Annotated in this window: 47 protein-coding genes; 35 read left to right on the forward strand and 12 right to left on the reverse strand. The window is 46.0% G+C overall.

What is annotated here, in order from left to right; genetic code table 11:
* Positions 1-696: 696 nt before the first annotated feature.
* Positions 697-1,824, reverse strand: coding sequence for a tRNA epoxyqueuosine(34) reductase QueG (queG, locus tag MTF70_RS23030; protein ID WP_005381370.1), 1,128 nt, complete (start codon positions 1,822-1,824; stop codon positions 697-699).
* 276 nt (positions 1,825-2,100) lie between these two features.
* Here queG and tsaE point away from each other — a divergent pair, with 276 nt between their 5' ends.
* The 8 genes from tsaE to hflC all read left to right on the forward strand — a co-directional run bounded on the left by tsaE (position 2,101) and on the right by hflC (position 11,248).
* Positions 2,101-2,565: a tRNA (adenosine(37)-N6)-threonylcarbamoyltransferase complex ATPase subunit type 1 TsaE gene (tsaE, locus tag MTF70_RS23035; RefSeq protein ID WP_005381372.1), complete on the forward strand. Its 465-nt coding sequence runs from the start codon at positions 2,101-2,103 to the stop codon at positions 2,563-2,565.
* Entirely contained in the window at positions 2,559-4,268 is a 1,710-nt protein-coding gene (locus MTF70_RS23040) for an N-acetylmuramoyl-L-alanine amidase (protein WP_005381374.1), read from the forward strand. The genes tsaE and MTF70_RS23040 overlap by 7 nt, the downstream gene beginning before the upstream one ends.
* Before the next feature lie 18 nt (positions 4,269-4,286).
* Complete coding sequence (mutL, locus tag MTF70_RS23045) at positions 4,287-6,299, forward strand: DNA mismatch repair endonuclease MutL (protein WP_017633727.1); 2,013 nt, start codon at positions 4,287-4,289, stop codon at positions 6,297-6,299.
* A complete protein-coding gene (miaA, locus tag MTF70_RS23050) occupies positions 6,296-7,228 on the forward strand; it encodes a tRNA (adenosine(37)-N6)-dimethylallyltransferase MiaA (RefSeq protein ID WP_005381378.1) in 933 nt (310 codons plus the stop codon). The genes mutL and miaA overlap by 4 nt, the downstream gene beginning before the upstream one ends.
* A gap of 194 nt (positions 7,229-7,422) precedes the next feature.
* Positions 7,423-7,686 carry an RNA chaperone Hfq gene (hfq, locus tag MTF70_RS23055; RefSeq protein WP_005381379.1) on the forward strand — a complete coding sequence of 88 codons (264 nt, stop codon included), beginning with the start codon at positions 7,423-7,425 and terminating at the stop codon, positions 7,684-7,686.
* A 38-nt stretch (positions 7,687-7,724) separates the two neighbouring features.
* Positions 7,725-9,014, forward strand: coding sequence for a ribosome rescue GTPase HflX (hflX, locus tag MTF70_RS23060; RefSeq protein ID WP_005381380.1), 1,290 nt, complete (start codon positions 7,725-7,727; stop codon positions 9,012-9,014).
* Between the two features lie 45 nt (positions 9,015-9,059).
* The gene (gene hflK, locus MTF70_RS23065) at positions 9,060-10,265 is read left to right on the forward strand and encodes an FtsH protease activity modulator HflK (RefSeq protein WP_005381381.1); all 1,206 of its coding nucleotides are present in this window, start codon (positions 9,060-9,062) and stop codon (positions 10,263-10,265) included.
* A 2-nt stretch (positions 10,266-10,267) separates the two neighbouring features.
* Complete coding sequence (hflC, locus tag MTF70_RS23070) at positions 10,268-11,248, forward strand: protease modulator HflC (protein ID WP_005381382.1); 981 nt, start codon at positions 10,268-10,270, stop codon at positions 11,246-11,248.
* Between the two features lie 63 nt (positions 11,249-11,311).
* Here hflC and MTF70_RS23075 read toward each other — a convergent pair whose 3' ends face one another.
* A complete protein-coding gene (locus MTF70_RS23075) occupies positions 11,312-11,497 on the reverse strand; it encodes a DUF2065 domain-containing protein (protein ID WP_205461573.1) in 186 nt (61 codons plus the stop codon).
* Positions 11,498-11,669: 172 nt separating this feature from the next.
* On the opposite strand from MTF70_RS23075, the gene MTF70_RS23080 reads away from it, so the two are divergent.
* Positions 11,670-12,986 (forward strand): adenylosuccinate synthase, encoded by a 1,317-nt coding sequence (locus tag MTF70_RS23080; protein ID WP_005381385.1) that lies wholly within the window; start codon positions 11,670-11,672, stop codon positions 12,984-12,986.
* Between the two features lie 216 nt (positions 12,987-13,202).
* Positions 13,203-13,838 (forward strand): tetratricopeptide repeat protein, encoded by a 636-nt coding sequence (locus tag MTF70_RS23085; protein WP_205461574.1) that lies wholly within the window; start codon positions 13,203-13,205, stop codon positions 13,836-13,838.
* Between the two features lie 80 nt (positions 13,839-13,918).
* Here MTF70_RS23085 and hmpA read toward each other — a convergent pair whose 3' ends face one another.
* Positions 13,919-15,103: an NO-inducible flavohemoprotein gene (gene hmpA, locus MTF70_RS23090; RefSeq protein WP_025768792.1), complete on the reverse strand. Its 1,185-nt coding sequence runs from the start codon at positions 15,101-15,103 to the stop codon at positions 13,919-13,921.
* Between the two features lie 157 nt (positions 15,104-15,260).
* Here hmpA and nsrR point away from each other — a divergent pair, with 157 nt between their 5' ends.
* The 5 genes from nsrR (at position 15,261) to trpS (ending at position 21,050) form a co-directional block, all read left to right on the forward strand.
* On the forward strand, positions 15,261-15,686 hold the full coding sequence (gene nsrR / locus MTF70_RS23095) for a nitric oxide-sensing transcriptional repressor NsrR (RefSeq protein WP_017633731.1): 426 nt from the start codon (positions 15,261-15,263) through the stop codon (positions 15,684-15,686).
* 115 nt (positions 15,687-15,801) lie between these two features.
* On the forward strand, positions 15,802-18,309 hold the full coding sequence (gene rnr, locus MTF70_RS23100; protein WP_017821742.1) for a ribonuclease R: 2,508 nt from the start codon (positions 15,802-15,804) through the stop codon (positions 18,307-18,309).
* A gap of 67 nt (positions 18,310-18,376) precedes the next feature.
* The gene (rlmB, locus tag MTF70_RS23105; protein ID WP_025768791.1) at positions 18,377-19,120 is read left to right on the forward strand and encodes a 23S rRNA (guanosine(2251)-2'-O)-methyltransferase RlmB; all 744 of its coding nucleotides are present in this window, start codon (positions 18,377-18,379) and stop codon (positions 19,118-19,120) included.
* Between the two features lie 110 nt (positions 19,121-19,230).
* A complete protein-coding gene (locus MTF70_RS23110) occupies positions 19,231-19,917 on the forward strand; it encodes a phosphoglycolate phosphatase (RefSeq protein ID WP_005382834.1) in 687 nt (228 codons plus the stop codon).
* Between the two features lie 116 nt (positions 19,918-20,033).
* The gene (gene trpS, locus MTF70_RS23115) at positions 20,034-21,050 is read left to right on the forward strand and encodes a tryptophan--tRNA ligase (RefSeq protein ID WP_005381398.1); all 1,017 of its coding nucleotides are present in this window, start codon (positions 20,034-20,036) and stop codon (positions 21,048-21,050) included.
* A 56-nt stretch (positions 21,051-21,106) separates the two neighbouring features.
* Here trpS and MTF70_RS23120 read toward each other — a convergent pair whose 3' ends face one another.
* Entirely contained in the window at positions 21,107-21,481 is a 375-nt protein-coding gene (locus MTF70_RS23120; RefSeq protein WP_064354374.1) for a hypothetical protein, read from the reverse strand.
* 544 nt (positions 21,482-22,025) lie between these two features.
* Here MTF70_RS23120 and MTF70_RS23125 point away from each other — a divergent pair.
* The 6 genes from MTF70_RS23125 to MTF70_RS23150 all read left to right on the forward strand — a co-directional run bounded on the left by MTF70_RS23125 (position 22,026) and on the right by MTF70_RS23150 (position 30,985).
* Positions 22,026-24,980, forward strand: coding sequence for an ExeM/NucH family extracellular endonuclease (locus MTF70_RS23125; RefSeq protein ID WP_042523633.1), 2,955 nt, complete (start codon positions 22,026-22,028; stop codon positions 24,978-24,980).
* A 189-nt stretch (positions 24,981-25,169) separates the two neighbouring features.
* Positions 25,170-25,757, forward strand: a complete 588-nt coding sequence (locus tag MTF70_RS23130) for an aminodeoxychorismate/anthranilate synthase component II (RefSeq protein ID WP_031780782.1) — start codon at positions 25,170-25,172, stop codon at positions 25,755-25,757.
* A 361-nt stretch (positions 25,758-26,118) separates the two neighbouring features.
* Positions 26,119-27,330, forward strand: coding sequence for an aspartate aminotransferase family protein (locus MTF70_RS23135; protein WP_042523636.1), 1,212 nt, complete (start codon positions 26,119-26,121; stop codon positions 27,328-27,330).
* Between the two features lie 109 nt (positions 27,331-27,439).
* Entirely contained in the window at positions 27,440-28,459 is a 1,020-nt protein-coding gene (gene astA, locus MTF70_RS23140; RefSeq protein ID WP_042523637.1) for an arginine N-succinyltransferase, read from the forward strand.
* A gap of 28 nt (positions 28,460-28,487) precedes the next feature.
* Positions 28,488-29,945, forward strand: a complete 1,458-nt coding sequence (astD, locus tag MTF70_RS23145) for a succinylglutamate-semialdehyde dehydrogenase (RefSeq protein ID WP_025768787.1) — start codon at positions 28,488-28,490, stop codon at positions 29,943-29,945.
* 248 nt (positions 29,946-30,193) lie between these two features.
* On the forward strand, positions 30,194-30,985 hold the full coding sequence (locus MTF70_RS23150; protein WP_138939306.1) for a DUF1338 domain-containing protein: 792 nt from the start codon (positions 30,194-30,196) through the stop codon (positions 30,983-30,985).
* A 136-nt stretch (positions 30,986-31,121) separates the two neighbouring features.
* On the opposite strand, the gene crp is transcribed toward MTF70_RS23150, so the two are convergent.
* From crp to MTF70_RS23180, 6 genes are all read right to left on the reverse strand, one after another.
* A complete protein-coding gene (gene crp / locus MTF70_RS23155; RefSeq protein ID WP_005381432.1) occupies positions 31,122-31,754 on the reverse strand; it encodes a cAMP-activated global transcriptional regulator CRP in 633 nt (210 codons plus the stop codon).
* Positions 31,755-31,994: 240 nt separating this feature from the next.
* A complete protein-coding gene (locus tag MTF70_RS23160) occupies positions 31,995-32,864 on the reverse strand; it encodes a phosphoribulokinase (protein ID WP_005381434.1) in 870 nt (289 codons plus the stop codon).
* 125 nt (positions 32,865-32,989) lie between these two features.
* Complete coding sequence (locus MTF70_RS23165) at positions 32,990-33,202, reverse strand: YheU family protein (protein ID WP_005382815.1); 213 nt, start codon at positions 33,200-33,202, stop codon at positions 32,990-32,992.
* Positions 33,203-33,235: 33 nt separating this feature from the next.
* Complete coding sequence (locus MTF70_RS23170) at positions 33,236-34,243, reverse strand: hydrolase (RefSeq protein WP_033907159.1); 1,008 nt, start codon at positions 34,241-34,243, stop codon at positions 33,236-33,238.
* A gap of 87 nt (positions 34,244-34,330) precedes the next feature.
* Positions 34,331-34,819, reverse strand: coding sequence for a TIGR02444 family protein (locus MTF70_RS23175; protein WP_005382813.1), 489 nt, complete (start codon positions 34,817-34,819; stop codon positions 34,331-34,333).
* Entirely contained in the window at positions 34,816-36,735 is a 1,920-nt protein-coding gene (locus MTF70_RS23180) for an ABC transporter ATP-binding protein (protein WP_042523641.1), read from the reverse strand. Before MTF70_RS23180 ends, MTF70_RS23175 begins: the two co-directional genes overlap by 4 nt.
* Positions 36,736-36,944: 209 nt before the next feature.
* On the opposite strand from MTF70_RS23180, the gene kefG reads away from it, so the two are divergent.
* The 5 genes from kefG (at position 36,945) to MTF70_RS23205 (ending at position 41,269) form a co-directional block, all read left to right on the forward strand.
* Positions 36,945-37,538 carry a glutathione-regulated potassium-efflux system ancillary protein KefG gene (kefG, locus tag MTF70_RS23185; RefSeq protein ID WP_005381444.1) on the forward strand — a complete coding sequence of 198 codons (594 nt, stop codon included), beginning with the start codon at positions 36,945-36,947 and terminating at the stop codon, positions 37,536-37,538.
* Positions 37,522-39,318 carry a glutathione-regulated potassium-efflux system protein KefB gene (kefB, locus tag MTF70_RS23190; RefSeq protein ID WP_017633740.1) on the forward strand — a complete coding sequence of 599 codons (1,797 nt, stop codon included), beginning with the start codon at positions 37,522-37,524 and terminating at the stop codon, positions 39,316-39,318. Before kefG ends, kefB begins: the two co-directional genes overlap by 17 nt.
* A gap of 33 nt (positions 39,319-39,351) precedes the next feature.
* Positions 39,352-39,552, forward strand: a complete 201-nt coding sequence (locus MTF70_RS23195; RefSeq protein ID WP_005381449.1) for a YheV family putative zinc ribbon protein — start codon at positions 39,352-39,354, stop codon at positions 39,550-39,552.
* Between the two features lie 92 nt (positions 39,553-39,644).
* Positions 39,645-40,196, forward strand: a complete 552-nt coding sequence (gene slyD / locus MTF70_RS23200) for a peptidylprolyl isomerase (protein ID WP_005381451.1) — start codon at positions 39,645-39,647, stop codon at positions 40,194-40,196.
* Between the two features lie 131 nt (positions 40,197-40,327).
* Positions 40,328-41,269, forward strand: coding sequence for an isoaspartyl peptidase/L-asparaginase (locus MTF70_RS23205; RefSeq protein ID WP_031812779.1), 942 nt, complete (start codon positions 40,328-40,330; stop codon positions 41,267-41,269).
* A gap of 83 nt (positions 41,270-41,352) precedes the next feature.
* Here MTF70_RS23205 and MTF70_RS23210 read toward each other — a convergent pair whose 3' ends face one another.
* Both MTF70_RS23210 and MTF70_RS23215 read right to left on the reverse strand, forming a co-directional pair.
* Positions 41,353-41,580: a SlyX family protein gene (locus tag MTF70_RS23210; protein ID WP_005381455.1), complete on the reverse strand. Its 228-nt coding sequence runs from the start codon at positions 41,578-41,580 to the stop codon at positions 41,353-41,355.
* The gene (locus MTF70_RS23215; protein WP_017633742.1) at positions 41,577-42,563 is read right to left on the reverse strand and encodes a PQQ-binding-like beta-propeller repeat protein; all 987 of its coding nucleotides are present in this window, start codon (positions 42,561-42,563) and stop codon (positions 41,577-41,579) included. The genes MTF70_RS23210 and MTF70_RS23215 overlap by 4 nt, the downstream gene beginning before the upstream one ends.
* Positions 42,564-42,691: 128 nt before the next feature.
* Here MTF70_RS23215 and fkpA point away from each other — a divergent pair, with 128 nt between their 5' ends.
* From fkpA to MTF70_RS23260, 9 genes are all read left to right on the forward strand, one after another.
* A complete protein-coding gene (gene fkpA / locus MTF70_RS23220) occupies positions 42,692-43,474 on the forward strand; it encodes an FKBP-type peptidyl-prolyl cis-trans isomerase (RefSeq protein ID WP_017821751.1) in 783 nt (260 codons plus the stop codon).
* Between the two features lie 143 nt (positions 43,475-43,617).
* Positions 43,618-44,340 carry a transcriptional regulator gene (locus tag MTF70_RS23225; protein ID WP_005382804.1) on the forward strand — a complete coding sequence of 241 codons (723 nt, stop codon included), beginning with the start codon at positions 43,618-43,620 and terminating at the stop codon, positions 44,338-44,340.
* On the forward strand, positions 44,337-44,732 hold the full coding sequence (tusD, locus tag MTF70_RS23230) for a sulfurtransferase complex subunit TusD (protein ID WP_017633744.1): 396 nt from the start codon (positions 44,337-44,339) through the stop codon (positions 44,730-44,732). Before MTF70_RS23225 ends, tusD begins: the two co-directional genes overlap by 4 nt.
* The gene (tusC, locus tag MTF70_RS23235) at positions 44,729-45,085 is read left to right on the forward strand and encodes a sulfurtransferase complex subunit TusC (protein ID WP_005382801.1); all 357 of its coding nucleotides are present in this window, start codon (positions 44,729-44,731) and stop codon (positions 45,083-45,085) included. The genes tusD and tusC overlap by 4 nt, the downstream gene beginning before the upstream one ends.
* A gap of 7 nt (positions 45,086-45,092) precedes the next feature.
* Positions 45,093-45,368, forward strand: a complete 276-nt coding sequence (tusB, locus tag MTF70_RS23240; protein WP_042523643.1) for a sulfurtransferase complex subunit TusB — start codon at positions 45,093-45,095, stop codon at positions 45,366-45,368.
* Positions 45,369-45,545: 177 nt separating this feature from the next.
* Positions 45,546-45,920, forward strand: a complete 375-nt coding sequence (gene rpsL, locus MTF70_RS23245; protein WP_004399892.1) for a 30S ribosomal protein S12 — start codon at positions 45,546-45,548, stop codon at positions 45,918-45,920.
* 101 nt (positions 45,921-46,021) lie between these two features.
* Entirely contained in the window at positions 46,022-46,492 is a 471-nt protein-coding gene (rpsG, locus tag MTF70_RS23250; RefSeq protein ID WP_005382796.1) for a 30S ribosomal protein S7, read from the forward strand.
* Positions 46,493-46,567: 75 nt separating this feature from the next.
* Complete coding sequence (gene fusA / locus MTF70_RS23255) at positions 46,568-48,667, forward strand: elongation factor G (protein ID WP_005382794.1); 2,100 nt, start codon at positions 46,568-46,570, stop codon at positions 48,665-48,667.
* 153 nt (positions 48,668-48,820) lie between these two features.
* Positions 48,821-49,365, forward strand: a 545-nt coding sequence (locus MTF70_RS23260; RefSeq protein WP_248394432.1) for a GTP-binding protein, incomplete at its 3' end; no start/stop codon positions are given.

Genomic DNA, 49,365 nt, shown 5'->3' on the forward strand with positions numbered 1-49,365 from the left:
GCGGGGTGGAGCAGCTTGGTAGCTCGTCGGGCTCATAACCCGAAGGTCGTCGGTTCAAATCCGGCCCCCGCAACCAAATACAAGACGATAGATTGAGTACTTATTTAGTATACAATTGTTAAGTCGTCTACGGATGCGCCGCTTGATTCAACTCCTGCTTCTCGCAACCAATCACATCGCTCTTTTCATAATGCTGCGAAGCATGAATCCCCAAAAGCTAAACTTTTATCCGCATCATATGATGTCGGACGATTTCGTTTGTGTTTAAAACACGATATGAATCGGCTGACGTACAAGTATGATGAGGCTTCGCGTGTTTTATCTACTTTAATTAACAGAGTTATCCACATACGTCGTTCTGTGGATAAGTTGGTTGATAAAGTGTTTTTAGCTTGACTTTTTATGATGGGGAAGAAAGATCTTTTCTCTAAAGTGAAGTGGAAACAACAAAGAAATATCAACTAAATACTTGTTATATAAAGAAAAAATAAGTTTTTTGTCGGATCGAGTACGTTAAAATACGATCATTAACTGGTATTTTTTTGATCCTAGTCATTTCTCCGAGCTGTGTTTAACTTTTTTCTGCTAGCTTGTTTTTCTTGAATCTCAAATTTTTTTCCACATTACAAAATTGAGAACAAGGTCATGAATTGAACATGCAAAAGTAATTTCAATCTCTTGCATATAGACTACGCTCTATGCGTCTCTCGGCAGTCCCTTCTCGACTATCCTTATTAAGCGTTGCTTTTTCGTCTCTATAGATGAATTACTCTCAGTGGGGAGTTGATTCAGTTGCTCTGTCAAAGCCCATTTAATGTGCTCATCAAGTAATTTATTTTCACCTTGCCGACTTTCCAGCGCATCTATGATTCGCTGACTATATTCTGCATTACCAAGTGCGACAGCGATGTTACGTAGCCACTGTATATGACCAATACGACGGATAGCGGAGCCTTCCATATTTTTTAGAAAAGTCGCTTCATCCCAGTTAAACATGTCGACGAGGTCAGGGTTTTTGAAACTGTCACGACGGTGGAAATCATCTTGCTCCGTTATGTCGGCGTAGCGGTTCCATGGGCAAACCAATTGACAGTCGTCACAACCATAAATGCGGTTACCCATTGGCTTTCGAAACTCTTCAGGAATCACGCCATCGAACTCGATGGTGAGATAAGAGATACAACGCCTGGCATCGACAACTTTGTCTTCAACGATGGCTTGTGTTGGGCATGATGTAATGCATGCTTTGCATTTACCGCACTGATCAACGCTTGGCTCATCTACGGGTAGTGGTAAGTCGATAAGTAGTTCACCTAAAAAGAACCACGATCCACAGTCTTGATCTAAAATCAGGGAATGTTTCCCGGTCCAACCTAAGCCCGCTTTTTGGGCGAGAGGTCGCTCTAATATTGGTGCGGAATCAACGAAAGGTCGGTAACCATATTGACCAACCTCTTGTTCAATAAGTTTGCCGAGCTTATTTAGCTGCTTTCTGACGAGCTTGTGATAATCGCGCCCTAGTGCGTAGCGGCTAATATAGGCATGACTTTTATTCGCGAGGTTCGAAGCGAATTGAGCCTCTGGTGGCAGATAGTCCATCCGGACGCTGATAACACGAACGGTTCCCGGGAGTAGCTCATGGGGTCTAGCACGCATCATACCGTGACGAGCCATCCAATCCATTGAGCCGTGATAGCCTGCATCAAGCCATTTTTGTAGTGCTGCTTCATGTTCACTCAGATCAACGTCGCAGATCCCAACTTTTTGGAAGCCGAGTTCTTTTCCCCAAACTTTGATTTGTTGTGCGAGTTGTTCGTAGTTCATGTTAACCACCGGAATAAAGGGGGGCGGATCTTAACGGATCTCTGGCTTTGGTGCTACCCAGTTAGGTACGTTTTTGATGTTGTGAATACTGCTTATTGAAGTCATTTGCATATATTCTAAATCTAGGTCGATACTAAGATGATTAAGATACCGTTTATTGGATACTTTTTTCGCACATATGACATTTGAAAGCTTGTCTCTCAAAACCAACACGGTTTACTATTCCTGTTCTTTTGATTTTTATATAGTCAACGATCATTAGTTAGAGAAGCATCAATGAGCACGAAACAATTCAATTTAAAAGATGAGCATGAAACGGTTGCACTAGGCACCGCTTTGGCTCAGCTTTGTTCCCAGCAAACCACAATTTATCTGCATGGTGATTTGGGTGCAGGTAAAACAACCTTTAGTCGTGGTTTTGTCCGTGCTCTTGGTCATCAAGGTAACGTGAAAAGTCCAACTTATACTCTAGTCGAACCGTACCAGTTGGATCAGTGGCAAGTATATCACTTCGACCTTTATCGTCTTGCGGATCCTGAAGAGCTTGAGTTTATGGGGATTCGAGACTATTTCACAGACGATGCGATTTGCTTGGTTGAATGGCCTGAAAAAGGGCATGGCTTACTGCCACAACCGGATCTTGATGTAAACATTCGCTACCAAGGTGAGCAACGTGTAGCCGAACTAACAGCTAATAATGATTATGGTGTGCAGTTACTCAGTCGATTGGAGCTATGTTGAGTTTTTCAAATTTTAGAGTGGTGGCGACGTTTGTCGCCACTTTTCTCCTTCTCATCCCCAATTTAGCATTTGCTAACGTCGTTAAGAGTTTTCGAGTTTGGCCTTCACCTGATGAAACGCGTGTTGTCATCGATTTAGGCTCGGAAGCTGACTATTCCTATTTCTCTTTATCAGGGCCGGATCGCCTTGTCGTGGATTTAAAAAGCACGACGATGCAGGCCAAACTACCTGTTACTGTTACGGATAGCCCTGTTTTAAAACTGGTACGAAAAAGCTCGCCTCCAGAGAAGGGCACTTATCGTTTGGTGTTTGAACTAAAAAAGAGCGTTCAAGCGGAGTTATTTAAATTAAGCCCAACACCAGGTGGGCAGTATGGTCACCGCTTGGTGATTGATTTACCGCACGGTAAGAAGGCATCGACCTCAAAACCGAGTAAGCCAGCGGCGGCCAGCAAAGACATGAGTTCAGTTCAACGAGCTCAAGAAGTGTTAATTGTTATCGACCCTGGTCACGGTGGGGAAGACCCTGGCTCTATTGGCCCTTCACGTCGTAAGTACGAGAAAGATGCGGTATTGAGTATCTCAAGAAAAATTGCTGCTCAGCTCGATGCGACTCCTGGTATTAAAACGCGCATGACTCGTACGGGAGATTACTTTGTAAACTTAAACCGTCGTGTCGCGATTGCTCGTGAAAATGATGCGCACTTGCTGATTTCCATTCACGCAGATGCGTTTACTTCACCGAAGCCTCGCGGTGGATCGGTCTTCGTACTAAATACTCGTCGTGCAAATACCGAAATTGCTCGTTGGGTCGAGAACCATGAGAAACAGTCTGAGTTATTGGGCGGCTCGGGTAATGCGTTCTTCACGAAGACAAAAGATCGTAACGTGAACCAAACTTTGTTGGACTTGCAGTTTAGTCATTCACAAAAAGAAGGCTATAAGCTGGCAACAGAAATCCTAGGTGAGATGGGACGTGTTGCGCACCTGCATAACACCAAACCGATCAACACCAGCCTTGCGGTTTTGCGCTCTCCACAGATTCCGTCTGTGCTAGTGGAAACGGGCTTTATTTCTAACCCAACAGAAGAGCGTTTACTGTTTCAACGAGCGCACCAAGATAAGTTAGCTCAGGCTATCACTAAGGCGGTCGTCAAGTACTTAAAAGATAACCCACCAGAGGGTACGGTGTTCTCGCCTTCAGCGAAGCCAATGGTACATATTGTAAAGCGTGGCGAGTCATTATCGGTGATCGCGAACAAATATGGGCTTAGCTCTAAAGCGCTGATGTCGGCAAACAACTTGAAGTCGACAGGCTTGGCAATTGGTCAGAAGCTCAACATTCCTTCTGCTGGTACGATTAAAGTGCCAAGTAAACCGATTACTGTTGAGACAGAAACCATTACGCACAAGGTTAAGTCTGGTGAGTTCTTAGGTAAGATTGCGAATCACTATAAAGTGAAGGTTTCAGATATCCGCCGAGAGAATAACTTGAAGTCAGATACCTTGTGGGTAGGGCAAAAGTTGAAGATAACGGTCGCGGTAAAAGATAAACCGATTCGTAAGCACAAGGTTTCTCGGGGTGAGTTCCTTGGCAAAATAGCGTCCAAATACGGCGTTAGCGTATCGAGCATTCGTAAAGCGAATAACTTACGCTCTGATCAGCTAGCGGTTGGGCAAGTCCTGATCATTCCAAACAAGTAGGTGAGCTTCTAACTCATTATGACGATTAAAATTTTGCCAGCCAGACTTGCAAACCAAATCGCCGCAGGGGAAGTGGTCGAAAGACCTGCTTCTGTGATTAAAGAACTGGTTGAAAATAGTCTTGATTCTGGCGCAACTCGAATCGATATCGATATCGAGAAAGGAGGCGCAAAGCTGATTCGTGTTCGTGATAACGGAAAAGGTATCGCGAAAGATGAACTTGGCTTAGCGCTCAGTCGTCATGCGACATCTAAGATACATACCTTAGATGATCTCGAAGCCATTATGAGTCTAGGTTTTCGCGGTGAAGCGTTAGCCAGTATTAGCTCAGTCTCGCGTTTGACGCTCACGTCGCGTCCTGCGGCACAAGAAGAAGCCTGGAGTGCCTACTCCGAAGGGCGTGATATGCAGGTGAAGCTTAAGCCAGCAGCGCACCCGATTGGCACGACTGTTGAGGTGTTGGACTTATTTTTTAATACTCCAGCGCGTCGCAAGTTTCTTCGTACGGAGAAAACCGAATTTGCTCATATTGATGAGTTATTGAAACGTATTGCGTTAAGCCGCTTTGATGTCACCATCAATGTGCGTCATAACGGCAAGATCATCCGTCAATATCGCGCGGCGAAAAATCAGCTTCAAACCGAAAAGCGTATTGCTGCTGTCTGCGGTAATGCGTTTGTGCGGCATATGCTCAGAATCGAGCTTGAGCATCAAGGGTTAAAGCTACATGGGTGGATTACCACGCCAGAGGGAGCAAGGCAGCAAAGCGATTTACAATATTGCTATGTGAATGGCCGAATGATGCGTGACAAATTAATCAATCACGCGATTCGTCAAAGCTATGAAATGAGCTTAAAGCCAGATCAGTTTGCTGCGTATGTGCTCTTTATTGAGCTAGATCCGCACCAAGTAGATGTGAATGTTCACCCTGCTAAGCATGAAGTGCGTTTCCACCAAGCTCGTTTGGTGCATGATTTCATCTATCAAGCTTTGACGGATGCACTTGCGCAAAGCGCCGTGATTGATAAACCACAGGTGAATGAATCGGCATTTCATCGCGTGGAACCGACTGAGTCCGAAGAGATTGAGCATTCGCCAGAGCCTGAAAATGTACAAGAGCCAGCATCTTCACCAGTACCAGAGCGGGTTTATCAAGCGATAGAGAGTACACCGGCTTATCCTGGACGCAGTGATTATGAAGTGAAGCCTCGTAATAGCGGTCCTAGTGAAACCTCCGTGCGAGAGGCGCGCGTAGTGGAGTCATTCAAACGTAATGATTGGGTGGAATCCAAACCTGCACCAAAGCCAAGTCACAGTAAAGAGCGCCACGTAGAACCAGCGCCAACTAAACAAGAAGTACGCGCTTATCACGAGCTGTTGAAAACGCCAGAGTTTGAGGCTCAGGCAGTCACTCCAATAGCGCCCCAAACGATAACTTCGCACACATCAATGCCATCGATTACTGCATTGGGCAAAGCGCTGATGGTGGTCGATGAACAATTTGTTTTGATGAGCAGTGACAGTGGGGCGGCGTTAGTCTCGTTACCTAGAGCAGAATTTTATCGTGTAAAAGGCCAGCTTTCTCCAAGCGATGGTGCACTCAAGGCACAACCTCTGCTTGTTCCTCTATCTATTAAGTTAGAGGCCGAATTAGTGAGACTGGCCCAAGATTATCAACAAGATTTGGCATTGCTTGGTATTCAATTGAAAGCGAGAAACGAGCACGCCTTAATGGTGATGGGCGTCCCAGCTCCGCTGCGTCAACAAAACTTACAAAATTTAGTACCAGATCTGTTATCTTACGCGCAATCTTGTGTGAACGAAGGTATAGCAGCGGCTCAGATGCTGTCTGAGTTGATAGATTGGCTCGCATTACAGGTCACGACAGTGAAGAGTCACTATACTTTTTCTGAAGCCATTCAAATTATTGCGGAACTTGAACAGCTAAGACATGGTCAATTGCCATTAGAAGATACAAAATTCGTATCCGCTGTTGATTTCTCTGCCACGATAGCCAAATTAAAACCATGACAGATAAACTACCTTTGGCGCTATTTTTAATGGGGCCAACTGCATCAGGCAAAACTGAGCTGGCGATTCGTCTTCGTCAAAAATTTCCGATTGAGATCATCAGTGTTGATTCTGCTTTGATCTACAAAGGGATGGATATCGGTACGGCGAAACCGGATGAAAAAGAGTTAAGTTTGGCGCCTCATCGCTTGATAGATATTTTGGATCCAAGTGAATCTTACTCTGTCGCCGACTTTCGTCGAGATGCATTGAAAGCGATGGATGATATTGTTGCAGAAGGAAAAATTCCACTTCTTGTGGGTGGAACAATGCTGTATTACAAGGCGTTACTTGAAGGTTTATCACCACTTCCTGCTGCAAATCCTGAAATTCGTCAGCAAATTGAACAAGAGGCATTGACTAAAGGTTGGTCAGTGTTGCACGATGAACTCAAAGAGGTTGATCCTGTGTCAGCCGCGAGAATCCATCCCAATGATCCCCAACGTTTATCTCGGGCATTGGAAGTTTTTCGCATTTCAGGTAAAACTTTGACTGAATTGACTCAAACGAAAGGTGAAAGCCTACCATACCGAGTCAAGCAGTTTGCAATAGCTCCCAAGGATAGGGCAGAACTTCACCGTCGGATTGAACTCCGTTTCGAGAAGATGATGGAAGCGGGCTTTGAAGAAGAAATGAAAGCGTTACATTCGCGAAAAGATCTTCACCCCGATCTTCCTTCCATACGATGCGTCGGTTACCGACAGATGTGGGAGTATTTAGATGGGGAGTGTACACGTGACGAAGCGGTATTTCGTGGCGTATGCGCGACTCGTCAATTGGCCAAGCGTCAAATCACCTGGTTACGCAGCTGGGATGATTTAACTTGGTTGGATAGCGAGAACATTGAACAGGCATTAGAAACGATGTCGGAAGCAATAGCATCTGATTGACATAGCTGTGTATAATGTGATCGTTTTTGCGTGAACGCACTCTCAAAGGATCTGTTGTTGGCGGTTTTTATACTATGCTGCTAATTACTTAGAGTGCATTTTTGATTCGTTTAGCTCAGATGCAAAAGCCGTATCTTTTGCATTGCACCACTAGCTAAATAATTACAACTACAAATTAAATAAGGAAAATAAAAATGGCTAAGGGGCAATCTCTACAAGACCCATTTCTAAACGCGCTACGTCGTGAGCGTATCCCGGTATCTATCTACCTTGTGAATGGTATTAAACTACAAGGTCAGATCGAATCATTCGATCAATTTGTGATCCTGCTGAAGAATACTGTTAACCAAATGGTGTACAAGCACGCGATCTCAACAGTTGTGCCGGCTCGTCCAGTGAGCCATCACAGCGGTGAACGTCCACAAGGTGAGCGTCCACAAGAGAAATCAGAAGATTAATTCTTCATCGAGTATTTTTAAAATAAGGAGTTGATTGCTTGTTTGACCGTTATGAATCCGGTGAGCGAGCCGTACTTGTTCATATCAACTTCACGCAAGAAGGTGAATGGGAAGATCTGGCTGAGTTCGAAATGCTGGTTTCTTCTGCTGGGGTAGAGGCGCTACAAGTGGTAACTGGTAGTCGTCAATCCCCACACCCGAAATACTATGTCGGAGAGGGTAAGGCCCAAGAGATTGCTACAGCGGTACAATCAACGGGTGCCGAAATTGTGATTTTTAATCACGCCCTCTCTCCTGCCCAAGAACGTAACCTCGAAGCACTGTGCCAATGTCGAGTTCTCGACCGCACTGGTCTTATTCTCGATATCTTTGCTCAACGAGCTCGAACACACGAAGGTAAGCTACAGGTAGAGCTGGCTCAACTTCGTCATATCTCTACTCGTTTGATTCGTGGTTGGACGCACCTTGAAAGGCAGAAAGGTGGTATCGGTTTACGTGGCCCGGGTGAAACCCAGCTGGAAACCGACCGTCGCTTATTGCGTGACAGAATCAAAGCCATCCTGCGACGCTTAGACAAAGTAGCGAAGCAGCGTGAACAAGGGCGCCGCGCCCGAAATCGAGCTGAAATCCCAACGGTTTCACTTGTGGGTTACACCAACGCGGGTAAGTCGACACTCTTCAACCGTATTACAGAAGCTGGCGTGTACGCGGCTGATCAATTATTTGCTACTTTGGACCCGACTTTACGTAAGATAGAGTTAGCAGATGTTGGTCCTGCCATCCTGGCAGACACGGTTGGTTTTATTCGACATTTGCCACACGACTTGGTTGCGGCCTTCAAGGCAACCTTGCAGGAAACGCAAGAAGCTGACATTTTGTTACATGTTGTTGATGCCAGTGATGAGCGTTTTCGTGAGAATATTCAAGCTGTTCATGAAGTACTAGAAGAGATCGATGCGCATGAAGTGCCGACTCTGGTTGTCATGAACAAAATCGACAATCTAGATTCGCAGAAACCACGTATAGAACGAGACGAGGAAGGCGTACCTCGCGCAGTTTGGGTTTCAGCAATGGATGGGTTGGGCATTGATGTCCTGTTTGAGGCGCTGACGGAACGTCTGGCGTCACAAATGGTCGAGCATCAGTTGCGAATTCCTCCACAGTATCAAGGACGATTCCGTAGTACCTTCTTCCAAATGAAGTGTATTCAACGTGAGGAATATGACCAGGATGGTAACTTGTTGATCGATATTCGAATGCAGCAAGTAGATTGGTCTAGACTTGAAAAAAGAGAAGGGGCAGTTTTGACTGGCTTTATAGTCACTTAAAGGACTGCTACAGTATAACGTCATATCAAATGATGGAGCTTTCTAATGGCGTGGAATGAGCCTGGAAATAACAACGGCAACAATGGCCGCGATAATGACCCTTGGGGTAATAATAATCGTGGTGGCCAGCGTCCTGGTGGCCGAGATCAAGGTCCGCCAGATTTAGATGAAGTGTTCAACAAACTGAGTCAAAAGCTGGGCGGCAAGTTTGGTAAAAAAGGCGGCGGTGGTTCTCCAATCGGCGGCGGTGGTGGTAGTGCAATTGGCTTTGGCGTGATTGCTCTGATTGCTGTTGCAGTTTGGTTCTTCGCTGGTTTTTACACCATCGGTGAAGCAGAGCGTGGTGTTGTACTGCGTTTAGGTAAATACGATCGTATCGTAGACCCAGGTCTTAACTGGCGTCCTCGCTTTATTGATGAGTACGAAGCGGTAAACGTACAAGCGATTCGTTCACTACGTGCATCTGGTCTAATGCTGACTAAAGATGAAAACGTTGTAACAGTTGCGATGGATGTTCAGTACCGAGTGACTGACCCATACAAATACTTGTACCGTGTAACCAATGCAGACGACAGCTTGCGTCAAGCAACGGATTCTGCACTACGTGCAGTAATTGGTGACTCATTGATGGATAGCATTCTAACCAGTGGTCGTCAGCAAATTCGTCAAACTACGCAAGAAACACTGAACCAAATCATTGATAGCTATGATATGGGTCTGGTACTTGTTGATGTGAACTTCCAGTCTGCTCGTCCACCAGAGCAAGTGAAAGATGCGTTTGATGATGCAATCGCAGCACGTGAGGATGAAGAGCGTTTCATTCGTGAAGCTGAAGCATACAAGAACGAAATCTTGCCTAAGGCAACGGGTCGTGCGGAGCGTTTGAAGAAAGAAGCACAAGGTTACAATGAGCGTGTCACTAACGAGGCTCTTGGTCAGGTAGCACAGTTCGAAAAACTACTACCAGAATACCAAGCAGCGCCTGGTGTAACGCGTGATCGTCTGTACATTGACGCAATGGAAGAGGTGTACTCAAGCACTTCGAAAGTGTTGATTGACTCGGAATCAAGCGGCAATCTTCTTTACCTTCCAATTGATAAGTTGGCGGGACAAGAGGGCAAAGCAGATACCAAACGTAAATCGAAGTCATCTTCAACCTATGATCAAATTCAACTTGAGTCTGATCGTACACAAGAAGACACTTCGAACTCGCAGTCTCGTTCAACAGGTTCACGTCAAGGGAGATACTAAGAATGCGTAAGTTAATGATCCCTGTACTGGTAATCGCACTGGCATTAATGTTGATGTCTTTGTTTGTGATTCCTGAAGGTGAGCGCGGTATCGTGGTTCGATTTGGTCGTGTCTTGAAAGACAACAACGACATCACTCGAATTTACGAGCCTGGTCTGCATTTCAAGATGCCTTTGTTTGACCGTGTGAAACAACTTGATGCACGTATCCAAACAATGGATGGCCGTGCAGACCGTTTCGTAACGTCTGAGAAAAAAGACGTTATCATTGATACCTACGTGAAGTGGCGTATTGAAGATTTTGGTCGCTACTACCTCGCGACTGGCGGTGGTAACTCGCTAACGGCAGAGGCACTACTTGAGCGTAAAGTGACGGACGTGCTTCGTTCTGAAATCGGTGCTCGTGAAATCAAACAGATCGTATCTGGTCCACGTAACGATGATGTGCTACCAGAAGACGCAAGTGCCGATGTTGTCGCAACTGAAGCGGCTCGTGAGGCGCTTGAGATTGATGGTGAACGCGACCTAATCATGTCTGAAGTATTGAAAGACACGCGTGAAAGCGCAATGAAAGACTTGGGTGTTCGTGTCGTTGATTTCCGAATGAAGAAAATCAACCTGCCTGATGAAATCAGTGAGTCTATCTACCGTCGTATGCGTGCGGAGCGTGAGTCCGTTGCTCGTAAGCACCGTTCTCAAGGTCGTGAAAAAGCGGAAGTTATTCGTGCTCAAGCAGAACTAGAAGTAGCAACTATTCTAGCTGAAGCTGATAAAACTGCGCGTGTGACACGAGGTGAGGCGGATGCTGAAGCTGCGAAGATTTATGCTGAAGCATACAACAAAGACCCTGAGTTCTTTAGCTTCCTACGTTCGCTACGTGCGTATGAGAAGTCCTTCAGCTCTAAGAGCGATATTCTGGTGCTTGATCCGAAGAGTGAGTTCTTCCAATACATGAACCAGTCGAAGGGCAGCATGGAGAAATAATCTCCGCGTCTCATTGAAATAAAAGGCTCCTTAGGGAGCCTTTTTTGTATCTGATGCTAAGTGCTAGCTCATCATGATGGCGATGACGGCTCCAGCAACTACTAGGCAGCCACCGATGCGTCGTAGCTGATTGTTGGGTTGTTCACTTAATTGAGCCACCATATTCCGCCAACCGTTAGGAGCAATCAGTGGCCCAATGCTTTCCACGATCAAGACGAGCCCAATCGCCAACCATATGGATTCAGACATAGCGCTTTCCAGTCGAATAGAGAAAGCTAAATACTATCAGTGATATGCTGATTTCAAAATGAACAAAGCGGCAAGATGACATTCTGGTAGCAACTCTGTGAACAAAAAATGACTGCAAGAAGCGTGATTCGGTGCTAGAATCCATTTTTAACTAGCAATCAGACTTGGAAAGATGGGAAATAACGTAGTCGTTCTAGGCACCCAATGGGGTGACGAAGGTAAAGGTAAAATCGTAGACCTTTTAACTGAAGATGCAAAATACGTGGTACGCTACCAAGGCGGTCACAACGCAGGTCACACTCTCGTAATTGACGGTGAAAAAACCGTTCTTCACTTAATTCCATCAGGTATCCTTCGCGATAACGTAAAATGTGTTATCGGTAACGGTGTTGTACTATCACCTGAAGCTCTACTTAAAGAAATGAAGCCTCTTGAAGAGCGCGGTATTCCAGTACGCGAGCGTCTTTTCATTTCTGAAGCATGTCCGCTAATTCTTCCTTACCACGTTGCAATGGACCAAGCTCGCGAAATCGCTCGCGGTAAAAAAGCTATCGGTACTACTGGTCGTGGTATCGGTCCAGCATACGAAGATAAAGTTGCTCGTCGTGGTCTACGCGTTGGCGACCTATTCGATATGGCGACTTTCGCAGAGAAGCTAAAAGAAGTCATGGAGTTCCATAACTTCCAACTAGTTAACTTCTACAAAGCGGAGCCAGTAAGCTACGAAGAAGTACTTGAGCAAGCTAAAGGCTACGCTGAACTACTAACGTCAATGGTTATCGACGTAACTGACGAACTAGACGCAGCACGTAAGCGCGGCGACAAGATCATGTTCGAAGGTGCACAAGGTACACTACTTGATATCGACCACGGTACTTACCCGTACGTAACGTCTTCTAACACGACTGCTGGTGGTGTTGCTGCAGGTTCTGGTTTTGGTCCTCGTCACATCGGTTACATCTTGGGTATCGCGAAAGCGTACTGTACTCGCGTTGGTGCTGGTCCATTCCCGACTGAACTATACGACGGTTTAGATAAGCAAGATCCAATTGGTAAGCACTTAGGTGAAGTTGGTCACGAGTTCGGTGCGACAACTGGTCGTCTACGTCGTACAGGTTGGTTCGATGCTGTTGCTATGCGTCGTGCAATCCAAATCAACTCTGTATCTGGTTTCTGTCTAACTAAACTAGACGTACTAGATGGTCTAGAAGAGCTAAAAATCTGTACTGGTTACAAGATGGAAGATGGCTCCGTGCTAGAAGTTTCTCCGATGGCTGCTGAAGCATTCGAAAAAGCAACGCCAATCTACGAAACAATGCCTGGTTGGTCTGAGAACACATTTGGTGCTAAGTCACTAGATGCTCTACCACAAGCCGCTCTTGACTACATCAAGCGTATTGAAGAGCTAACTGGCGTTCCAGTAGACATCATCTCTACAGGTCCTGACCGTAACGAAACTATCATCAAAGTTCACCCATTCGAAGCTTAATTGATAGCCGTTAAAGATTGCAAAAGCCGACCTTATGGTCGGCTTTTTTGTATCTGAACAAAAACAGCGTGACTCTCATATGGCAAGCTTTTGCCGCTGAGCCTAAATCAGAGGCAAAAATTGTCTAAAGCTTAGCTGTTTTTTGCCGATAAGGTTATCAAGCAGAGGAGATCCTTCACCGATCTTTGGTTTCTTAGATACCTTAAGGGTACGTTTATGAAGTTACGAACAGTGGCTGCTTCACTGTTGTTGACCTTGGTTGCTACCACAGTGAAAGCTAATGTTGCTGATGTGGGGGCACCAGTTCCGATCTATACCGAAGCAGAGCTGATAAAGCTTATTGAGCAAAATAAGCACTTACAACGTGTGCGCGCTGATAACTGCCAGCTGGTGGAGGATATCATAGCTCGTGCGATTCGAATTAACTTACCCGCTTATGAATTTCTGTACGGAGATATGTTGGCTTGGGGTGTGTGTGTCGAGCAAGATGTCGAACTGGGTCTTTATTACATCGAAAATGCAGCGCATCAGGGGTTACCAGCTGCACTAGAGCAGATTGGCCGATACTATTCGCGTGGCACTTTAGTACAGCAAGATAAAGAACGTGCAATTCCATATTTGCGAGAAGCAGCGTCAATGGGAAACCTAAACGCGCGTATTCATCTGGCCGAGTTGCTTTTACGTGATTATGGCAGTCCACTCGATTACGAAGATGCGTATCGTTGGTTATATAACTCTGTCACAGCAGATAAGCGGCAGCATAAGCGCATAACTGTATTGAGAAACGGCCTTGAACAGCGCATGCCACAAAACGTTATTGCTCGAGCTAAACGGCGAGACACCTTTTGGTAACGCTTCAATATTGCAAACAACTTCATACAACAAAGCCCACGTCACGTGGGCTTTGTTGTTTTCCCGATAGTTGGTAGCGCTTAAACCACTTTGTGTGGACCGAAGCATTCGTAATGGAATTGCTCTTCTGGTACGCCAAGTTCTAATAGCTGTTTCGCTACGTGCTGCATAAATCCTACAGGACCACAGAAGTACACCTGCACGTTATCTTGCTTTAATGCAGCTTCAATTTCATACAGATTGACAAAGCCCGTGAAGTGGAAGTCTTCACCTAGCTTGTCTTCTGCCGTTGGTTGGTTATACCAAACGAGCGCGTTCATATTTTCTTTTTCTGCAACGAGTTGGTTTACGTGTTGCTTGAAAGCATGCTGTTGGCCATTTTCGGTTGCATGAACCCAAGTTACAGGTGCTTGATGTGCTGAGAGACTTTCTAGCATTGACAGCGTTGGAGTAAGTCCCACACCAGCAGAAATTAGAACAACGGGTGTTTGTGGTTCGGCATCCATAAAGAAATCACCGGCAGGGGCTGCAAGCTGCACTTTTTCGCCAATGTTCAGGCTATCGTGCAGGTAGTTCGACACTTTTCCGCCTTCTTCACGTTTTACTGAGATACGGTAGGTGTTCTCTTGGACCGCAGAAGACAGGCTATATTGGCGAATTTCTTGGTTTTCTAACTGGTCACTGTTGATGTAGATGCCAAGGTATTGTCCCGGTTTATACGGCGCCACTTTTTGACCATCGGTTGGCTTTAGCACAAAGCTGCAAATGTGTTCGCTCTCAATCTTTTTATCGACTAATTCAAATTCGCGTAGACCGCGCCAGCCGCCTTCCAAAGCTTCATTTTGTTGGTAAATTTGTTCTTCGCGCTGAATAAATACATTCGCAAGTACGCCGTAAGCCTCAGCCCAAGCATCCAACACCTCTTGACCTGGATTAAAAAGCTCATCGATTGTCGCAAGTAAATGCTTACCAACGATTTGGTACTGATCTTCTGTGATCAAAAAGCTCGTGTGCTTATGCGCAATTTTCTCTACTGCGCCAAGCAGAGCTGGCAAATTTTCAATATTGGCAGCATAGGCACAGATAGCGTTGAATAATGCTTCACGCTGATCGCCGTTACGCTGGTTACTCATGTTAAAAATATCTTTCAACTCAGGGTTATGAGTAAACATACGCTCGTAAAAGTGCGCGGTCAGTTTTGGTCCTGTTTCGGCGATGAGTGGTGCGGTCGCTTTGACGATCTCGATAGTTTGATTGCTGAGCATAAGGGCTTCCTACTTTAAGTTGTATTTATAATGCATGTTTAAAGTTGTATCTCAAATGTATCTTTCGATCAAGAAAAGATTTACACTTTTATCGATAGCTCAAGTTTGGGGTTTTAGCATCACCAGCGGGTTATTGAGTCGCACTTTGGGAGAGAATATGCAGTTAACTAGTTTCACTGATTATGCGTTGAGAACCTTAATTTTCTTGGCTTCGTTGCCGGAAGATGAGTTAACCAGCATTACCGAAGTGACGGATTTATTTGGTGTGTCGCGCAACCATATGGTTAAAGTTATCAATCGGTTAGGACAGTTGGGTTATGTCCATACCGTGCGCGGAAAAAACGGTGGTATCCGGCTGATGAAGCCAGCATCTGAAATCACAGTCGGTGGTGTTGTGCGCGATTTAGAGCCGTTAGATTTAGTCAACTGTGGTGTGGATTTTTGCCATATTACCCCTGCTTGCCGCCTCAAAGATAAATTGGCGAAAGCAAAAAGTGCCTTTCTGGCGGAGTTGGATAACTGCACGATTGAATCCTTGCTCAGTGACAATTCTGAACTTTTGATCTTGCTGGCTCGTCCTTAACTCATTTGCATGCCTAGAGTCGATCTCGATCATTCTTTTTTCAAAGCAATTCTGTAGCTTATCGAGAGACTCAGATATACTAGCCATATACCTTCCTTGCTAGATAGGCGTGCCTATGTCAGACAATATTCCAAACGATCCTTTTGCAGATCGTGAATCCAAAAATTACGAAAATCCAATTCCAAGCCGAGAGTTTATCATCGAGTTTCTAGAGCAAGCGGGCGTTCCAATGAATCGTAACGACTTGTTTGAGGCACTAAAGCTTGAGGGCGAAGAGCAATACGAAGGGTTGCGTCGTCGGCTACGTGCGATGGAGCGAGATGGCCAACTGGTGTTTACCCGCCGTCAGTGCTATGCATTGCCTGAAAAACTTGAAATGGTGAAAGGTTACGTGATTGGTCATCGTGATGGCCATGGTTGGGTACGTCCAGAAGGCAGCGTCGGCAAGGATGATGATATTCTGTTACCGCACCATCAGATGAAGAACATCATCCACGGTGATTTTGTCTTAGTGCAACCTACAGACAACAGCAAGCGCGGCCGCCGTGAAGGACGTTTGGTGCGTGTGCTAGAGGAGCGTAATGATCAAATCGTCGGTCGTTTCTTCCTTGAATATGGATACTCCTACGTTGTCCCAGATGACTCGCGTATCAGCCAAGATATCCTGATCCCAAATGAGCACAAAGCGGGTGCACGCATGGGTAACGTAGTCGTAATTGAAATTACTGATCGTGGCTCACGCTCACGCGGCATGATGGGTAAAGTGGTTGAAGTCCTTGGTGAAAACATGGCACCAGGTATGGAAACACAAATTGCGATTCGTACACACCAAATTCCTCACGAGTGGCCAGAAGCCGTCGATAAACAAATCGAAAACTTGGGCGAAGAAGTACCAGAAGAAGCCAAAGTTGGTCGTGTGGATCTACGTGATTTGCCACTAGTGACCATTGACGGCGAAGACGCACGAGACTTTGATGATGCCGTTTACTGTGAAAAGAACAAAGAAGGTGGTTGGCGTTTATGGGTAGCGATTGCTGACGTCAGTTACTACGTTCGTCCTGACTCTGCGTTGGACAAAGAAGCGATAAATCGTGGTAACTCAGTATATTTCCCGTCGCAAGTTGTGCCGATGTTGCCAGAAGTACTATCGAACGGCCTATGTTCGCTCAACCCGCAAGTAGATCGCTTGTGTATGGTGTGCGAAATGACCATTTCCGATACAGGTAAGCTGTCTGGTTACAAGCATTACGAGGCGGTGATGAACTCGCACGCTCGTCTCACATATAGCAAAGTGAGCGCGATTCTAGAAGGGGATGAAGAACTACGTGAGCGCTACCAGCCGCTTGTTTCTCATCTAGAAGAGTTGCACAAGATGTACAAAGTGCTGAAAGAAGCACGAGATCAACGCGGTGCAATCGAATTTGAAACCGTTGAAACCAAATTTATTTTCAATGCGGAACGTAAAATCGAAAGCATTGAGCCAGTAATTCGTAATGACGCGCATAAGATCATCGAAGAATGTATGATTTTAGCCAACATTGCTTCGGCATCGCTGGTAGAAAAAGCGAAAGAGCCCGCGCTTTATCGTATCCACGAATCTCCAGGTGAATTACGCCTGCAAGGTTTCCGTGACTTCTTAAGTGAACTTGGTCTTGAGCTAAAAGGTGGTTTAGAGCCTTCACCAACGGACTATGCTGATCTCGCACGTCAAATCTCCGGGCGTCAAGATCAAGAGTTGATTCAGACCATGCTGCTACGCTCAATGAAGCAAGCGGTATACAACGCAGATAACGCGGGGCACTTTGGGTTGGCATTGAAACGCTATGCGCACTTTACGTCGCCAATTCGTCGTTACCCTGACTTGTTACTTCACCGTGCAATCAAGTATCTGATTGCTAAAGAAGAAGGTCGTAATCAAGATCGCTGGACACCAACAGGTGGCTATCATTACTCGTTTGACGACATGGATTTTTACGGCGAACAATGTTCGATGACAGAGCGCCGTGCTGATGATGCAACACGTGATGTTGCGGATTGGCTGAAGTGTGAATATATGCAAGACCACGTCGGTGACGAACTAGACGGTGTTATTGCTAATGTCACTAGCTTTGGCTTCTTTGTACGTTTAACGGATTTGCACATCGATGGTTTGGTACATATTTCTACCCTTGCGAACGACTACTATCAATTTGACCCGATTGGTCAACGACTTATTGGTGAAAGTTTCGGTAACATCTACCGCTTAGGTGATGCAGTAAAAGTAAAAGTACTGGCTGTTAACCTCGATGATAAGCAAATTGACTTTGAATTGGTCGAAACAAGTCGTAAGCTACGCGGCGAAGGTAAGACTGCGAAGAAACGCGCAGCGGAAGCAAAACGCAAAGCGAAAGATAAAAAACGCGCTGCGACTCGCTCTTCATCGAAAGAAGGTGGCGCGGCTCGTGCAGTTCCTGCGATAGAGCCAACTAAACGCCCAGAAGAAACGGGTGCAACGAGTAAGCGTAATGGCCCAAAACGTGGTGACGCCGAAGGCAACGAGAAGCCTAAAGTGAAAAAAGCACGTAAAAAGAAGCCGCACAGTAAGCCGAAGAAAACCAAGCGCACTAAAAAAGAAGCGCAGTAGGTTGAAGCGCCAACTTAGTTCAAACTCGGTTGGCGCAGGCAATACGACCAGAACAACAGGTTAAACAATGAGTAACGAATTTATCTACGGCATTCACGCAGTGAAGGCGGTATTGGAGCGCGAACCAGAGCGTTTTATCGAGGCGTACGTTTTAAAAGGTCGTCAAGATGATCGCCTAATGCCAATCCTAAATGATCTTCAGGTTTGTGGTGTTTCTATTCAGCAGATGACACGTAAAACCTTGGATGACAAAGCGCGCGGTGCAAATCACCAAGGCATCATCGCTCGTGTGAAACCAGCGAAGCAGCTGAATGAGAACGATATAGATGACATCCTTGCAAAGCACGAATCACCACTGCTATTAGTGTTAGACGGCGTGACCGATCCACACAATCTTGGTGCGTGTTTACGTAACGCAGATGCGGCAGGTGCTGCGGCGATCATCGTACCGAAAGATCGTTCTGCGCCAATGAATGCGACGGTAAGTAAAGTGGCTTGTGGTGCAGCTGAAGTCGTGCCATTGATCCGAGTGACTAACTTGGCTCGTACTATGCGTACACTGCAAGAGCAAGGTATCTGGTTTGTTGGTACGGCGGGCGAAGCAACGCACGACATCTACCAAGCAAAACTGACTGGACCCCTTGCTATCGTAATGGGGGCAGAAGGTGACGGTATGCGTCGTCTGACTCGTGAAACCTGCGACGATTTGATTAAGATCCCAATGGCTGGTAGCGTTTCAAGCTTGAACGTATCTGTGGCATCCGGCATCTGTTTGTTTGAGGCAGTTCGTCAGCGTATTGCTGCAAAGTAACGACGAAACAAACAGTTACTGCCGAATCAGACATAATGATAAAAACAAAGGATGGGGTGCCATCCTTTGTCGTTTTCACCGATTTATAAATAAAAATCCTCAGGGAAGTTATGACTCAACAAGACATTAAATTCATCGCCTTCGATCTAGATGGCACTTTGCTTGATAGCGTGCCAGATCTAGCTGTCGCGGCAGACCAAGCAGTACAGGCGCTTGGCTTTCCATCGGTTTCAGAAGAACAAGTTCGTGATTACGTGGGTAACGGCGCAGACGTGCTTATTGGTCGCTCATTAAGCCAAAGCCTGACCATCAACCCAGAGCTGAGTGAAGAGCTTCGTGCTAAAGCGCGTGTATTGTTTGATGATTACTACGAGCAAAGCGGTCACAAGCTAAGTCATCTTTACCCAACGGTAAAAGAGACACTAGCAGAGCTGCACAAAGCGGGCTTTGTTATGGCGTTGGTGACCAACAAACCTTCAAAGTTTGTGCCTGACGTTTTGGAAAAGCACGACATCGCAAAATACTTCGTTGATGTCCTTGGCGGTGATGCATTCCCAGAGAAAAAACCAAACCCAGTAGCATTGAACTGGTTGATGGAAAAGCACCAAATCCAACCAAGTGAAATGCTGATGGTTGGCGACTCGAAAAACGATATTCTCGCAGCAAAGAATGCAGGCTGTGCCTCATTTGGTCTGACATATGGTTACAACCACGGTGAACCTATTTCAGCATCAAATCCAGATTTCGTCGCTGACAGTTTGGCAGAATTATTGGACGTTGTAGCGGTTTCTGCATAACGGCTACAAAAGAGCTTCCAAAATACTCGTTAATGAGTACACTGAGTAAACCGTGCACCTATTACTGCACGGTTTTTTTCATTTAATTAGATTAAGAAGTCAAAGGAATCATTCTAATGAGCAAACCCATTGTATTGAGTGGTGTTCAACCTTCAGGTGAACTAAGTATCGGTAACTACTTGGGTGCTCTACGTCAATGGCAGCAGATGCAAGACGATTATGATTGCCAATATTGTGTGGTAGACCTTCACGCGATTACGGTTCGTCAGGACCCTAAAGCGCTGCATGAAGCAACTCTAGACGCACTGGCAATTTGTCTGGCAGTTGGTGTTGACCCGAAGAAGAGCACGCTATTTGTTCAGTCACATGTACCAGAGCATGCTCAATTAGGTTGGCTTCTTAACTGTTACACTCAAATGGGTGAGCTGAGCCGTATGACTCAGTTTAAAGACAAATCGGCACGTTACGCGAATGACGTAAACGTCGGTCTATTTGACTACCCGGTGTTGATGGCTGCTGACATTTTGCTTTACGGTGCGCACCAAGTACCTGTAGGCAGTGACCAGAAGCAACATCTAGAATTAGCGCGTGATATCGCAACGCGTTTCAACAATATTTACTCGCCAGAGCAGCCAATCTTCCAAGTTCCAGAGCCTTACATTCCGACAGTAAATGCGCGTGTAATGAGCCTTCAAGACGCAACGAAGAAGATGTCTAAATCTGATGACAACCGTAAGAACGTTATCACGCTGCTGGAAGAGCCTAAGTCGATCCTTAAGAAGATCAACAAAGCGCAAACCGATACCGAAACGCCACCAAGTATCCGTCATGATATCGAGAACAAGGCGGGCATTGCTAACCTAATGGGTCTGTACTCTGCGGCGACAGGCATGAGCTTCGAAGAGATTGAAGCGAAGTACCAAGGCGTAGAAATGTATGGCCCATTTAAGAAAGATGTTGGTGAGGCAGTTGTAGCAATGCTTGAGCCAATTCAAGCAGAATATCACCGTATTCGCGCTGATCGTGCTTACATGGACGAGGTAATGCAGCAAGGCGCTGAGAAAGCCTCGGCACGAGCGGCTGAAACGCTTAAGAAAGCATACGAAGCAGTAGGTTTTGTAGCTCGCCCATAGTTGCTAAGAACGAATACGAAAAGCTCCACTTTGGTGGAGCTTTTTTTATGCCTGTATTACTGAAATGGTGTGTCTTTCATACAGCGTTCCATGTCGTAATATTCAACGCGTCCTCGAGCTCCTAGAAAGGCAGACTTCACAACCATGCCTCTATCAATGAAGTAACTAAGCTGTACGCATGATATATCGTAGCTGAGTTCTTTAATTCTCGCTGGAATCCAGTAGGTTCCTGGCGTTCTTAGACGCTGAGTAAAGGTAATAACACCCTCGTCACTGACTTCTAGCTCTTCAATACCATCCAGTTCATTTTTGGCTGATTCGATGATGTCTTGATTCGCCGTAGGTTGAAGTGGCTCACTGGCGGTCAACTGACACCCCGCTATCAAGCCAAGTAGGGAGAGAGCTAGCACACTGCGTTGAATTGTTTTCATTTGTCGTTCCTGGGTTTACAGCTAATGAGATCTTATTGTCTCGCGCAGGTGTTATATCTTTTGTGTATGTTTTTGGCTAGTGAGTAATGAAAAGTTATTGAATAAATCATGAAAACTTTGAAGTATGAGGGGCCTGTATAAGAGAGAACGAAGCGAGTAATAGATTCTTGGGCTTGAACAGTGATACAAGTGAAAATTAAAGCATTCTAAATTAGTGACTAATTATATTTTTTATTTGTAACAGGAACGGTTGGGTTAATAAGCAACTCAACAAGTGATGTATTTTCTACTCCTTAACATGAAGTGAAAAAGTAAACTGAGTAATCAATCTAAATTCTGACTTGTTTATCAATAGCGCTCTGTATTTATTACAAAAAATGTTTGAATGGGATGCTCTGGCATATTTTCTTATATTCACATGTGATTCATTTCACGGCTTTAATTACTCATTCTTATTTATTTCATAAATAAACCTGATAGTAGACGCAAATGGCAGGCTCTAACCAGAGCTAAGTTTGCATTTACATAAATATCAGGTATGACAATGGACACGTTAATCAAACCCTCAATACTCGCATTAACCATCGCCAGTGCACTTAGTGCAAACGCGAACGCAGAGATTATTATTTCCCAATACGTAGAAGGCGGCGCTTATAATAAAGCGGTAGAGATCGCTAATACGGGTGATACTGCGGTGACACTCACTGGCTACGAGTTGGCGAAATCATCAAACGGTGGTGGTACTTGGGGTAGCACATTCGACCTTAGCCAAGTGACGCTACAAGCTAACCAAGTGTATGTACTGGCGCATGGTGACGCGAGCGATACCATCAAAGCTGTCTCGGATATCACAGATAAAAGCGTTGCGAACTTTAACGGTGACGACCCGATCGCACTGCTTAAAGATGGTGAAGTGCACGACATCATCGGTGTGATGGGTGACGTAGATTTTGGTAAAGACACCACATTAGTTCGTAACAGTGATGCACTAACCCCTTCTGCTACTTATGATGCATCTCAGTGGACGGCATTTGAGAAAGACAACATTGACGGCCTTGGTGAGCTAAATGCGACTGAGCCACCAGCACCATTCGCTTGTGAAGTCGACGGTCAGCAACCTAACTTCACTACCATCCAAGATATTCAAGGTGAAGGCGATACGTCTCCATTCATTGATGGTTACCCATACATTACTGACGAAGATCATTTCGTAACGGGTGTCGTGACTGCTGTTACCACTGGCCTAACCAAAGGTTTCTACCTACAAGCATTAGAAAGCGACAACAACGACAAGACCTCAGAAGGCTTGTTCATTCATACTGACGCGGCAGACACGGCGCTGAAAGCTGGTGACGTTGTTTGTGTGAAAGGTAAAGTTCAAGAGTATTACAGCAATACTCAGCTTGCTTCTGATGCTAACAGCTATGTGAAAACAGGCACCTCTGAAACCTCTCGAGTTACCGATCTTGTTATCAAAGAAGGTGAGACACTACGTGATGCGCTTGAGCGTCATGAAGGGATGCAAGTTGAGTTGACCTCGGCAAGTGACTTGTTTGTAACTCGCAACTTCTCTTACGACTACGATTCACGTCGTAACAATATGATGCTCTCTCATGAAGCGCCATTGTTAAAGCCGACTCAATTACACGCGGCAGAGAGCGATGCAGCCGTTGAGCTAGCAAAAGACAACGCAGCAAACCGCGTATACCTAGAATCAGATGGCAAAGCACCAAACGGCCAAATCCCATACTACCCAGATTTTGCTAAAGATGCAGACCAAGATGGCTCTTCAGAGCAGCACATTCGCCTTGGTTCTCGAGTAGAAGGTCTACAGGGTGTCGTGGCTTACAGCTACAACGAATACCGCCTGATTGCGACGAATGAAGTCAATAACACCAACTTCGTGACTTCAGGTGAAGGCTTCGACGTGGCTCGTAAAGATGCCCCAGCGATTGCGGACTCAGATTTGCGTATTGCAAGCTTCAACGTACTGAACTACTTCAACTCCGTGGCTGACAGTGGTCATGAAAACCCAACCGGACAAAACCGTGGTGCGACTAATCTAGACGAATTCCTGATCCAGCAAGCGAAAATCGTTGCGGCGATGAACAAGATGGACGCAGACGTTATTGGTTTGATGGAAGTGGAAAACAACGGCTTTGGTGATGGCAGTGCTATCCAAAACTTAGTTGATGCCCTAAATGCTGAGATTGATGACGCTGAAGATCATTACACGTATGTCGAAATCGAAGAGCAAGACAAATACCAAGACGAATACTTTGGCAGTGATGCGATCATGGTGGCGATTTTATATCGTGCTAACGCAGTAACGCCAAAAGACGCTGCAAAAGTGATCATCACGCCAGAGCAGCACATTGCAGAAAACACAATTACTCGTAAAGAGGGCACAGAAAGTAACCCTGCTTACGATAAGTACCAACGCCACAGTCTACTTCAGACCTTTACGGTGAAAGAGACGGGTGAAGATTTGTCTATTGTCGTAAACCACTTTAAGTCGAAAGGCTCTGAGTGTATTGAAGAGTGGATTGCTGGTGTAGAAGATTCTGAGCCAGCGGATCTGCAAGGCAACTGTAACAACTTCCGCGTTTCTGCTGCGCACGCAGTGGGTGAAGCGTTGAAAGAAGTGAAAGGCGATGTATTGCTCATGGGCGACCTCAATGCTTATGGCATGGAAGACCCACTTCTGACACTGACTGATTACTCAAGAGAGAAATACGGCCGTGACATTTATACTGCTGCTTACACAACCATTGGTGATGGTGAACTTCAAGTAGAGAAGACCAAAATTGAAAAAGGTTACGGTCTGCACAACTTAAACACGTTGCTGCACGGCGCTGATACGTTTTCTTACACCTATTCGGGCGAGCTGGGTAATTTGGACCACGCATTGGCAAGCAGCAGCCTAGCGCAAAAAGTGGTAGCAATTGAAGATTGGCACATCAACTCACTAGAGAGTAACTTGTTCGAATACAGCAGCAAGTACACAGGTGATATGCCGAAGTACAAAGATGCGTTCTCTGCCTCTGACCACGATCCAGTGATCATCGCGATTGATTTACCAGATGATGACATCGATTTACCGAAAGCAGGTGACAACTTAGCCGTCGATGTCCGTTTACCACCAACGGCGGTTGTGGGCGATATTGTTACGGTGAACTTAACGCCATCCACACAAGCGGCTGCGGCAAGCAGCGATACGAAAGCTTACTCGGCTAGCCAAACTTTAGTTCAAGCTGATATTGATGCGCGTAGCGTGAATATTGAGTTTGAACAAACGCCAGAGCAAGGTAATTATCAGTTAGAAGAGAAAGTGACTGACTCGACAGGTAATATCGTGAAGTTTAGCTCTGTTCGTGATGTTTCGATGACGCAAACTGAAACTGGAACAGAAGGGTCGAAGGATTCAGATGGTGGTTCGTTTGGTTTTGGCGCGCTATTTGCGCTGCTAGGTCTCGGCTTATTCCGTCGTCGCCGCTAAGCGAATTTACTTTCTGACAAACAGTTCCTAAATAGCTGTAAAGACCAAAGGCCAGCCTATGCTGGCCTTTTTATTCAGCAAAAACTTGCCTTTCTTGCTTGGTATAGCAAAATACCGCCCTTGATTGTCACGAACGTGGCGATTCACTACGTAAGCATTGCCAAAACGGATTGGAGCAACCGACCCTTTATGTTGTTGATCATCGATAACTACGACTCTTTTACCTACAACCTTTACCAATACTTCTGCGAGCTTGGTGCAGACGTAAAGGTGGTGCGTAACGATGAAATCGATATCCAAGGCATTGAGGCGCTCAACCCAACTCATTTGGTGATCTCGCCAGGGCCATGTACGCCGAACGAAGCAGGTATTTCACTGAAAGCGATAGAACACTTCGCTGGTAAGTTGCCGATCCTAGGAGTTTGTCTTGGTCATCAGGCGATTGCACAAGTGTTTGGAGGGGAAGTGGTACGTGCTCGACAAGTGATGCACGGCAAGACCTCACCAATTCGTCACAACGGTCGCAGTGTGTTTAAAAATCTGAATAACCCACTCACGGTAACCCGTTATCACTCTCTTGTGGTGAAAAACGGTACTTTACCCGACGTGTTTGAACTGACTGCATGGACAGAACTGCCGGACGGAAGCATGGATGAAATAATGGGTTACCAACATAAAGCCTTGCCAATTGATGCGGTGCAGTTCCACCCAGAATCAATCAAAACTGAGCAAGGTCACGAGTTGCTTGCGAACTTTTTAGCACGCAAAGCGATCTGATCGCGATCACTTTTCTTAACAAATCATTCATCTTTTTGCTGAGGTGAGCGGATTGCAAAACTATGCGATTCTCTCGAGTCTCTTTGTCTATTCATGTCTTTTTAAACCTTCTATCCCCTGTATTACATAACATTTATAAAAAATCACTTCTCTATTTTACTTTCTTGATGCATAAATAGTCATAAGCAGTGATTAATGGAAGTTGCTTTCGAGAACGAAAAGAATAAATCACTATTGAAATGGTTAATTAAATGTAAATACAATGCCGCAATAGCTTAAATGCAAAACATTATTTGCTGGCAAAGAGAGCCGGTTAAATTCGCTTATCTGCTACGCATGCGGTATCAAGAAGGAATGTGCAATGACAACGGAAATTAAAGTAGAGCGCGGTTTATTCGATGAGGTAATGGTACCTTGCTATAACCCGATGGAAATGATCCCTGTTAAAGGTGAAGGTTCACGTGTTTGGGATCAGGAAGGTAATGAATACATCGACTTTGCTGGTGGTATTGCAGTGAGCTGTCTTGGCCATTGTCATCCAGTAATGGTAGACGCACTAACAGAGCAAGCTAACAAGCTTTGGCACTTAAGTAACGTTATGACGAACGAACCAGCCCTTCGTCTGGCGAAAAAGCTAACAGAAGTGAGTTTTGCTGAGCGAGTGTTCTTTGCTAACTCTGGCGCAGAAGCAAACGAAGCCGCTTTGAAGCTGGCACGTCGTTATGCAGCAGACGTTCATGGCACTGAGAAGTCTGAAATCATTGCATTCAAACAAGGTTTCCACGGTCGTACATTCTTTACCGTAACGGTTGGTGGCCAAGCTGCATACTCTGACGGTTTCGGTCCTAAGCCAGGCGACGTGACACACCTTCCTTACAACGATATCGAAGCTTTACAAGCGCACATGTCTGATCGTACTTGTGCGGTCATGATGGAGCCACTACAAGGTGAAGGCGGCATCGTGCCACCAACGCCTGAGTTCGCTCAAGCGGTTCGCGAGCTGTGTGACAAACACAACGCCTTACTGATCTTCGATGAAGTGCAAACTGGTAATGGCCGTACAGGTAACTTCTACGCTTACCAAGGTTTAGGTATCACGCCAGATATTCTAAGTACTGCGAAATCACTTGGTGGCGGTTTCCCAATCGGTGCAATGCTAACGACAGCAAAATTGGCAGAGCACATGAAAGTGGGCACTCACGGTTCTACATATGGCGGTAACCCACTAGCGTGTGCGGTTGCAGAAGCGGTTGTAAATGAAGTTACTAAGCCAGAGGTGTTGGCTGGTGTGCTAGAACGCGAAGCATTGTTCCGTGAAGGTCTAGAGAAGATCAACGCGAAGTACAACATCTTCTCAGAAGTGCGCGGTCAAGGCCTATTACTTGGCGCTGCACTAAATGAAGAATGGCAAGGCCGTGCGCGTGACGTGCTGGTTGCTGCAGGTAAACAAGGTCTCATGGTATTGGTTGCGGGTGCCAATGTCGTACGTTTCACACCATCACTCGTTATCACACAACAAGAAATTGAAGAAGGCTTGGCGAAACTGGATAAAGCGATCGCGACTTTAGTTTAAGCGCGATATCAGTTTAAACGTCAACGCAGACACCCCCGTCAAGGATCTCTGATGGGGGAATTGTTCCTACAATATAGTTAGGATCTTCTTGCATCTGGAGGGAGTATTGATGCTAGTAGTTCGCCCTATCGCGATGTCGGATTACGACGCACTGCACACTTGTGCGGTGGAGTCTGGTCACGGATTTACATCTCTACCGGTTAACGAAGAACTGTTAACCAATCGAATCAAACATTCAGAGTACAGCTTTGGTAAGCCAGATGTGGCAGAACCAGGCGATGAAGGCTACCTGATGGTTGGCTTTGACTCTGAAACGGGTGAGGTTGCGGGTACCACCGGAATCGAAGCATCTATCGGCTGGGATGTCCCATTTTACTCATATCACATTAGTAAAGTCGTGCACTCGTCGCCAAAGCTTGGCGTTAACAACGTCGTTAAACTGCTTACTTTTGGTAATAACTACACGGGTAACAGCGAAATTTGTACCTTGTTCTTGCGTGAGAAATTCCGCCAAGGTCTGAATGGTCGTCTAATGTCGAAGTGTCGTTTCCTAATGATGGCAGAGCACCCAGAGCGCTTCTCTGAAACGATCTTTGCGGAGATGCGTGGCGTTTCAGACGACGAGGGTAATTCACCATTCTGGCAATGGCTTCAAGAGCATTTCTTCTCTATCGATTTCACGCTTGCAGATTACCTGACAGGCATCGGCAAGAAAGGCTTTATCGCCGACTTGATGCCGAAACTGCCTATTTACATCAACCTGCTCAGCCCAGAAGCGCAAGCCGTGATTGGTCAAGTACATGACAACACGCGTCCAGCGCTGAAGCTGCTTGAGCGTGAAGGTTTTACCAACCGAGGCTACGTCGACATCTTCGATGGTGGCCCAACGGTTGAGTGTGATCTGCGTAATATTGAGTCGGTACGTCATTCATTCCGCGCGCAAGTCAAAATCTCTGGACATTCCAGCACACAAGACTTCTTGATGTGTAATTCATCTTTCGAGAACTTCCGTGCGACAGTCACTAAAGCGGCGTATGACGCAGAAACACAAAGCGTAATGATCGCACCAGACGTTGCGGATGCACTTTCGGTTGAAGAAGGGGATTTCGTTCGCCTTCTTCCGCAGTAACAGACGACAGAATTTAAGGATAGAAACAATGACACATTGGATTGCAGGTGAATGGGTACAAGGTCAGGGTGAAGCATTTACGTCTCTGTCGCCGTACAACCAAGAAGTGATCTGGCAAGGCAAAGGTGCAACGGCAGAGCAGGTGAACCAGGCGGTATCTGCAGCGCGTGAAGCGTTTATTGACTGGAAAAAGCGTCCATTTTCAGAGCGTGAGGCAATCGTGTTGGCTTTTGCGGAGAAAGTAAAAGAGAACAGCGAAAAAATCGCCGAAGTGATTGCCAAAGAAACCGGTAAGCCGATTTGGGAAACGCGCACTGAAGCAGCAGCCATGGCAGGTAAAATTGCCATTTCGATTCGCGCTTATCATGACCGCACTGGTGAGGCGAGCCGTGAAGCAGCAGGCAACCAAATCGTATTGCGCCACCGCCCATTGGGCGTGATGGCGGTGTTTGGTCCTTACAACTTCCCAGGCCACCTACCAAATGGTCACATTGTGCCTGCGCTACTGGCTGGTAACACGGTAGTCTTCAAACCGTCTGAGCAAACGCCATGGACGGGTGAATTGGCGATGAAGCTATGGGAAGAAGCCGGTCTGCCGAAAGGCGTGATTAACCTTGTTCAAGGCGCGAAAGAAACTGGTATCGCCCTAGCTGACGCAAAAGGCATTGATGGCGTACTGTTTACGGGTAGCGCGAATACGGGGCATGTATTACACCGTCAATTTGCGGGTCAACCAGGCAAGATGCTCGCACTAGAAATGGGTGGTAATAACCCGATGGTGATCTCTGATAAATATGGTGATTTGGATGCCACGGTTTACACCATCATCCAGTCAGCGTTTATCAGTGCTGGGCAGCGTTGTACGTGTGCTCGTCGTTTGTATGTGCCATTGGGTGAAAAAGGCGATGCGCTTATCACCAAACTCGTTGAAGCGACACGCAATATTCGCGTAGACCAACCATTTGCAGAACCTGCGCCATTTATGGGACCGCAAATTTCGGTCGCGGCAGCCAAGTTTATTCTTGATGCACAAGCTAATCTACAGTCTCTTGGCGGTGAAAGCTTGATTGAAGCGAAAGCAGGAGAGGCGGCGTTTGTTTCTCCTGGTATCATTGATGTAACGAACATTGCTGAGTTACCAGATGAAGAATACTTCGGCCCACTTCTGCAAGTGGTGCGCTACGAAGGATTAGACAAAGCCGTGGCGCTAGCAAACGATACGCGCTTTGGCTTATCTGCTGGTTTGGTTTCAACCGACGACCAAGAATGGGAATACTTCGTTGACCACATTCGTGCAGGAATCGTGAACCGTAACCGCCAGCTTACTGGTGCAAGCGGTGATGCGCCATTTGGTGGTCCGGGGGCGTCGGGTAACTTGCGCCCAAGCGCTTACTACGCAGCAGATTACTGTGCGTACCCAATGGCATCAATGGAAGGTCAAGAAACTGTCTTGCCTGCAACATTGAGTCCAGGTGTAGTGCTATAAGTTTTAATAATAGAGTCGCAACTATGCATTGCGGCTCACCTTGCCGGCGCATCATTTAGGTATGGGTTGTAGTGATCGTTGGCAGAACACGAAAAGTGAGCAAAGACTCGGAAAAGCGTGTTGACTGACTGGCATTTACCGTCACAGGTTGATGGTTGCTCGTTCATTATTCTGGACAACTTTTGTTGTGAACGAGCAGCCAACTTCCGCTTACCTTTAAACTCTACATCTCGTAACAAGGAGTCGTTATGACGCCCGATGTGTTATTTGAATCGCTATGGCAAGATTACATTCAACGTCTTTGCCCTTCGGCGGCTAAAGTGCATCAGCTGCTTCAAGAAGATGAGCCTCTGATTAATGATCATATAGCTTTACGTACCTTCAATATCGCGCCTCTTGGTATTGAAACTCTAGCTAAGCCATTTGTAGCTATTGGTTACAAGGCGTGTGGTGATTACGTTTTCGAAAGCAAAAAGCTGGTTGCTAAGCACTATGAGCACCCAGATCCGAAGCAACCTAAAGTATTTATTAGTGAGCTAAAAGTTGAAGAGTGCTCGCCTGAGCTACAAGAGATTGTGAAAAATTTGGTGGCACAAGTCGATGCTGACAAGCTGAACGATAGCGCATTCTTACATGGTGGACGCTTGTGGGATTTAAGCTTTGCTGATTACCAAACGTTGGCTAAAGAAAGTGAGTACGCATCTTGGCTTGCGGCGCATGGTTACGGAGCAAACCACTTCACGGTGAGCGTTAACCAACTCAATGAATATGAAGAAGTGAAGCAGGTAAACGATCATCTGCGTACCGCTGGGTTTACCATTAATGAAAATGGTGGTGAAGTGAAGGGCACTCCTGAGGTGTTGCTAGAGCAGTCATCGACCATGGCAGATAAAGTAGCGGTTCGTTTTAGCGAAGGCACTGAAATTATCCCTAGCGGGTTTTATGAATTTGCTAAGCGCTATCCGATGGAAAATGGTGATTTGTACCCAGGTTTCGTGGCCGCTTCAGCTGACAAAATCTTTGAAAGTACGAATGGCTAAGTTTTAGGGTTAACCTGTTAAGCTTACTCATTAGTGTTCGCTGCACCCTATCTTATTTGGTCATGAGTAAATAAAAAGCCACCAATGTTGCCATTGGTGGCTTTTATAATTTTGTTCGTGTCACTCTAGTTTGAGATTAACGAGTACCGTAAACCACGATGGTTTTACCGTGAGCAGAGATTAGGTTCTGCTCTTCTAGCATCTTCAAAATACGACCTACTGTCTCACGAGAACAGCCAACAATTTGACCGATTTCTTGACGAGTGATCTTGATTTGCATGCCGTCTGGGTGAGTCATTGCGTCTGGTTGTTTTGCAAGGTTCAGAAGCGTCTGAGCGATACGACCAGTTACGTCTAGGAACGCCAGGTCACCCACTTTTTGGCTAGTTACTTGAAGACGACGAGCCATCTGCGCAGAAAGACGCATTAGGATGTCTGGGTTTACTTGGATAAGCTGACGGAACTTCTTGAAAGAAATTTCAGCAACTTCACAAGGAGATTTAGCACGAACCCAAGCTGTGCGCTCTTGGTCTTCCTCGAATAGACCAAGTTCACCAATAAAGTCTCCTTGGTTTAGGTAAGAAAGGATCATCTCCTTACCTTCTTCGTCTTTGATAAGAACCGCAACAGAACCTTTAACGATGTAGTACAAAGTTTCTGCCTTTTCGCCCGCGTGAATTAGCGTGCTCTTTGAAGGGTACTTATGAATATGACAGTGTGAAAGAAACCACTCTAATGTTGGGTCGGTTTGAGGTTTACCTAGAACCATAATATCTCACTTCCTCTGCAGGGTACGCTTGCGCTATCCATATTTTAGCTAAGCCTGAATTAGGCCTACTAGAATAAGAGCACTTTTTATATGCTGCAAGCTCTCTTGTGTTTCGGTAAGAAATAGTATCCTTTTTCGAAAACGATTTCTTGATTTTAATCGTGCCATGATTGAGATTTTGTAAGCAAAACTGTGCACATGATCACGGTATGAAAAGTAAACATCTTCGCAGGCAGGTTTTTAGCCAATTTTCCCTGTTTCGATGAGCTGTTGTAGGATAGGCCGAACTATGAGCTCCATTGCAAAGCTCATCTTACCGCCGGGTACGACAATCGTGTTGTGGCGTGACATGAATGAGCCATCAATCATGGCCAGCAGATATGGGAAGTCGACATTCTTGATACCGCGTAGGCGAATCACCACAAAACTCTCATCCAAACTAGGGATGCCTTTTGCATTAAGTGGGTTGGAAGTATCAACGGTCGGTACGCGCTGGAAGTTGATGTGAGTACGAGAAAACTGCGGAGTGATATAGTTGAGGTAATCGTCCATGGATCGCACGATTGAGTCCATTACCGCTTCACGCGAATGGCCGCGATCGCGAGTGTCACGTACGAATTTTTGTATCCACTCTAAGTTCACAATCGGCACCATGCCAATTAAGAAATCCACATGTTGAGCAACATTAACATCGCCATCGACCACGCCACCATGTAACCCTTCATAAAACAGCACGTCGCTGTTTTCGGGTAAGTCTTGCCACGGTGTAAACGTGCCTGGCATTTGATTGTAGGGAACCGCTTCGTCAAACGTGTGCAGATAACGGCGCACGCTGCCAGTGCCGTCATGCCCGAACTTACGGAAAAACTCTTCTAATCCCGGGAAGTCATTAGCTTGTGGGCCAAAGTAGCTAATGTGTCGACCTTGCTCGCGGGCTTTGCGAATTTCGATGTCCATTTCTGGGCGAGTAAAGCGATGGAAGCTATCGCCTTCAACCCATGCGGGTTTAACGTTCATCATATTGAACATTTTACGGAAGGCTTCAGATGTAGTGGTCGTGCCGGCACCGGACGAACCAGTAACCGCAATAATTGGGTGTTTAGCTGACATGACAAACCTTGTCGAAAATTACTTACCTGTAATGTGCAGTAGAGTTACTACTGCACGGTCGATATCCCACTATAGCACGTAACAATACCTTGTCATCGAGTGGGATACGGTAAAATGTGAAGGGTCTAAAATTTTGTTTTATGTTGAATATCGACGGTTTCGTGTAGCTCAGAGAACACGATAACCGCTTCACCTTTTTCCAATTGAGCTTTAACTTGATCAATTTTGTCTTGCAAAGAAACCTCGACGGTTCCGTAATCCGTTCCTTCGCGTAAGACGAATTCACGAATTAAGTTTTCCAATGTTTCCGGCGCAATGTCTTGCCATGGAATGATCATAAATACCTCTAACTTTTATGATGAGCGGCTAGTTTACTGCGTTCGTTGCTTGGATACAGCAGAAAGGTAATCTGCGGCGATACTTTCGTAATACGCAGGCAGCGCTTCCTCCAACCAAAACTTAGGTTTTAACGCCGTTCCTGTCAGGAAGCCAACATGGCCACCGTGCTCAAAGAGACGGTAATCAATGTTATCTGGCAGAACAAATTTCGGGATCACATCGTCGGTCATGAATGGATCGTCTTTGGCGTGAATGATCAGTGTCGGTAGCGTGATTTGCTGTAGTTTACTTAAGCCAGAGCATTGGTCGTAATAATCTTGTGCGTCTTTAAAGCCGTGCAGTGGTGCCGTGATCAAATCATCGAATTCATACAATCGTGTGACACGTTTTATTGAGTTGTAGGACAGCGCAAGCTCGCCGTGCAATAGATGATGCTTTTGTAACGCGTTACGTTTCAGTGAAGAAAGCAGATAACGGCGATACACTTTCGAAAAGCCTTGTTCAATACGGTTCGCACACGCCGCTAGGTCTAAAGGCGCAGAGATAATAGTCGCTGCATTCAAAATAGGGTGGTCTTTATATTGGGCTAAATAATTCGCCAACATGTTACCGCCAAGAGAAATACCAACTGCAACTTTGGGATTATCAGGAAAACGTTGTTCAAGGTGCTCTAGGAAGTAACGAGCATCCGTCACTTCACCCGAATGGTAAGCTCGTGCTTTTTTGTTTGGTTTACCGCTGCAGCCACGAAAATGCATCATCACCGACAGCCATCCAGATTGAGCAAATGCATTCATTAACCCATTGGCATAAGGGCTATAGAAGCACCCCTCTAACCCATGAAATAAAACAAAAATCGGCTTTTTTTGTGCAGGCTCTTGGGTTGGGTCCTCGCTCCACGCGAGATCGAGAAAGTCGCCATCGGATGTATCGAGGGTTTGCCAAATCGGCGTAAACAACGCTTTTTTGCGAATAAAACGCGGCAAAAGCGTTTGGAGATGCGGGTTTTTGATCCCGGCGGCTGCGAAAAATTGTGTCATACCTAACTGCTCTTATGCGGTCCTTCGGTGTCCGTTGAAGAACTTATTAATATAATCCTTTATAAAGATTATAGGTATTCTACAGATTTATGGGCGTTTTGGTGGTTGAATGTTTGGCACCGGCATAGCAAAGGCTTGCTGCAAATGCTCCCCACCGAGTTGACGACAGTATCTCAACGTCAGTGGGTCACCATCATTTTTGAGTAGTGCAAGTGAGTTAATGCAGTCCACCAAATCCGCTTGTTGCTGCTTTTCTAGTTGCAGCTCAAACTGCAAGGTCTCACGATACAAAGCGTCATTGACTTGAGACTTAAGGTGGCGACGAAGGTCGCGAAAGGAGTGAAGTAAAGTTTCGCTTCTACCTAGACAGTCTTGCACCAAGGGCCAGTCTTTTTCTTGGAAAATGAGTTGCTGCTCATCGAGCCATCTGAGCAGCAGGAGTAGGTTCACGTTACCGTGGTAGTTGTTTTGCAATGATAAGCACGCCTCTTTCACTTCTCGCACACCATAAAACTGCAGACTAAACTGCCAAAGGTGTTCTAGGGTGAGTGTGTATTCAGCGTGTTGATTACTCATTGATTAAACTCTAGCTCCATCTGCTCCAACGTTTCTTGAGCAGACATCCATTCCATTTCAATTTCTTCGAGCTCAGCCTTACTAGAAGCTTGAAGTGCCAGCACTTGGTTAAGTTTAGCTTTATTTTCGGCCGCATACAGTGAGTTGTCCGCCAATTGTTCTTCAGCTTCGGCCAGTGCAGCACCTAACTTATCCATTTTATTTTCTAGTTGTGTCAGCGTTTTGCGAATTGGCGCTGTCTGTTTTCGAAACTCTGCATCGCGACGTTTTTGCTCTTTCTTCGCAGCTGCGCTGTTGGCCGTATCTTTGCTTGGCTGCGCAGCCTGCGCTTCTTTGCGTTCCGCTCTTTGTTGTTCGGTTAACCATTTATAATAGTCATTTAAATCACCGTCGAACGGAGCAACTTGTCGATCATGCACTAAATACAAGTCATCGGTCGTAGCGCGCAGTAAATAGCGGTCGTGCGAAACAATCACCATCGCACCTTCGAATGTTTGCAGTGCCATCGTAAGTGCTTGGCGCATGTCCAAGTCTAAGTGGTTGGTCGGTTCATCAAGTAGCAACAGGTTTGGCTTTTGCCACACAATTAAAGCCAACACCAAACGGGCTTTTTCGCCACCAGAAAACGGCGCAACTTTTTCTAGTGCTTTGTCACCTTGGAAGCCAAAGCTACCTAGGTAATCACGTAGCTGCTGTTCGGTTTGATCGGGTGCGATTTGCATCATGTGTTGCAGCGGCGTTTCTTCAGGATGAAGCGTTTCTAACTGGTGCTGAGCGAAGTAACCAATTTTCACGCCTTGTGAGTAAGTTAGGTCACCACCTTGCGCGTTAAGTTCACCAGAGAGCAGCTTGATTAAGGTCGATTTACCCGCACCATTACGGCCGAGTAGACCAATACGACTGCCAGGAACCAAGTTCAAGCGGATCTTCTCTAAGATGAGGTTGTCACCGTAACCTGCAGATACTTCATCCATCATCATGATTGGGTTTGGCAGCGCAGCTGGCTCACGGAATTGAAAGCTAAATGGGTTATCGAATTGAGCTGGCAGTACTTTTTCCATGCGCTCCAAAGCTTTGATACGGCTTTGGGCTTGGCGTGCTTTTGATGCTTTGTAACGGAAGCGGTCGATGTAGCTTTGCATGTGCGACATCTGCTTCTGTTGCTTTTCAAACATCGCTTGTTGTAACACCATTTTTTGTGCACGTTGGTTTTCGAATGACGAGTAGTTACCCGTGTATTCGTTCAGCTGCTGATTCTCGATGTGAATGATGCGACCAACGATCGGATCCAAGAAGTCACGGTCGTGCGAGATCAGGATCAGTGTGCCTGGGTAGTTTTGTAGCCAACGTTCAAGCCACATCACTGCGTCTAAGTCCAAGTGGTTGGTTGGCTCATCGAGTAGCAATAAGTCAGAACGGCACAATAGCGCCTGGGCTAAGTTAAGGCGCATACGCCAACCACCTGAGAATTGAGTCAAACTCCAACTCATTTGCTCTTGGCTGAACCCTAAACCATCGAGCAGTTCTGCCGCGCGAGCGCGAATGCTGTAACCACCAATGGTTTCAATTTTACCGTGTATCTCGGCAACTAGGGTTCCGTTGTCTTGTGTTTCTGCTTCAGCTAACTGCTTTTCGAGAGCGCGGTACTCGCGATCACCATCAATGACGTATTCCAGTGCAGTGCGCTCTAGCGCAGGCGTTTCCTGTGCGACCCAGGCCAACTCCCAGTGTTGAGGTTGGCTAAATGAGCCAGCATCAATTGACAGTTCATCTTTCAGTAGGGCAAACAGCGTTGATTTACCGCAGCCGTTTTTGCCCACAAGACCGACTTTATCGCCAGGGTGAATAGTCGCAGAAGCTTGGTCTAAAAGAGGTTTACCGCCACGCAGTAACTGAATATCAGAGAAGGTAATCATAAAGTTTTCATTCACTTTGCGCAGTGCGCGTTGCTTGGTTACATAGCGAAGTGGTTTCAATCGTTTTTAAAGCCACTTGGGTATATATCTAGCGGTGAATAGTAGGGGTATTGGCCGGAAAAGTCGATTGATTCGCTTTAATTGCATTATGCTGTACAAAAAAGTATAACAATTTGATAACGGATAAAAATAACCACAAGGACGACCATTTGGCTGTTGCACCGTCTATTCTCCCAAAAGTTCTGGTCATTTATGCTCATCCAGAGCCACATAACTCGATTGCCAATCAAGTGATGATAAAAAAAGCTCAGTCGCTTGATCACGTCACTGTGCACGATCTTTACGGTGTTTACCCCGATTTCTTTATTGATGTGAATTACGAACATGAGTTGTTGCTCGCTCACGATGTGATTGTATTTCACCACCCACTTTATATGTATTCATGTCCAGCCCTATTAAAAGAGTGGCTAGACCGAGTTTTAGGTAAAGGCTTTGCGTTTGGCGGAGGTGCGGCGCTAGAAGGAAAATACTGGCGCAGTGTCATTACAACAGGTGGTAAAGAAGAAGCCTTCAGCGCGAAGGGGTACAACAAATACCCACTTGAGCAAATCTTGCAACCGTTTGAACTGACGGCAGCCCTATGCCAAATGCACTGGATTGAACCTCTGGTGTTGTATTGGTCAAGAAATGTTTCGGATATTGAACGCTACGAACATGCCGAGTTATACCGTGGATGGCTGAGTAACCCACTTGAAAACTGGCAAGCGGCAGATCGAGGAGGTCAGTATGGCGATCACCAGTGAGTTTCTTCAAAGCAGTGTGGTCTTTCTTTCGGCTGCGGTTATTGCGGTGCCGATTGCTCAGCGCCTTGGGCTTGGCTCGGTTTTAGGTTATTTACTCGCTGGTGTGTTGATTGGCCCATGGGGGCTTGGCTTAATTAGCGACGTTGATGCCATTTTGCATTTTGCCGAGCTTGGGGTTGTGTTGTTACTGTTTTTGATAGGGCTGGAATTAAACCCTAAAAAATTGTGGCAGATGCGAGGGCCGATTTTAGGTTTAGGCGGTGCGCAGGTTGTGGTCACGACCGCCGTGATTGGTAGTGTCGTCAGTATGTTTGGCGTAAGCATGCAAGTGAGTTTGGTGATCGGGATGGGGTTGGCGCTGTCCTCGACGGCGATTGCGCTTAAAGTCATTGAAGAGCAAGGGCTTAATGGTACCGAAACGGGGCAATCTGGTTTTGCGGTGCTGCTCTTTCAAGATATTGCAGTGATCCCGATGCTGGCGATGTTGCCCTTGCTAGCAGGCGGGCATAGTGGTGGAAGTTGGTTGGATGTCTTCACTATTTTAGGCAGTGTGGTAGCACTGTTGATTGGAGGTCACTTTTTACTACGTCCGCTATTTCGTTTTGTCGTGATGAGCGGCGTTCGTGAGCTCTTTACCGTTGCTGCACTTTTAGTCGTGCTTGGCATTTCGGTCGTGATGCAAAAGCTTGGCCTTTCGATGGCATTGGGGACTTTTTTAGCAGGCGTTTTGCTGGCAGAGAGTGAGTATCGCCATGAGCTGGAAATCGCTATCGAGCCATTTAAAGGTCTGTTGTTGGGGTTATTCTTTATTGCGGTGGGCATGGCGGTAAACTTGGGGTTATTGGCATTACACCCTTTAGAGATTCTCGGTGCGGTGGTGGCTTTGGTCGTGGTTAAGGGTTTGGTTTTGTATGCATTGGCGAGAGCTGCCCGTGTCGGAGCCAAAGCGAGAAGCCGTATGGCTGCAATTTTGAGCCAAGGCGGTGAGTTTGCCTTTGTCATATTTACCGCGGCGAGCCAAGAGGGCATTTTGTCCAAAGAGCAAGTGGCGTTTCTGTTGGTGGTGGTCAGTCTATCCATGGTGACGACTCCTCTTTTGCTGATGGGACAAAAGAAGTGGTTTGCTCATACCCTGAATCAAGAAGAAGAGGGCATGACCACGAAAGTCGTGGATCGCCGACCACGCGTTATCATTGCAGGCTTTGGACGTTTCGGTCAGATCGTCGGACGTTTAATGTATGCCAATAAAATCAAAGTGACAGTATTAGAAAGTGATGCCAGCCAAATCCACCTATTACGTAAGTATGGTTACAAAGTGTTTTATGGCGATGCTACACAAATTGACCTATTGAGGGCTGCTGGCGCTGATAAAGCGGAAGCATTGATTATTTGTACTGATTCACCTGATGAGGTGATGGCCATCGTGGACATTTGTCGCGTGCACTTCCCGAAACTTAAGTTGTTAGCCCGAGCAAGAAGCCGTGTCGAGGCTTACCAGTTAATGAGTCATGGTGTAGAGAATTACTCTCGTGAAACATTTTTAGGGGCGCTAGATCTCGGTCGCCAAGCGCTCGTAGAACTGGGTATGCATCCTTATCAAGCAAAGCGGGCAGAAGCACATTTTCGCAAGTTAGATAATGCTATGCTTAAGGACTTATTGCCTCAACACAATGAAGATAAGAAATTAGCTCAAAGAGCGAAAGAGGCCCGCAAAGAGCTAGAAGAAATATTTGGTCGTGAAATGGAGAGCGACCATCAGTCACCTAATCATTGGAAGTAGTACTTGAGCCAAGACTCAAGCTAAGGAAATAGCGTGAAAATCAAGAAACGTTTTATTGCCGGCGCTAGCTGCCCAAATTGCAGCCAGCAAGATACCCTGCGCTGGTGGATTGAAAATAACATCGAATTAGTTGAGTGTGTCGAGTGTGAGTTTACAGAGCAGCGTAAACCACAATCTGTAGAGAAAAATAAACACTCAGATCAGGAAATGATCGGAATTTTTAAGCCGGAGTAATTGAACTTCGATAATTGATCCCCATAATACACCCAGATATCTCAGTACTTAACCCCATTCAGGTTAAGTCAATTAATCTCCCTGGAGTTAGTATGAAAATTGAAAAGAACGTTGTTGCAAGCCTTGCATACAAAGTAATGATGGAAGACGGTGTCGTTGTTGATCAATCAACAGCAGAAGCACCTCTAGATTACCTTCACGGGCACAACAACCTAATCACAGGTCTTGAAAAAGAACTTGAAGGTAAAGTGGCTGGCGACAAGTTCTCAGTAACGGTAGCTCCTGAAGAAGCTTACGGTGAGCACAACGATGCGCTAGTACAGCGCGTTCCTGCGGACGTGTTCCAAGGCGTTGAGCAAATCGAAGTGGGCATGCGCTTCCTAGCTGACACTGACCAAGGTCCAATCCCTGTTGAAGTAACAGAAGTTGACGGCAACGAAGTGGTTGTTGACGGTAACCATATGTTAGCTGGTCAAACACTAACTTTCGAAGTAGAAGTTATGTCTACACGTGAAGCAACAGCAGAAGAGATCGAACACGGTCACATCCACCAAGGTGGTGGCTGTTGTGGTGGTCACGATCATGACCACGATCACGAAGAAGAAGGCGGCTGCTGTGGCGGCGGTAGCTGTGGTTCTCACTAATCATAAGCTCCTTCACTAGATAATCTTATCTAGCAAAGCTTTGAAAAGCGCAAGTTGAGTTTTCAACTTGCGCTTTTTGTTTATCTAAGGTGTAGTGCCAACCATACAAGGAATAACAGTTGGACAAAGTGATGACGAAACCTTTCTCGATTGCCATTCATGGTGGTGCGGGCACCATCTTGCGTGAACAGATGAGCGATGAGCTGCAACAATCCATCTTGGCGGATTTAGAAGCTGCGGTAAAAGCGGGACATCAAATTCTAGACACGGGCGGTGAAGCCTTAGATGCCGTCGTAGCGGCAGTGAAAGTATTGGAAGACTCTCCTAACTTTAATGCGGGTAAAGGCTCAGTGCTGACCAACAACGAAATGGTTGAAATGGACGCTTCTGTGATGGATGGGCGAAACCTTGCAGCAGGCGCGGTCGCTGGGGTTCGTCATATCAGAAACCCAATTGAGCTCGCTCGTGACGTGATGCGAAACAGCAATCATGTGCTGTTGGTGGGTGAGGGCGCAGAGAAGTTTGCTTTTGAGCAAGGCCATGAGTATACCGAGCAAGATTACTTCTTTACTGATCGCCGTTATGAGCAGTTGCTGTCTATGCGTGAGAAAGGACTGTTTGCTTTGTCGGAATCTCGTTACCCAGATGACCGTAAGCACGGTACGGTTGGTGCGGTAGCGTTAGATCAACAAGGCAACTTAGCCGCTGCCACCAGTACGGGTGGCGTGACGAATAAGAAATACAACCGAGTCGGAGATTCGGCTCTTATTGGTTGTGGTACGGTGGCCGAAAATGGCGTCGTGGCAGTTTCCACTACGGGTGTCGGCGAGTTCTTTATTCGTAAACGTGTTGCGGAAGACGTTGCAGCACGTATGCGTTACTTACAAGAAGATATTCATACGGCTTGTGAACACATTATCCAAGGTGATCTCAAACAGATGGGCGGAGAGGGCGGTTTGATTGCCATTGATGCTAAAGGTGAGATGCACTTTGCGATGAACAGTTCTGGCATGTACCGAGCAGGCATTAATACGCAAGGCGAGCTGAGCGTTAAAATCTACGCCGACGAATAGCTTCCTCTTGAGTACCTTCTTAAGTAATTAATACAACAAAGCCCAGAACATGTTCTGGGCTTTATGCTATTTGAGCCTGCATTTTAATAATGCGGTGGTGGGGTTTCTTCTGACGGATCGGCTAAATTCGACGAGTCCATATTTTTTACTTTACCTACCACATATTTCATTTGATCGAGCATCTTGGTAATTTGCAGTTGTTGCTGCGATAAAGCTCCGTTCAGATCTTCAATAGTCTGTTCTTGGAACGCAAGCTGACATTCTAAGTCATTAATGCGTGCTTCCAATTGCTGAATGATTTTTTCTGTCATGATCCGTTCTCTAACTGCCAAGCTTGGGCAATACCTGCTGAAGTAGCAGTAATTACGCGTTGTTTTGAATCAAAGGCTGCATCATACACGACCGCACGGGGAGGGCGAGTGTCTTTTTTGGGCTCCACTTCAAATCCACTCATTCGTTTTCCGGTTTGAGTATCCCATATCGACACACGGCCAGAAGGGCTTCCTGTGACTAGTTGAGTCCCGTCGTCAGAAAATCGTGCGGTAGAGAAAATTAATTGGCGTGACCAACTGCTCAACTGTGTGACTTCTTGTCCAGTTTTTAAATTCCAAACAATCGCTTGGTTTCCGCCATCAGATGTCATTGCTAATTTTCCATCTCTTTGCAGGGCCACGCGAACAATTCGTTGTTCATGTTCGAAGGTTCGTAGTACTTGTCCGGTTTCGGTATCCCACAGATACGCTTTATAGTCATTACCTCCGGTTAGGGCGAAGCGCCCATTAGGAGAAATGGCCACGGAATTGACTTTTTCACGATGCGCAAGGAACTCCATGCGACGCCCGGTGACTAAGTTGACATAAATTGCTTTACCGTTGGATAACCCAAGCAGAACTTGTTCACCATTACTGGTGATATCAACGTCGCGAATGAGCGCATCAGAAATAGACCAAAGGCCTTCGGATTGCGTCCAGCCTAGGTCCCAAACTGCGAAGTTCATTTGGCTTGCTGTAATTGCGTAGCGACCATTGTCAGATATGCGGATATGGGAAACCACATTGGCATCGGCATCGAGTTCACCCAGGTTGGCTAGTTGTTCATTTTGCTCTAGGTCCCACAACATCAAATGACGTTGTTGAGAATAGAGCAGAGCAAACCGTCCATCTCTGCTAAGTGCGAAGCTCGTCGCACCTTGAGGTTCTATCGGCCAACGCTGCACTTCACGCTCGGCGAAAAAGCAACCATTTAACGTGGTGATGACAATTAAATATAGGAATAAATGAAAAATTCTTTGCATCACATCTAATAATCCGGTTTGTGTCTTAAGACATATAGCTAGTATATTGGTATAACGATTGTCTTCACTCGTCTCATAGAAGATTTGTGCACAACAACCAATGGCAGAGCCATTATTGGGAGAATTTAATGAAATCAGTTTTAAAAGTGTCGCTACTTGCTGCAACAGTTATGCTAGCGGTAGGTTGTCAGAAAGAAGAAACTAAAACAGAAACCGCACCTCAAGCAGAACAAGTTCAAGCAGAAACCGGTAAAGCGGTTCACTTTAAAACCGACGACGACAAAGCGGCATACGCAATCGGTGTTTCATTTGCTAACTACCTAAGCACAAGCATCGACAAGCCAAGCGAAATCGGCATTAATCTTAACAAAGATTTGGTACTAAAAGGTATCGAAGACGTCTTCAAAGGCAATGCTGAATTGAATGAAGAAGAAACACGTGCAGCACTAGAATCTCTAGACAAGCGTGTTGCAGAAAAGATGCAAGCACAAGCGGCTGAGAAAGCAGCTGAAGCGAAAAAAGCTGGCGATGATTTCCGTGCTGAGTTTGAGAAGCAAGAAGGCGTAGTGAAGACAGATACAGGTCTTCTATACCAAGTAATGACACCAGCTGAAGGTGAGAAGCCAAAAGACACTGATACGGTTCAAGTACACTACAAAGGTACTCTGATCGACGGTACTCAGTTCGACAGCTCATACGATCGTGGTGAACCTGCAACGTTCCCACTTAACCGTGTAATCCCAGGTTGGACAGAGGGTGTTCAGCTAATGCCTGTGGGTTCTAAATTCAAATTCGTTATCCCGCCAGAGCTAGCATACGGTGACCAAGACACACCAAGCATTCCTGCTAACTCAACGCTAGTATTTGAAGTTGAGCTGCTAAAAGTTGAGAACGACAACGCAGAGCAATAACAATAAGCTGCGATAAGTTATTGAAAAAGGTCCGTTTAACGGGCCTTTTTTGTTCTAGGTCACTAGTTGGTGAGTTTGCTAGGTTGCTTTTCAAATTTTCTGATAAACTTACACCAATTTGTTGATTTTTCGCTCGAAGGCTTATGACAACTACAGAAACAATAAACGCGGAGATGTTGCTCGAAATGGAATCCGTTAACGTGATGCCGTTTACCGAGCACGACAAAATCATTTTAAGATCTTATGAGGCGGTCGTGGATGGTATCGCCAGCCTGATAGGTCCATTTTGTGAAATCGTTCTTCACTCTCTAGAAGACTTAAATACCTCTGCAATTAAAATCGCTAACGGTGAAAATACGGGGCGCCAAGTCGGCTCACCAATCACTGATTTAGCGCTTAAGATGCTAAAAGACATCGAAGGCTCGGAGCGCAACTTCTCACGTTCGTACTTTACCCGTGCAAAAGGTGGCGTGTTGATGAAGTCGATTACTGTCGCCATTCGTAATGGCGAAAATCGCGTGATTGGTTTGTTGTGTATCAACGTCAACTTGGATGCGCCTTTCTCGCAAGTTCTTCAGTCTTTCATGCCGACGCAAGAAGCGAAAGAAGCGGCTTCCTCGGTCAACTTTGCTAGTGACGTAGAAGAGCTGGTGGACCAAACTGTTGAACGCACCATCGAAGAGATCAATGCGGATAAATCCGTGTCTAACAACACCAAAAATCGCCAGATCGTGATGGAGTTGTACGACAAAGGTATCTTCGATATTAAAGATGCCATCAACCGTGTTGCGGATCGCCTTAATATTTCAAAACACACCGTTTACTTGTACATTCGTCAACGTAAAACCGAGGATGATGAAAGGTGAGTAAACTGACTTACACGTTAGTGGTGAATGGTCCCGTTTATGGCAGCCAGTCAGCGCGCAGTGCTTATCAGTTCGCCAAAGCGTTGATAGAGCAAGGCCATCAGCTAGTGAGCGTCTTCTTTTATCAAGATGGTGTGACTAATGGTACTGCTTTGAGTGTGCCAGCCAACGATGAATTTGATCTCAATAAGGCGTGGCAGTCTTTGGCTAAAGAGCATGGTGTTCGCCTAGAAACTTGTGTCGCGGCCGCTTTGCGTCGCGGGATTGTAAGTGAAGAAGAAGCGAATCAACATGGTTTGGTTCAGAACAATCTAGCCGATGGTTTTGAACAAGCAGGCTTAGGTAGCCTAGCTGAAGCGATGTTAACCCAAGACAGAGTGGTACAGTTTTGAGTCAGTTAACTTATCTATTTCGTAGTGCGCCACATGGCAGTGCAGCTGGTCGTGAAGGTGTGGATGCACTGTTAGCCGCGTCGGCTTACTGTGAAGATATCAGCGTCATTTTCATGGGTGACGGGGTATACCAGCTTCTACTCGGACAAGACCCCAACAATATTTTGAGTAAAGATTACGCGCCGATGTTAAAGCTTTTCGATTTATACGACATCGAACAAGTCTTTGTGTGTTCAGAGTCGTTAACCCAGCGAGGTTTGGCGCAAGCGGATTTAGTCATTGAAGCCCAAGCGTTAAGCTCAGAACAGCTCAAAGATAAGTTACAACACGCTGGCAAGCTACTGTCTTTTTGAGGAAGTTATGTTACACATCATAAAAACAGTCTCTGCTCTAGAAGACGCTATGCCTTTATGCAGTGAACAGGATGACATCTTACTTATAGAAGATGCAGTGTACGCTGCTAACTCGCAACATAACGCATTTTCCCACCTAAAAAACCGCAGCGTATTTGTGTTAGAGAGCGATGCACAAGCTCGCGGTATTGCAAATCGTATCAGTCCATCGCTGACGATTGTGAATTATTCAGGCTTCGTTGAACTAACAGCAAAACAGGATAAATCCCTAACTTGGGATTGAACAAGATTTGCTGTCGACAAAGCTTTACGGATGAATTGTTCTAATTGAACAAAAAAGATCCGTATATTTCTTGACACACCTCTCACTGCTGCATAGAATTTTGCGTCCCTAACTGCATTGGCAGTTGGGGATAGATTTTTCACAAAGCTTACTTTCAAGTAAATCAGGAGCTAGTTAATGGCAACTATTAACCAGTTGGTACGTAAGCCACGTGCAAAGCAAGTTGTTAAAAGCAACGTGCCTGCACTAGAAGCGTGCCCACAAAAACGTGGTGTATGTACTCGTGTTTACACTACTACACCTAAAAAACCTAACTCAGCACTTCGTAAAGTTTGTCGTGTACGTCTGACAAACGGCTTCGAAGTTACATCGTACATCGGCGGTGAAGGTCACAACCTTCAAGAGCACTCAGTTGTTCTAATCCGTGGTGGTCGTGTTAAAGACCTTCCAGGTGTGCGTTACCACACTGTTCGCGGCGCACTAGACTGTGCTGGCGTAAATGACCGTAAACAAGGTCGTTCTAAGTACGGTGTGAAGCGTCCTAAGTCTTAATGGATTCCGTTAAGTAAGGCCAAACACTAAATTATTTTTAATTTTTTGAAAAAACTGAAAAGTTTTGGATAAAACCTGAAGAAGACAACGGAGATAAATCCATGCCACGTCGTCGCGTCATTGGTCAGCGTAAGATCCTTCCAGATCCAAAATTCAAATCTGAATTGCTGGCAAAATTCGTTAACATCCTAATGGTTGACGGTAAAAAATCTACTGCAGAGAAAATCGTTTACACTGCACTAGATGCTATGGCTGAAAAGTCTGGTAAAGACCACTTAGCTATTTTTGAAGAAGCTCTTGAAAACGTTCGCCCAGCGGTAGAGGTTAAATCTCGCCGTGTTGGTGGTTCAACTTACCAAGTACCTGTAGAAGTACGTCCGGTTCGCCGTAACGCACTTGCTATGCGTTGGTTGGTTGAAGCTGCGCGCAAGCGTGGTGAAAAATCTATGGCTCAACGCCTAGCTGCTGAAATGCTAGACGCGTCTGAGAACAAAGGTACTGCGGTTAAGAAACGTGAAGACGTTCACCGCATGGCTGACGCAAACAAAGCGTTCGCTCATTACCGTTGGTAATACCTTCTGTGCTGCGAGGTTCTCTCGCAGCACTTTTCTATACTCTAAGGTACACCTTAGTAAGAGGATACAATCGTGGCTCGTAAAACTCCTATTGAGCTATACCGTAATATCGGTATCTGTGCTCACGTAGATGCAGGAAAAACAACCACAACTGAGCGTATTCTGTTCTACACTGGCCTTTCTCACAAAATCGGCGAAGTTCACGATGGTGCAGCAACCATGGACTGGATGGAGCAGGAGCAGGAGCGTGGTATCACTATCACATCCGCTGCTACTACTACATTCTGGCGTGGTATGGAAGCACAGTTCCCTGAGCATCGCGTAAACATCATTGATACCCCTGGACACGTTGACTTTACTATCGAAGTAGAGCGTTCTCTTCGTGTACTTGATGGTGCTGTGGTTGTGTTCTGTGGCTCATCTGGTGTTGAACCTCAGTCTGAAACTGTATGGCGTCAAGCAGACAAATACCACGTTCCACGTTTGGTATTTGTAAACAAGATGGACCGTGCGGGCGCAGACTTCCTACGCGTTGTGAACCAAATTAAGAATCGTCTTGGTGCGACTCCTGTTCCAATCCAGCTGAACGTTGGTGCGGAAGATGAGTTCAGAGGTGTCATCGACCTTATCAAGATGAAAATGATCAACTGGAATGATGCCGATCAAGGCACTTCGTTTACTTACGAAGACATCCCAGCTGACATGATTGAACTTGCTGAAGAGTGGCGCAACCACATGGTTGAATCCGCTGCTGAAGCTAGCGAAGAGCTGATGGACAAGTACCTTGAAGAAGGTGAATTGACTGAAGCTGAGCTCAAACAAGCTCTACGTACTCGCACACTAAATAACGAAATCGTACTGGCTACTTGTGGTAGTGCGTTTAAGAACAAAGGTGTTCAAGCGGTACTGGATGCAGTAGTTGAGTTCTTGCCATCGCCTGTTGACGTACCTGCAATTAAAGGTGTCGACGAAAGAGAAAATGAAGTTGAGCGTCATGCTGACGACAACGAACCTTTCTCAGCGCTAGCGTTTAAGATTGCGACTGACCCATTCGTGGGCACGCTAACTTTCATGCGTGTTTACTCCGGTGTTGTAAACTCGGGTGACGCTGTTTACAACTCAGTAAAAGAGAAGAAAGAGCGTTTCGGTCGTATCGTTCAGATGCATGCGAATAAGCGTGAAGAAGTGAAAGAAGTTCGCGCTGGTGATATTGCAGCTGCTATCGGTCTGAAAGACGTAACAACAGGTGACACACTGTGTGATCAGAACCACAAAGTGATTCTAGAGCGCATGGAGTTCCCTGAACCAGTTATTCAGATTGCTGTAGAGCCTCGTTCTAAGGCAGACCAAGAGAAAATGGCTATCGCGCTAGGTAAACTAGCAGCGGAAGATCCATCATTCCGCGTGGAAACGGACGACGAATCAGGTCAGACTCTGATCTCAGGTATGGGTGAACTTCACCTAGACATTATCGTTGATCGTATGAAGCGTGAATTCAGCGTTGATTGTAACGTTGGTAAACCTCAGGTTGCTTACCGTGAAACCATTCGTGGTAAAGCGGAAGTTGAAGGCAAGTTTGTTCGTCAATCAGGTGGTCGTGGTCAATACGGTCATGTTTGGGTCAAACTTGAGCCTTCTGAGCCTGGTGAAGGTTTCGTATTCGTAGACGAAATCGTGGGCGGTGTGATTCCTAAGGAATACATCAGTTCGGTATCGAAAGGTATCGAAGAGCAAATGAATAGTGGTGTTCTAGCGGGTTACCCTGTACTAGATATTAAAGCTACACTATTTGATGGTTCTTACCACGATGTAGACTCAAGCGAGATGGCGTTTAAGATCGCTGGCTCGATGGCATTCAAGAAAGGTGCACTAGAAGCACAACCTGTGATTCTAGAACCTATGATGAATGTCGAAGTAACCACTCCGGAAGACTGGATGGGTGACGTTGTTGGTGACCTAAACCGTCGTCGCGGTATCATTGAAGGCATGGACGAAGGTGTGGCTGGTCTTAAGATCATCCGTGCTCAAGTACCACTATCCGAAATGTTCGGTTACGCAACTGATCTACGTTCTGCAACTCAAGGCCGTGCGTCTTACTCTATGGAGTTTCACGAGTACGCTGAAGTGCCGAAAAACTTCGCAGATAAAATTATTGCAGAGCGTGGTTACTAATTGACGATTGAACTGCAAAAAGTTTACGACTTTTTGCGAGATCAGGGCGTCCAAATATTGCGCTAACGGGCGTTGGCGCATAAAATAACAATTTCTGGCGCGTCGTCGATCAATAATGATCACGACGAATCATAACTAGGAAGGAACACGATCGTGTCTAAAGAAAAATTTGAACGTACGAAACCGCACGTTAACGTTGGTACTATCGGCCACGTTGACCACGGTAAAACAACTCTAACTGCAGCTATCTGTACTACTCTTGCTAAAGTTTACGGCGGTGTAGCTAAAGACTTCGCATCTATCGATAACGCTCCAGAAGAGCGTGAGCGCGGTATCACAATCGCAACTTCTCACGTTGAGTACGACACTCCATCACGCCACTACGCACACGTTGACTGTCCAGGACACGCTGACTATGTTAAAAACATGATCACTGGTGCTGCACAGATGGACGGTGGTATCCTAGTTGTTGCTGCGACAGATGGCCCAATGCCACAAACTCGTGAGCACATCCTACTAGGCCGTCAGGTTGGTATCCCATACATCATCGTATTCATGAACAAATGTGACATGGTTGACGATGAAGAGCTACTAGAACTAGTAGAAATGGAAGTTCGTGAGCTTCTATCTGAATACGATTTCCCAGGTGATGACCTACCAGTTATCCAAGGTTCTGCACTAGGCGCACTAAACGGCGA

This window comes from Vibrio sp. 2CM40D (assembly GCF_023161825.1).
GTDB classification, from domain to species: domain Bacteria; phylum Pseudomonadota; class Gammaproteobacteria; order Enterobacterales; family Vibrionaceae; genus Vibrio; species Vibrio alginolyticus.

Coding starts and splice junctions, on each gene's coding strand:
- queG (WP_005381370.1), bottom strand. CDS start 1,824: ATGAACTACGAACAACTCGCACAACAAATCAAAGTTTGGGGAAAAGAA.
- tsaE (WP_005381372.1), top strand. CDS start 2,101: ATGAGCACGAAACAATTCAATTTAAAAGATGAGCATGAAACGGTTGCA.
- MTF70_RS23040 (WP_005381374.1), top strand. CDS start 2,559: ATGTTGAGTTTTTCAAATTTTAGAGTGGTGGCGACGTTTGTCGCCACT.
- mutL (WP_017633727.1), top strand. CDS start 4,287: ATGACGATTAAAATTTTGCCAGCCAGACTTGCAAACCAAATCGCCGCA.
- miaA (WP_005381378.1), top strand. CDS start 6,296: ATGACAGATAAACTACCTTTGGCGCTATTTTTAATGGGGCCAACTGCA.
- hfq (WP_005381379.1), top strand. CDS start 7,423: ATGGCTAAGGGGCAATCTCTACAAGACCCATTTCTAAACGCGCTACGT.
- hflK (WP_005381381.1), top strand. CDS start 9,060: ATGGCGTGGAATGAGCCTGGAAATAACAACGGCAACAATGGCCGCGAT.
- hflC (WP_005381382.1), top strand. CDS start 10,268: ATGCGTAAGTTAATGATCCCTGTACTGGTAATCGCACTGGCATTAATG.
- MTF70_RS23075 (WP_205461573.1), bottom strand. CDS start 11,497: ATGTCTGAATCCATATGGTTGGCGATTGGGCTCGTCTTGATCGTGGAA.
- MTF70_RS23080 (WP_005381385.1), top strand. CDS start 11,670: ATGGGAAATAACGTAGTCGTTCTAGGCACCCAATGGGGTGACGAAGGT.
- MTF70_RS23085 (WP_205461574.1), top strand. CDS start 13,203: ATGAAGTTACGAACAGTGGCTGCTTCACTGTTGTTGACCTTGGTTGCT.
- hmpA (WP_025768792.1), bottom strand. CDS start 15,103: ATGCTCAGCAATCAAACTATCGAGATCGTCAAAGCGACCGCACCACTC.
- nsrR (WP_017633731.1), top strand. CDS start 15,261: ATGCAGTTAACTAGTTTCACTGATTATGCGTTGAGAACCTTAATTTTC.
- rnr (WP_017821742.1), top strand. CDS start 15,802: ATGTCAGACAATATTCCAAACGATCCTTTTGCAGATCGTGAATCCAAA.
- rlmB (WP_025768791.1), top strand. CDS start 18,377: ATGAGTAACGAATTTATCTACGGCATTCACGCAGTGAAGGCGGTATTG.
- MTF70_RS23110 (WP_005382834.1), top strand. CDS start 19,231: ATGACTCAACAAGACATTAAATTCATCGCCTTCGATCTAGATGGCACT.
- trpS (WP_005381398.1), top strand. CDS start 20,034: ATGAGCAAACCCATTGTATTGAGTGGTGTTCAACCTTCAGGTGAACTA.
- MTF70_RS23120 (WP_064354374.1), bottom strand. CDS start 21,481: ATGAAAACAATTCAACGCAGTGTGCTAGCTCTCTCCCTACTTGGCTTG.
- MTF70_RS23125 (WP_042523633.1), top strand. CDS start 22,026: ATGGACACGTTAATCAAACCCTCAATACTCGCATTAACCATCGCCAGT.
- MTF70_RS23130 (WP_031780782.1), top strand. CDS start 25,170: ATGTTGTTGATCATCGATAACTACGACTCTTTTACCTACAACCTTTAC.
- MTF70_RS23135 (WP_042523636.1), top strand. CDS start 26,119: ATGACAACGGAAATTAAAGTAGAGCGCGGTTTATTCGATGAGGTAATG.
- astA (WP_042523637.1), top strand. CDS start 27,440: ATGCTAGTAGTTCGCCCTATCGCGATGTCGGATTACGACGCACTGCAC.
- astD (WP_025768787.1), top strand. CDS start 28,488: ATGACACATTGGATTGCAGGTGAATGGGTACAAGGTCAGGGTGAAGCA.
- MTF70_RS23150 (WP_138939306.1), top strand. CDS start 30,194: ATGACGCCCGATGTGTTATTTGAATCGCTATGGCAAGATTACATTCAA.
- crp (WP_005381432.1), bottom strand. CDS start 31,754: ATGGTTCTAGGTAAACCTCAAACCGACCCAACATTAGAGTGGTTTCTT.
- MTF70_RS23160 (WP_005381434.1), bottom strand. CDS start 32,864: ATGTCAGCTAAACACCCAATTATTGCGGTTACTGGTTCGTCCGGTGCC.
- MTF70_RS23165 (WP_005382815.1), bottom strand. CDS start 33,202: ATGATCATTCCATGGCAAGACATTGCGCCGGAAACATTGGAAAACTTA.
- MTF70_RS23170 (WP_033907159.1), bottom strand. CDS start 34,243: ATGACACAATTTTTCGCAGCCGCCGGGATCAAAAACCCGCATCTCCAA.
- MTF70_RS23175 (WP_005382813.1), bottom strand. CDS start 34,819: ATGAGTAATCAACACGCTGAATACACACTCACCCTAGAACACCTTTGG.
- MTF70_RS23180 (WP_042523641.1), bottom strand. CDS start 36,735: ATGATTACCTTCTCTGATATTCAGTTACTGCGTGGCGGTAAACCTCTT.
- kefB (WP_017633740.1), top strand. CDS start 37,522: ATGGCGATCACCAGTGAGTTTCTTCAAAGCAGTGTGGTCTTTCTTTCG.
- slyD (WP_005381451.1), top strand. CDS start 39,645: ATGAAAATTGAAAAGAACGTTGTTGCAAGCCTTGCATACAAAGTAATG.
- MTF70_RS23205 (WP_031812779.1), top strand. CDS start 40,328: ATGACGAAACCTTTCTCGATTGCCATTCATGGTGGTGCGGGCACCATC.
- MTF70_RS23210 (WP_005381455.1), bottom strand. CDS start 41,580: ATGACAGAAAAAATCATTCAGCAATTGGAAGCACGCATTAATGACTTA.
- MTF70_RS23215 (WP_017633742.1), bottom strand. CDS start 42,563: ATGCAAAGAATTTTTCATTTATTCCTATATTTAATTGTCATCACCACG.
- fkpA (WP_017821751.1), top strand. CDS start 42,692: ATGAAATCAGTTTTAAAAGTGTCGCTACTTGCTGCAACAGTTATGCTA.
- MTF70_RS23225 (WP_005382804.1), top strand. CDS start 43,618: ATGACAACTACAGAAACAATAAACGCGGAGATGTTGCTCGAAATGGAA.
- tusB (WP_042523643.1), top strand. CDS start 45,093: ATGTTACACATCATAAAAACAGTCTCTGCTCTAGAAGACGCTATGCCT.
- rpsL (WP_004399892.1), top strand. CDS start 45,546: ATGGCAACTATTAACCAGTTGGTACGTAAGCCACGTGCAAAGCAAGTT.
- rpsG (WP_005382796.1), top strand. CDS start 46,022: ATGCCACGTCGTCGCGTCATTGGTCAGCGTAAGATCCTTCCAGATCCA.